This window comes from Streptomyces sp. NPDC051133 (assembly GCF_040682635.1).
Classification (GTDB): domain Bacteria; phylum Actinomycetota; class Actinomycetes; order Streptomycetales; family Streptomycetaceae; genus Streptomyces.
Map to the genome: position 1 here is coordinate 1 of NZ_JBFBBK010000025.1, position 56,471 is coordinate 56,471.

General features: G+C 74.1%; 51 protein-coding genes and 1 pseudogene (1 of these 52 running past the window's edge). 32 read left to right on the plus strand and 20 right to left on the minus strand.

Annotated features, from left to right (window positions below; translation table 11 throughout):
- Nucleotides 1-66 precede the first annotated feature (66 nt).
- The 3 genes from AB0N17_RS24875 to AB0N17_RS24885 all read right to left on the minus strand — a co-directional run bounded on the left by AB0N17_RS24875 (nt 67) and on the right by AB0N17_RS24885 (nt 4,886).
- Nucleotides 67-2,259 carry an MMPL family transporter gene (locus tag AB0N17_RS24875; RefSeq protein ID WP_366013666.1) on the minus strand — a complete coding sequence of 731 codons (2,193 nt, stop codon included), beginning with the start codon at nt 2,257-2,259 and terminating at the stop codon, nt 67-69.
- Nucleotides 2,260-2,451: 192 nt separating this feature from the next.
- The gene (locus AB0N17_RS24880) at nt 2,452-2,808 is read right to left on the minus strand and encodes a 5-carboxymethyl-2-hydroxymuconate delta isomerase (RefSeq protein ID WP_366013667.1); all 357 of its coding nucleotides are present in this window, start codon (nt 2,806-2,808) and stop codon (nt 2,452-2,454) included.
- Nucleotides 2,809-3,542: 734 nt separating this feature from the next.
- Nucleotides 3,543-4,886, minus strand: coding sequence for a hydrolytic protein (locus AB0N17_RS24885; protein ID WP_366013668.1), 1,344 nt, complete (start codon nt 4,884-4,886; stop codon nt 3,543-3,545).
- Between the two features lie 230 nt (nt 4,887-5,116).
- Between AB0N17_RS24885 and AB0N17_RS24890 the strand changes: the two genes are divergently transcribed.
- From AB0N17_RS24890 to AB0N17_RS24905, 4 genes are all read left to right on the plus strand, one after another.
- The gene (locus AB0N17_RS24890; RefSeq protein WP_366013795.1) at nt 5,117-5,809 is read left to right on the plus strand and encodes a response regulator transcription factor; all 693 of its coding nucleotides are present in this window, start codon (nt 5,117-5,119) and stop codon (nt 5,807-5,809) included.
- Nucleotides 5,810-6,036: 227 nt separating this feature from the next.
- Nucleotides 6,037-9,216 (plus strand): hypothetical protein, encoded by a 3,180-nt coding sequence (locus tag AB0N17_RS24895; RefSeq protein ID WP_366013669.1) that lies wholly within the window; start codon nt 6,037-6,039, stop codon nt 9,214-9,216.
- A complete protein-coding gene (locus AB0N17_RS24900; RefSeq protein ID WP_366013670.1) occupies nt 9,213-9,917 on the plus strand; it encodes a DUF4255 domain-containing protein in 705 nt (234 codons plus the stop codon). Before AB0N17_RS24895 ends, AB0N17_RS24900 begins: the two co-directional genes overlap by 4 nt.
- Nucleotides 9,914-11,995, plus strand: coding sequence for an ATP-binding protein (locus tag AB0N17_RS24905; RefSeq protein WP_366013671.1), 2,082 nt, complete (start codon nt 9,914-9,916; stop codon nt 11,993-11,995). Before AB0N17_RS24900 ends, AB0N17_RS24905 begins: the two co-directional genes overlap by 4 nt.
- A gap of 51 nt (nt 11,996-12,046) precedes the next feature.
- Here the strand turns inward: AB0N17_RS24905 and AB0N17_RS24910 are convergent, their stop codons facing one another.
- Nucleotides 12,047-12,526, minus strand: a complete 480-nt coding sequence (locus AB0N17_RS24910; RefSeq protein ID WP_366013672.1) for a hypothetical protein — start codon at nt 12,524-12,526, stop codon at nt 12,047-12,049.
- Nucleotides 12,527-12,582: 56 nt separating this feature from the next.
- Nucleotides 12,583-14,118, minus strand: coding sequence for a DUF4157 domain-containing protein (locus AB0N17_RS24915; RefSeq protein ID WP_366013673.1), 1,536 nt, complete (start codon nt 14,116-14,118; stop codon nt 12,583-12,585).
- A gap of 246 nt (nt 14,119-14,364) precedes the next feature.
- On the opposite strand from AB0N17_RS24915, the gene AB0N17_RS24920 reads away from it, so the two are divergent.
- The 14 genes and pseudogenes from AB0N17_RS24920 to AB0N17_RS24985 all read left to right on the plus strand — a co-directional run bounded on the left by AB0N17_RS24920 (nt 14,365) and on the right by AB0N17_RS24985 (nt 27,787).
- Nucleotides 14,365-15,927 carry a phage tail sheath family protein gene (locus AB0N17_RS24920; RefSeq protein ID WP_366013675.1) on the plus strand — a complete coding sequence of 521 codons (1,563 nt, stop codon included), beginning with the start codon at nt 14,365-14,367 and terminating at the stop codon, nt 15,925-15,927.
- 35 nt (nt 15,928-15,962) lie between these two features.
- The gene (locus tag AB0N17_RS24925; protein WP_067132325.1) at nt 15,963-16,403 is read left to right on the plus strand and encodes a phage tail protein; all 441 of its coding nucleotides are present in this window, start codon (nt 15,963-15,965) and stop codon (nt 16,401-16,403) included.
- A complete protein-coding gene (locus AB0N17_RS24930; protein ID WP_366013676.1) occupies nt 16,400-16,900 on the plus strand; it encodes a hypothetical protein in 501 nt (166 codons plus the stop codon). The genes AB0N17_RS24925 and AB0N17_RS24930 overlap by 4 nt, the downstream gene beginning before the upstream one ends.
- On the plus strand, nt 16,897-17,055 hold the full coding sequence (locus tag AB0N17_RS24935; RefSeq protein WP_179023800.1) for a DUF6760 family protein: 159 nt from the start codon (nt 16,897-16,899) through the stop codon (nt 17,053-17,055). Before AB0N17_RS24930 ends, AB0N17_RS24935 begins: the two co-directional genes overlap by 4 nt.
- Before the next feature lie 2,644 nt (nt 17,056-19,699).
- On the plus strand, nt 19,700-20,143 hold the full coding sequence (locus tag AB0N17_RS24940) for a hypothetical protein (RefSeq protein ID WP_366013677.1): 444 nt from the start codon (nt 19,700-19,702) through the stop codon (nt 20,141-20,143).
- Between the two features lie 24 nt (nt 20,144-20,167).
- On the plus strand, nt 20,168-20,593 hold the full coding sequence (locus AB0N17_RS24945) for a phage tail protein (RefSeq protein WP_366013678.1): 426 nt from the start codon (nt 20,168-20,170) through the stop codon (nt 20,591-20,593).
- Nucleotides 20,590-21,312: a LysM peptidoglycan-binding domain-containing protein gene (locus AB0N17_RS24950; RefSeq protein ID WP_366013796.1), complete on the plus strand. Its 723-nt coding sequence runs from the start codon at nt 20,590-20,592 to the stop codon at nt 21,310-21,312. Before AB0N17_RS24945 ends, AB0N17_RS24950 begins: the two co-directional genes overlap by 4 nt.
- Entirely contained in the window at nt 21,309-23,132 is a 1,824-nt protein-coding gene (locus tag AB0N17_RS24955; RefSeq protein ID WP_366013679.1) for a VgrG-related protein, read from the plus strand. Before AB0N17_RS24950 ends, AB0N17_RS24955 begins: the two co-directional genes overlap by 4 nt.
- Before the next feature lie 67 nt (nt 23,133-23,199).
- Nucleotides 23,200-23,517, plus strand: a complete 318-nt coding sequence (locus AB0N17_RS24960; protein WP_366013680.1) for a PAAR domain-containing protein — start codon at nt 23,200-23,202, stop codon at nt 23,515-23,517.
- Nucleotides 23,517-23,939, plus strand: coding sequence for a GPW/gp25 family protein (locus tag AB0N17_RS24965; RefSeq protein ID WP_366013681.1), 423 nt, complete (start codon nt 23,517-23,519; stop codon nt 23,937-23,939). Before AB0N17_RS24960 ends, AB0N17_RS24965 begins: the two co-directional genes overlap by 1 nt.
- Nucleotides 23,939-25,897 (plus strand): putative baseplate assembly protein, encoded by a 1,959-nt coding sequence (locus AB0N17_RS24970; protein WP_366013682.1) that lies wholly within the window; start codon nt 23,939-23,941, stop codon nt 25,895-25,897. Before AB0N17_RS24965 ends, AB0N17_RS24970 begins: the two co-directional genes overlap by 1 nt.
- Nucleotides 25,894-26,457, plus strand: a complete 564-nt coding sequence (locus tag AB0N17_RS24975) for a phage tail protein (protein ID WP_366013683.1) — start codon at nt 25,894-25,896, stop codon at nt 26,455-26,457. The genes AB0N17_RS24970 and AB0N17_RS24975 overlap by 4 nt, the downstream gene beginning before the upstream one ends.
- Before the next feature lie 4 nt (nt 26,458-26,461).
- Nucleotides 26,462-26,527: pseudogene (locus tag AB0N17_RS24980) on the plus strand (zinc-ribbon domain-containing protein); the annotation flags it as partial.
- 459 nt (nt 26,528-26,986) lie between these two features.
- Nucleotides 26,987-27,787 (plus strand): zinc ribbon domain-containing protein, encoded by an 801-nt coding sequence (locus AB0N17_RS24985; RefSeq protein ID WP_366013797.1) that lies wholly within the window; start codon nt 26,987-26,989, stop codon nt 27,785-27,787.
- On the opposite strand, the gene AB0N17_RS24990 is transcribed toward AB0N17_RS24985, so the two are convergent.
- Nucleotides 27,732-27,893: a hypothetical protein gene (locus AB0N17_RS24990; RefSeq protein ID WP_366013798.1), complete on the minus strand. Its 162-nt coding sequence runs from the start codon at nt 27,891-27,893 to the stop codon at nt 27,732-27,734. The genes AB0N17_RS24985 and AB0N17_RS24990 overlap by 56 nt on opposite strands.
- Nucleotides 27,890-28,741, minus strand: coding sequence for a helix-turn-helix transcriptional regulator (locus AB0N17_RS24995; RefSeq protein WP_366013684.1), 852 nt, complete (start codon nt 28,739-28,741; stop codon nt 27,890-27,892). The genes AB0N17_RS24990 and AB0N17_RS24995 overlap by 4 nt, the downstream gene beginning before the upstream one ends.
- An 86-nt stretch (nt 28,742-28,827) precedes the next feature.
- Here AB0N17_RS24995 and AB0N17_RS25000 point away from each other — a divergent pair, with 86 nt between their 5' ends.
- From AB0N17_RS25000 to AB0N17_RS25010, 3 genes are all read left to right on the plus strand, one after another.
- Complete coding sequence (locus AB0N17_RS25000) at nt 28,828-29,649, plus strand: glucose 1-dehydrogenase (protein ID WP_366013686.1); 822 nt, start codon at nt 28,828-28,830, stop codon at nt 29,647-29,649.
- Nucleotides 29,650-29,873: 224 nt separating this feature from the next.
- On the plus strand, nt 29,874-30,593 hold the full coding sequence (locus AB0N17_RS25005) for a hypothetical protein (protein WP_366013687.1): 720 nt from the start codon (nt 29,874-29,876) through the stop codon (nt 30,591-30,593).
- A gap of 132 nt (nt 30,594-30,725) precedes the next feature.
- On the plus strand, nt 30,726-31,727 hold the full coding sequence (locus AB0N17_RS25010; protein WP_366013688.1) for an NAD-dependent epimerase/dehydratase family protein: 1,002 nt from the start codon (nt 30,726-30,728) through the stop codon (nt 31,725-31,727).
- A gap of 467 nt (nt 31,728-32,194) precedes the next feature.
- On the opposite strand, the gene AB0N17_RS25015 is transcribed toward AB0N17_RS25010, so the two are convergent.
- Nucleotides 32,195-33,304: a HAMP domain-containing sensor histidine kinase gene (locus AB0N17_RS25015; RefSeq protein ID WP_366013689.1), complete on the minus strand. Its 1,110-nt coding sequence runs from the start codon at nt 33,302-33,304 to the stop codon at nt 32,195-32,197.
- A gap of 2 nt (nt 33,305-33,306) precedes the next feature.
- Complete coding sequence (locus AB0N17_RS25020; RefSeq protein WP_366013690.1) at nt 33,307-34,038, minus strand: response regulator transcription factor; 732 nt, start codon at nt 34,036-34,038, stop codon at nt 33,307-33,309.
- Nucleotides 34,039-34,142: 104 nt separating this feature from the next.
- Between AB0N17_RS25020 and AB0N17_RS25025 the strand changes: the two genes are divergently transcribed.
- From AB0N17_RS25025 to AB0N17_RS25035, 3 genes are read left to right on the plus strand one after another with little or no spacing between them, the layout of a single operon-like run.
- Nucleotides 34,143-34,859, plus strand: a complete 717-nt coding sequence (locus AB0N17_RS25025) for a glycosyltransferase family 2 protein (protein WP_366013691.1) — start codon at nt 34,143-34,145, stop codon at nt 34,857-34,859.
- Nucleotides 34,856-35,473, plus strand: coding sequence for a DUF2064 domain-containing protein (locus AB0N17_RS25030; protein ID WP_366013692.1), 618 nt, complete (start codon nt 34,856-34,858; stop codon nt 35,471-35,473). Before AB0N17_RS25025 ends, AB0N17_RS25030 begins: the two co-directional genes overlap by 4 nt.
- Nucleotides 35,470-36,294, plus strand: coding sequence for a class I SAM-dependent methyltransferase (locus AB0N17_RS25035; RefSeq protein ID WP_366013693.1), 825 nt, complete (start codon nt 35,470-35,472; stop codon nt 36,292-36,294). The genes AB0N17_RS25030 and AB0N17_RS25035 overlap by 4 nt, the downstream gene beginning before the upstream one ends.
- A 313-nt stretch (nt 36,295-36,607) precedes the next feature.
- Here the strand turns inward: AB0N17_RS25035 and AB0N17_RS25040 are convergent, their stop codons facing one another.
- Complete coding sequence (locus AB0N17_RS25040) at nt 36,608-37,855, minus strand: molybdopterin-dependent oxidoreductase (RefSeq protein ID WP_366013694.1); 1,248 nt, start codon at nt 37,853-37,855, stop codon at nt 36,608-36,610.
- A gap of 113 nt (nt 37,856-37,968) precedes the next feature.
- Here AB0N17_RS25040 and AB0N17_RS25045 point away from each other — a divergent pair, with 113 nt between their 5' ends.
- Nucleotides 37,969-39,375 (plus strand): hypothetical protein, encoded by a 1,407-nt coding sequence (locus AB0N17_RS25045; protein ID WP_366013695.1) that lies wholly within the window; start codon nt 37,969-37,971, stop codon nt 39,373-39,375.
- 117 nt (nt 39,376-39,492) lie between these two features.
- Nucleotides 39,493-40,206 carry a DUF2993 domain-containing protein gene (locus AB0N17_RS25050; RefSeq protein WP_366013696.1) on the plus strand — a complete coding sequence of 238 codons (714 nt, stop codon included), beginning with the start codon at nt 39,493-39,495 and terminating at the stop codon, nt 40,204-40,206.
- A 117-nt stretch (nt 40,207-40,323) separates the two neighbouring features.
- Here the strand turns inward: AB0N17_RS25050 and AB0N17_RS25055 are convergent, their stop codons facing one another.
- Complete coding sequence (locus tag AB0N17_RS25055) at nt 40,324-40,479, minus strand: DUF6131 family protein (protein ID WP_366013697.1); 156 nt, start codon at nt 40,477-40,479, stop codon at nt 40,324-40,326.
- 198 nt (nt 40,480-40,677) lie between these two features.
- On the opposite strand from AB0N17_RS25055, the gene AB0N17_RS25060 reads away from it, so the two are divergent.
- The gene (locus AB0N17_RS25060; RefSeq protein ID WP_366013698.1) at nt 40,678-41,229 is read left to right on the plus strand and encodes a GNAT family N-acetyltransferase; all 552 of its coding nucleotides are present in this window, start codon (nt 40,678-40,680) and stop codon (nt 41,227-41,229) included.
- 37 nt (nt 41,230-41,266) lie between these two features.
- Here AB0N17_RS25060 and AB0N17_RS25065 read toward each other — a convergent pair whose 3' ends face one another.
- Entirely contained in the window at nt 41,267-42,220 is a 954-nt protein-coding gene (locus tag AB0N17_RS25065) for a hypothetical protein (RefSeq protein WP_366013699.1), read from the minus strand.
- Between the two features lie 227 nt (nt 42,221-42,447).
- Between AB0N17_RS25065 and AB0N17_RS25070 the strand changes: the two genes are divergently transcribed.
- Nucleotides 42,448-43,317: an MBL fold metallo-hydrolase gene (locus AB0N17_RS25070; protein WP_366013700.1), complete on the plus strand. Its 870-nt coding sequence runs from the start codon at nt 42,448-42,450 to the stop codon at nt 43,315-43,317.
- A gap of 236 nt (nt 43,318-43,553) precedes the next feature.
- Here the strand turns inward: AB0N17_RS25070 and AB0N17_RS25075 are convergent, their stop codons facing one another.
- Both AB0N17_RS25075 and AB0N17_RS25080 read right to left on the minus strand, forming a co-directional pair.
- Nucleotides 43,554-44,621, minus strand: a complete 1,068-nt coding sequence (locus tag AB0N17_RS25075; protein WP_366013701.1) for a YihY/virulence factor BrkB family protein — start codon at nt 44,619-44,621, stop codon at nt 43,554-43,556.
- 246 nt (nt 44,622-44,867) lie between these two features.
- The gene (locus tag AB0N17_RS25080; protein WP_366013702.1) at nt 44,868-47,381 is read right to left on the minus strand and encodes an ATP-dependent Clp protease ATP-binding subunit; all 2,514 of its coding nucleotides are present in this window, start codon (nt 47,379-47,381) and stop codon (nt 44,868-44,870) included.
- Between the two features lie 138 nt (nt 47,382-47,519).
- Here AB0N17_RS25080 and AB0N17_RS25085 point away from each other — a divergent pair, with 138 nt between their 5' ends.
- Nucleotides 47,520-47,888, plus strand: coding sequence for a thioesterase (locus AB0N17_RS25085; protein ID WP_366013703.1), 369 nt, complete (start codon nt 47,520-47,522; stop codon nt 47,886-47,888).
- 4 nt (nt 47,889-47,892) lie between these two features.
- On the opposite strand, the gene AB0N17_RS25090 is transcribed toward AB0N17_RS25085, so the two are convergent.
- From AB0N17_RS25090 to AB0N17_RS25100, 3 genes are all read right to left on the minus strand, one after another.
- A complete protein-coding gene (locus tag AB0N17_RS25090) occupies nt 47,893-48,270 on the minus strand; it encodes an NUDIX domain-containing protein (RefSeq protein ID WP_366013704.1) in 378 nt (125 codons plus the stop codon).
- 94 nt (nt 48,271-48,364) lie between these two features.
- The gene (locus tag AB0N17_RS25095; protein WP_366013705.1) at nt 48,365-49,246 is read right to left on the minus strand and encodes a YegS/Rv2252/BmrU family lipid kinase; all 882 of its coding nucleotides are present in this window, start codon (nt 49,244-49,246) and stop codon (nt 48,365-48,367) included.
- An 87-nt stretch (nt 49,247-49,333) separates the two neighbouring features.
- Nucleotides 49,334-50,926, minus strand: a complete 1,593-nt coding sequence (locus AB0N17_RS25100; protein ID WP_366013706.1) for an FAD-binding oxidoreductase — start codon at nt 50,924-50,926, stop codon at nt 49,334-49,336.
- A 114-nt stretch (nt 50,927-51,040) separates the two neighbouring features.
- On the opposite strand from AB0N17_RS25100, the gene AB0N17_RS25105 reads away from it, so the two are divergent.
- Both AB0N17_RS25105 and AB0N17_RS25110 read left to right on the plus strand, forming a co-directional pair.
- Nucleotides 51,041-51,658 (plus strand): helix-turn-helix domain-containing protein, encoded by a 618-nt coding sequence (locus tag AB0N17_RS25105; RefSeq protein WP_366013707.1) that lies wholly within the window; start codon nt 51,041-51,043, stop codon nt 51,656-51,658.
- A complete protein-coding gene (locus AB0N17_RS25110; RefSeq protein WP_366013708.1) occupies nt 51,655-53,226 on the plus strand; it encodes a glycerol-3-phosphate dehydrogenase/oxidase in 1,572 nt (523 codons plus the stop codon). Before AB0N17_RS25105 ends, AB0N17_RS25110 begins: the two co-directional genes overlap by 4 nt.
- Before the next feature lie 96 nt (nt 53,227-53,322).
- Here the strand turns inward: AB0N17_RS25110 and AB0N17_RS25115 are convergent, their stop codons facing one another.
- Entirely contained in the window at nt 53,323-53,973 is a 651-nt protein-coding gene (locus AB0N17_RS25115; RefSeq protein ID WP_366013709.1) for a TetR family transcriptional regulator, read from the minus strand.
- Nucleotides 53,974-54,133: 160 nt separating this feature from the next.
- On the opposite strand from AB0N17_RS25115, the gene AB0N17_RS25120 reads away from it, so the two are divergent.
- On the plus strand, nt 54,134-54,919 hold the full coding sequence (locus AB0N17_RS25120; RefSeq protein WP_366013710.1) for an SDR family NAD(P)-dependent oxidoreductase: 786 nt from the start codon (nt 54,134-54,136) through the stop codon (nt 54,917-54,919).
- Between the two features lie 252 nt (nt 54,920-55,171).
- On the opposite strand, the gene AB0N17_RS25125 is transcribed toward AB0N17_RS25120, so the two are convergent.
- Nucleotides 55,172-56,140 carry a threo-3-hydroxy-L-aspartate ammonia-lyase gene (locus AB0N17_RS25125; RefSeq protein ID WP_366013711.1) on the minus strand — a complete coding sequence of 323 codons (969 nt, stop codon included), beginning with the start codon at nt 56,138-56,140 and terminating at the stop codon, nt 55,172-55,174.
- A gap of 38 nt (nt 56,141-56,178) precedes the next feature.
- On the minus strand, nt 56,179-56,471 hold the 3' end of the coding sequence (locus AB0N17_RS25130; protein ID WP_366013712.1) for a PAS domain-containing protein. The gene runs 358 nt beyond the window's last position; 293 of the gene's 651 nt are visible here — the last part of the coding sequence; its start codon lies beyond the right edge, outside the window; the stop codon is at nt 56,179-56,181.

A 56,471-nucleotide genomic window follows, 5' to 3' on the forward strand; every position in this document is an offset into this window, starting at 1 on the left:
TCCCAACGCCGGTGGCTACGTCCTCGGCGATTACCAGGACGGCAGGACTCCCCCGTCGTGCTGCGCCTAGCCGCGGCGCCCCGCGGGATCCTGGGCCACGGAACCCCGCTCGTCGCCGGAGGTCCGTCCGGCGCCGTCGGTTCCGGTCACTGCCCCGGCTCCCGTGTTCTCGCCGCGGTCCCCGTGCCCCGGCCACCATGCGGCGTGGCCGATGAGGGCGGTGAGGCTCGGGGTGAAGAACATCGCCATCACGAAGGCGGCGACGGCGATGCCGAAGGAGACCGCGAAACCCATCTCCATGAGCAGCGAGTTGCCCGCCAGCATCATCGTGGCGAAGGTCGCCGCCAGGATGAAGCCGGCCGCGGCCACGGTCGGTCCGGCGTGCCGCAGCGCCATGCCGGCCGCCTCGCGCGGCTCCCGGCCCTCGCGGGCCTCCTCACGGAGCCGGGCGATCATGAGGATGTTGTAGTCGGTGCCGATGGCGACCACGAAGAGATACATGATCACCGGGAGCATGAACATCAGGCCCGAGTGGCCCTGCCCCTTCTGGAAGATCCACACGGTGGCGCCGAGGGTGGCGCCGAAGCCGAGGCCCACCGACGCCATCAGGTACCAGGGGGCGACCACGCTGCGCAGCAGCAGGCCCAGGATGACCATGATGAGGACGGCCGCGACCGGGAACACCGTCCGGTAGTCGTGATTGACCGCGGTGTTGATGTCCTTGAAGATCGAGGACATGCCGCCGACGACGGCCTGCGTGCCGTCGGGCGCGTCGGAGTGGGCGACGTCGCGGACCCGGCCCACGGTGTCGATCGCCTTGTCCGTGGAGGCCTCGTACTTGAGCGTGACGGTGAAGTCCGCGGTCGTGCCGGCCTTGTTCACCTGGGTCATGCGGGCGCTCGCCACGCCGTCCACGGCGCCCAGCTTCTGCGCGTACGCGTCGAAGCCGGCCTTGTCCAGCGGCTTTCCGTCGGTGCTCGACAGGTAGACGTCGGTGGGTGCCGCGGCGCCCGCCGAGTAGGCCTTCTGCATCTGGTCCTGGACGACCATGGACTCCTTGGTCTTGGGCATGGAGCCCGAGGCCAGGTCGAACGTGGCCTTGTATCCGATCGTGCCGAGTGCCAGCACGACCATGACGAGGCCGGACACCGCGGCGGTCAGGGCCGGGCGGCGCTGCACACCGCGGCCGAGCGCGGCGAAGCGGGCGTTGTCCGGCTCCCGCTGCCAGGACTTGGAGGGCCAGAAGACCTTCGGCCCGATCAGCGAGACCACGGCCGGGATCAGCGTCAGGCCGGCGATCAGCGTGGCGGCGACCGCGATGGCGAGCGCCGGGCCCATCTGCTTGAGGAAGCCCAGGGTGGACAGCACCAGCGCGAGGAAGGCGATGATGACCGCGCCGGCGGCCGAGGCGATGGCCTCGCCGACCCGGTCGACCGCGTTGATCATGGCCTGCTTCGGCTCGTCACCGGCTCGCAGGCGTTCGCGGTAACGGAACATCAGGAAGAGGAAGTAGTCCGTCCCCACGCCGAACAGCACGACGATCAGGATCGACGAGATCGAGCTGTTGGCCTGCAGGTCGAACAGCTTGGTGGCGTAGGCGATCAGGCCGTTGGCGACGGCCGACACCAGGCCGATCAGGACCAGGGGCAGCACGGCCAGGATCGGCGCCCGGAAGATGATCAGCAGCGTCACCAGGATGATCGCGAAGGTGCCGATACCGATCAGCGCCTGGCCGCGCTTGGACGAGTCCTGCTGGTCGAGGGCCTGGGCGGCCGAACCGCCGAGCTTGACGTCGAGATGGGTGCCCTTGGCCAGCTGCTTGACGTCGTCACGCAACACCTTGGCGGCGTCGGCCTGTTTGGGCTGGCCGGCGTTCTTGCTGTCCATCTGGACCAGGGTGAGGTCATACCTGCCGTCCTTCGACGGCTGGCCGGGGACGACCTTCTGCACCTGGTCGATGTGCTTCTTGCCCAGTTCGGCGGTGATCCGGGCCACGTCCTGCTTGTCGGCGGCGGTGAGCTTGCCGCCGTCGGTGCGCTGGTACAGCGCGATCGCGGACGGGGTGAAGGCGCTGGGGAACGCCTTCACCTGGAGGTCCGCCGCCTTGATGGACTCGTAACTCTTGGGTAGGAAGCTGCTCTCGTCACTGTTCGAGGGCAGACTCGGCGCGGTGGCGACGATCGCCACCGCGGCTATCAGCCATGCCACGATCGTCCACACGGGATGTCGGACGACGGTGCTGCCAATACGTCGGAACATGCGGAAGGTCCTCCTGGACAGGAAGATCACCGCAGCCCGGGGAGCGGTCCCTGGCATCGGCGACCCCGACCGGCACACGTCCAACGGGCCGGTCGAATGGTTGTCTTGGGTCCATATCGTAGTGACCCGAGACGATGATCATCCCATCAGGTTGCCGGGCCGGGCGAGTCTATTCCGGCGGACCCTCGCCGTTCACCGCACGGACGACAGCCGGTAAGAGCCTGCCAGCTCCCTCACCTCGACCGACAGGGCCGCCTCCCCGACTCCTTCCGCCCGCAGGTGCCGGTCGAGCAGGGCCAGCACGCTCTCGGACAGCCGCGCCCGCTGCTCCTCGGGGCGGCCGGGCATGAGGCCCACCTCCACGTGCACGAAGCCGGCCTCCCCGGTGTACTCGTCCCCGACGTACGTCTGCGCGGCACGGACCAGCGTCTTGCAGACGCCCGCCGTACCGGACTCCTCGGCCACGAGCGGATGCAGCTCCTTCACGAAGGCGCCGGTGTCGAAGACTCCGGCCAGCCGGGAGGAGTAGTCGATGGTGAGGTGCGGCATTGCGGGATCTTCCGGAGTCCTAGTTACTCAGGGCAACTATTTTTCCTCATGTCCTGCGGTGGCGCCGCCGGGGGTACCGCCCTGCTCACGCCCCCGCCGGGCCGCCTGCGCCAGGAACCGCCGGCGCTGGACCGGGTCCGTGGCCGGCTCGACGCCCACGTGGCCAGGGCGGTCGCACCGTCGAGGACGGCCCCTGGCGCAGCGCACCGGCACCAGTGCGCCACCGTCCGGCGCCGGCCGCACCGGCTCACCGCCGCCGGTGTGGTCGCGTTCCGCTGTGACAAGGCGCCAGCCCCGACCGGCCTGCCCCTCGCCGTGACATTCCGCTGCCGGGCCCCGGTCCGCGACGCCGACGGCCTGCACCGCACCCTGGCCACGCTGCCGGAGTGCCGGCTCGTCGCCGCCGTCACCGGCCCCGCCAACGTCCTGGCCACCAACCGGCAACGGATGGGTCACCTGCTCGATCCCGAGGGCCGCAGGACGGGAACGCGCCCGGTCCGGCCCTGGTGGGCGAGGGCACCGCGCCCGCGCCGGGTGCGCGAACGCGCCAATCGTGCGGGGCCCTCGCCGGGCGGTGGTCCCGGAGGGCGCCCGTGGGGGCGCCCGTGTTTCCGGTGCCTCCGCGCCGCCGGAAACATGCTGGTCACATCGAACGTGCTGTCGGTTTTCGGACGGCTTGTGAGTCTCCCCTTCCCCTCACGCCACAGGAAGCGAACGATATGTGAAGGACCACGTCATCGCCCGGTGTCACCGAGTACGCCGCTCACGTTCAGGACCTCATGACACTGCTGCGCCTGCCGGCCGGTCGCCGGTGTACCCGGCTTCGCACAGGTCACCTTCACCGTGACGGTGGCGTCCTCGGGGATCTTGATGGGGGTGACCCAGTGGTAGTCCTGGTTGCGGAAGGTCTCCAGCGCGATGGTGGTGATCTTCCGGTCGCCGAAGGTGATGGTCATGACCCCTTCGTCGCCCTGGAAGTTGGCGACAACGATGTCCGTGATCCCGAACACCTTGCCCGCCGGCACCGTGTAGGCACCGGTCTTGTCCTGCCCGCCGGAGGTCTGTACGTCGATCGTGGCCGAGCTCTGCTGACCGGGGCCGGTCTGGACGTCGGTGCCTCCGCCGGGGCCGCCGTCCGTGGTGCCCGGGGGTGCCCCGGTACCCTGCCCGCCCTGCCGGGTGCCCCCGCCGGTGCCCTTGCCCGAACCGGTGCCGGGCGCCTGCCCGTTCTGCTGTCCGGCGGGAGTGGGCCGCGGCTGGATCACCTCGTCGGCGGCCTGCTTGGCAGCGCTGCGCACCGCCGGACGCACCAGCGTGAACCAGGCCAGCACCAGCGCGATCAGTGCCGCGAGCACCGCCAGCAGCCACTTCGGGAAGACCGGGATCTGCACGAACTCGGCTTCCAGCGGCGGCCGTACGAGGCGCTCGGGCCGCTCGGCGTTCTCCGTCGCCGTGGTGTCGTCCGCACGGACGGTGAACGGCCAGACCACGGGCTTGCCGAACCAGACCGGCTTGCCGGTACGGACCCGCAGCCGGGTCTCGGCCGATTCCCCGGGTTCCAGCTGCAGCTCGGCGGGCGTGAACCCGAACCGCAGTTCCTCCCCCGGCTGCTCCGGTACGAAGGCCACCCGGGCCGGGGAGTTCCCCTCGTTGCGCACCCCCAGCCGGTAGCGGCCGCGCAGCCAGCCGCGCCGGCGGCGCGGGAGCAGTTCGGTGCGCAGTTCACGGAACTCCTCGACGTGCACCGTGGTCTCGGGCACGCTGACCGACTCGGGGTGCTCGGTGGGCAGCACCCGTACCCCGAGCGGCACGTCGCCCGCCCGCACCTCCGGGGAGCGGGGAGGGTCCAGGCGCACGGTCACCGTCTCGGAGGTGCCGGGATAGAGCGAGACCCGCTCGGGTTCTACGGTGGCCCAGGCCGCGCAGTCGCCGACGACCTCCAGGGTGTACGCCTCGACGATGTCGCTGTCGTTGCGGACGGTCAGCGTCGTCGTGGCGGTACCGCCCGGCGTCACCGTCACGGCGGGAAGGTCGAGGCCGGGCGCTCCGGGTCCGGAAGAGGCTGCAGATGGCGTCACGCCATGACCGTAGAGCCGGGGCCGGAGGGCCACGAGAGGTACGAGGGCAACACCCGGGCAGTCGGCGTGCCCCGCGCGGTCAACGTCAACTCCACGCTTCGGCATGCGCGTTGACCGCGACCCGTGCCGCGCGCGCACCGCCGCCCGGCGGGTCGCCCCGCCCCTGCCCCCGTTCCTCCCTCATGAATCAGGAACCCCTCATGTCCAGCTCCGTGAAGGAACAGCCGCTCATGCCCGCCGACGCCCCGCACCGGACCGGCACCGCCGGGACCGCGTCCCCGGCCGCGCCCGCCGGCCGCCCGCACCGGGTGACCGTGGCCGTCTACGCCCAGGATCTGGTGCTGCGCATCGGTGTCGTCCATCAGCTGCGCCAGCGCCCCGAGGTGGAGCTGGTCGGCGAGGCCGAGGCCGACCGGGCCCGGGCCTCGCTCGTGGTCGTCGACGCCGTGGACGACGACGTCATCGCCCTGCTGCAGCGCCTGCAGCGCAACACCGCGACGCGCACCGGTCTCGTGGTCGGTACGTTCGAGTCGGCGGCGTTGCAGCGGGTGATCGAGTGCGGTGTCGCGGCGGTGCTGCGGCGCACCGAGGCCGACCAGGACCGGCTGCTGCATCTGGTGCTCGCGCTGGCCAACGGCGAGGGTGTCCTGCCCGGCGACCTGCTGGGCAAGTTACTCAGCCACGTGGGCAGCCTGCAGCGCTCGGCGCTCGATCCGCGCGCGCTGACCCTGTCCACGCTGACCGCGCGCGAGGCGGACATGCTGCGCCTGGTCTCGGAGGGGTTCGACACCTCGGAGATCGCGCAGAAGACCTCGTATTCCGAGCGGACCGTGAAGAACGTGCTGCATGAGATCACGACACGGCTCCAGCTGCGCAATCGGGCGCACGCGGTCGGATACGCACTGCGCAACGGGCTGATCTGACGACCGCCCCGCACCGGATGCCGGGCTGATCCGGGATGCCGGGCTGATCCGAGGGCAGCCCCGCGCCGGGTGCCGGGCCGTTCCGCGGACGACCCGGCACCCGCGCGCTGCCCGAAAGCGCATCCATCGCTTCCCCCGGACACGGCCCCGCCGCCCTGCCGCGCGCCGCGTACGCCGGCGCAGAGTGGCGGGGCACACCCAGGTGTTCCGAGACTGCGAGGTGGACCGTGAACGGCACCGCTGGCCCCGGCGGGCAGCACCGGCTGGGGAGATTCGGCGCGTCGTCGCTGTTGCTGGTCCCGCTGCTGGCGGTGACGGCGGCCGCGGGGCCCGACAGCGCCGAGGCACAGCCGAAGGCGCCCACCGCCTCCGCCACCCGGATCGCCTACGCGGGCACCGGACACCGCAGTCTCGGCCGGGTCACCTCCACCACCTCCAGCGAGCCGCTGTTCGGGACGGGCCCGGCGCACTACGACGTCCAGCCCTCGGCGCTGGGTGACACGATGGTGTTCGCCGGCCGCCGCGACGACAGGCGCCCGCAGATCTATCTGCGCTCCGCCGACGGCTCGGTGCGCAAGCTGACCAGCGGCCGGGACGCCGCGCACCCCCGGCTGACCCCCGACGGCAAGGCGGTGGTGTTCGATTCGGCCGAGCCCGGCGGCCCGGGGGGCAAGAAGCAGCGGGACCTGTGGCTGGTGCGCACGGACGGCACGGGTCTGACCCGGCTGACCGACACGCCGTCGGACGAGGTGAGTCCGACGGTGTCTCCGGACGGGAAGCGCCTGGCGTACTCCGGGAACGGCGCCCCGGCGGCGGTGCGGCAGATCTACGTACGGCCGCTGGCCGGCGGCACCGCGACCCAGGTGACCGACGCACCCGGCGCGGCGACGGAGCCGGTGTGGAATCCCGTGAGCGACACGGCGCACCGCGACCTGATCGCGTACACCTACACCGCCGACGGCACCACGGGCCCGCGGCTGCGGGTGACCGGCGGCACGGCCGGGGACCAGCCGCTGCTCACCGGTACGCCGGAAGGCTGGCGGACCCACGGGGCAGCCTGGTTGCCCGATGGGAAGGGCGTGTTGTTCCTCAGCCCGGACCGCACCTGTGGCTGCGAGGGCGACTGGGACCACGTGTACCGGGCGGACACCCCTGCGACCGCCCCGAAACTGGTGCTCAGCGAGGACCGCGCGGTCTCCACGCCGACCTGGACCGGCCCGCTCAACGGCGGCCAGGTCGTGGTGGACCGCACCACGGCGAAGGGAAGCGGCAAGCCGGACGGTCCACACGGTGAGCACGCCGTGACGCTCCAGGACGTCCGGATGGACGGCGCCGATCCGCGCGATCTCGGGCTGACCCTGCTGGACGAGGACCCGGCGGCCGACAGCAACACCGATCCGGCCAAGGATCCGCTGTTCGACCCGGCGCCGGGGTACGACCCGTGGACCGAGCGGCAGAACTACACCCCGGACGGCCGCCGCATCGTGGTGACCCGTTTCGAGGGCAAGCAGGACGACCGGATCGAGCGGATCTGGACGGTGGACGCCGATGGCACCGACCCGGCACCGATGCCGCTGGCCGGGCGCGGGCCGAAGGACCGGGACACCGACCCGACGTTCTCCCCGGACGGCAAGTACCTGGCCTTCACGCGGACTTCGCCCGGTGAAGCCGGCCCCGCGTCCGGTCCGGGCCGGATCCTCATCGCCGACGCGACGACCGGCGCGATCGTGCACGAGATCGTGCCGCCGGCGGGACAGCGGACGGGCGGCGACGCCCAGCCCACCTGGTCCTCCGACGGCACCGTGCTCGCGTTCACCCGTGCCATGACCATCGACGGGCGCGGCGGCGACAAGCACATCTGGACCGTGCCCGTCGACGCCCTCGACCGACAGCGGGACCTGAGCGCGCGGATCTGCCCCGGCGACTGCACCGTCATCGACGACAGTCCCGCGTTCTCCCCGGACGGGCGGCTCATCGCCTTCAACCGCAAGGACGGCGGCGGCCGGGTCAACGAGCAGAACGGGCTCCTGCTCACCTCCGTGTCCGGCGACAGCTGCCGGGCGGTGCTGCCCGAGTCGGCGCGCAGCACCGCCGACGCCTGCCGTCACGCGTTGCCCGACACCTCGGCCACCGGCCCGCACCAGCCGCGGGACGCGGCCTGGACGGCCGACGGCAACGCGATCGTCTACAGCGCCCGCACCGACACACCGCCCGACTGCCCGGAGAAGCTGCACCTGCTCAACCTCACGACCGGCCGTTCGACTCCGCTCACCCTGGAACTGCCGGGGCGGCAGAAGGAGCCGGGCGTCCAGCAGTCGGTGAACCTGGCCGTGCGGGCCCCGGGCACGGTGCCCGCGGTCACCGTCGGCCACTCCAGGGACATCCGCGTCGACGTCGTCAACAACGGCCCGGCCGCCTCCCCCGGCACCCGGCTGACCGTCGCACCGCCGGCCGGCGCGAGCATCACCCGGATCCGCCGGCCGGGCGGCGCCTGCGACGCCGCGTCCCTCCAGTGCGACCTCGGGGTGGTGCCGCCCGGCACGGCCGTGCCGGTGACCGTGACCGTGACCGGGCTCGCCGCCGGCGACCAGCCGGTGGACTGGTCGGTCACCGACGCCGTGATCGACCCGCAGCCCGACGACAACACCGCCCGGACCGTGGTGCCGGTGCACAAGGCCGCCCCGCCCGGCCCGCCCCCGACGCCGCCGGCGCCGCCGGCACCTCCGGCACCTCCGGCACCCCCGGCACCGCCCGCGCCGAAGGCCGGCCCCGGCGTCCGGGTCACCGCCCGGCCCGAACCGGGCTATGTCGGCGGCCGGGTCGTGGTGACGTACACCGTGCGCAACGGCCGTAACGCGCTGGCGACCGGGCTGCGGCTGCGGATCGGGCTGCCCGCCGGGATTCCGGGCGGCGGGCCGCCGGCGGGCTGCGACGCCCGGTGGGTGTGCGCGCTGCCGGACCTCGCACCGGGCTCCTCCACCGTCGTACGGGTGGTGCTCGCGCCCGACCACGCGCTGACCGGCCGCGCCACGGGGGTCCTCACCACCACGGGCACGGACGCCGATCCGAAGGACAACACGGCGCGCACCACGCTGCGGATCCTCCAGCCGAAGATCGTCGCCGTGCCGCCGATCGGCAGGCCCGGCTTCGTCACCTCGGTGCGCGGCAAGGACTTCCCGCCCGGGGTGCCGGTGCGGTTCACCTGGAAGCCGGGCATCACCGCGGCCGCGGCGCCGACCGTGCCGAAGCCGGACGGCACCTTCATCGGCCAGCTGCTCATCCTCGCCAAGGACCAGACGGGTCCGCGCACCATCACCGCGCGCGGCCCCGGATTCTCCCCGGTGAAGACCGACTTCCTGGTCGTCAACGGCAGTGTGCAGCCGCCGGACGAGGTGACCCGCCGGTGATCCACGAGGTCGACGAGGCGCTGCGCGGCCTGCTCGCCGAGTCCGGGCTGGAGGCGTCCGGAGTCGAGATCGCCTTCGACGCGCCCACCCGCGACTGGGCGGCTCGCCGCAACGCCCCCACGGTCTGCGTGTTCCTCCACGACATCCGGGAGGACGGCGCGCGGCGCGGCAGCGGTGCCGGCGAGGTGTACGACGCGGAGGGGTACGTGGTGGCGCGGCGCACCCCGCCCCGCTGGTTCGAGCTGACGTACCTGGTCACGGCGTGGGCGAACCGGCCGCAGGACGAACACCGGCTGCTGTCGCAGGTATTGGCCACCCTCGTCGCCGTCGACGCGCTGCCGGAGCGCCTGCTCACGGGCTCGCTCGCCGAGCTGGGGCTGACCGTGGCCCTGGACACCGCGGGCGCCGGCGCCGACACGCCGGCCGTGTCCGACGTGTGGTCGGCGCTCGGCGGTGAGCTGAGGGCGTCGCTCGGCGTGCGGGTGCGCGCGCCGCTCGCCGGGGTGAGCAGGGCCGCCGCGCCCCCGGTCACCGAGGGGCTCGTGGTGCGCGCCGGCGACCGGCAGCGGGAGGAGACGCCGGTGCCGGGGCGCCGGCTGCGGTACGAGGAGGTCGGCGACCCGGGTCCCGAGGGCTTCGCCGGTCCGCGCGAACGGCGCCCGGCCCCCGCCCGCCGCCGCCGAGGAGGCCGCCAGCCGTGACGTACCCCGCCGACATCATCGACCCGCCCGCCCACCGGGCCGACCCCCTGTGGGCGCGGCTGCGCCTGGTCGAGGAGCGGGTGCGGTCCGCGGTGGCCGCCCGCCGCGCCGTCGATCCCGACCCGGACGACCCGTACCGGGGGCAGTACCTCTCCCCCGAGGCGGTGGAGCGGATCCTGGACGAGCCCGGCGGTCTCGCCGTGCCGGGTCACGAGCCGTCGTCGCCGCCGCCCGGGTCGGTGCTCGGCACGCTCGCCGCGCGGTTCGGTCTGTCCCCGCTCGACACGGATCTGCTGCTGGTCGCGCTGGCCCCGGACCTGGACGCCCGCTTCGAGCGGCTCTACGGCTATCTCAACGACGATCTGACCCGACGTCGGCCCACGGTCGGGCTGGCGCTGGAGCTGTGCGGCTGCGCGCCGGCCTCGGCCGCCCGGTTCCGGCTCTCCCCGGGGGCACCGCTGGTGGCGGGCGGCCTGCTGGAGGTCACCGAGCCGGAACGGCCGCCGCTGTCACGGGTGCTGGCGGTGCCCGACCGGGTCACCGCGCATCTGCTGGGCGGCACGGAACCGGACGCCCGGCTCGCGAGAGTGCTCGGCGACGCCACGGAGGATCCGACGGCCGATCCGGACGAGGTGCGGCGGGCGGCCCGCGCGGCCCGCTCCGGAACGGGCCTGGTGCATCTGCTCGACCGGGGCGGCGACGCGCCGGGCCTGGCCGCCGCGGCCCTGCGTGCGGCCGGGCCGGGCGCGCTGGTGCTCGACGCGGCGGCCCTCGCCCTGCGGCCCGGCGATGTGACCGCGCTCGCCCGGGTGGCGGCGCTGGAGGCCCGGCTGACCGGTGCGGGGGTCGTCCTCGGCCCGCTGCAGGAGCTGTCCGCGGACCCGGCCGAACGGGCGCGTGTCGTCAGGGAGTTGCGCGGGGCGCTGCGCGGCACACCGCTGTTCACGTACGGCACGGACGGCTGGGACCCGGCGTGGGCGGCGGACACCCCGGTCGTCCTCCCGGTCGCCCCGCCCTCCCCCGGGCGGCAGGCCACGCGCTGGCGGCACGCCCTCGCCCTCGCCGGAGCCGGCGACTTCGCGGACGGGGACGCGGACGCGCTCGCCCGGGCCGTCGCCGCGCACCGCCTCGACGGCGGGCGGCTGCGCCGGGCGGCGGACGCGGCCGTGCGGACCGCCGCGCTGGCCGGCCGCCCGGTCGGCGCCGACGACCTGCGGTCCGCGGTACGGGCGCAGAACGGCGCGGGGCTCGCCCGGCTGGCCCGCAGGGTGGAACCGGGCGTCGGCTGGGCCGATCTGGTGCTGCCCGCGCCGACGCAGCGCAGACTGCGGGAGCTCGCCGTGCGCGCCCGCCATCGCGAGCAGGTGCTCGGACAGTGGCGGATGCGGCCGGGCGGTGGCCGGGGGCGGGGCGTGATCGCGCTGTTCGCGGGCGGGTCGGGCACCGGCAAGACCATGTCCGCCGAGGTGGTCGCCGCCGATCTCGGCATGGACCTGTACGTGGTCGACCTGTCGACGGTCGTGGACAAGTACGTCGGCGAGACCGAGAAGAACCTGGAGCGGATCTTCACCGAGGCGTCCCAGGTCAACGCGGTGCTGCTCTTCGACGAGGCCGACGCGATCTTCGGGAAGCGCTCGGAGGTGAAGGACGCGCACGACCGGCACGCCAACATCGAGTCGGCGTACCTGCTCCAGCGCATGGAGTCGTTCGACGGGATCGCCGTGCTGACCACCAATCTGCGGGCCAACCTGGACGAGGCGTTCACCCGGCGGCTCGACGTGGTGGCGGAGTTCCCCGTGCCGGACGCCGGGCAGCGGCTGGCCCTGTGGGAACGGTGCCTGGGCGACCGGCTGCCCCGGGCCGGCGATCTGGACCTGCGCTTCTGCGCGGACCGCTTCGAACTGGCCGGCGGCTCGATCCGGGCCTGCGCGGTGACGGCCGCCTATCTCGCGGCGGAGTCCGGAGAGCCGCTGACCATGCGGCAGTTGGTGACGGCGGTGGGGCAGGAGTACCGCAAGCTGGGCCGGCTGGTCCTGGAGAGCGAGTTCGGGCCGTGGACGCGCGAGGCGGCGGTCTGAGAGCGTGCCCCGGAGGCGGGACCGGATTCCTCCGGCTCCTCCGGGAGACGGTCAGCCGTACGCCGCCGTGTCCCACTCCCGGCCCGGGGTGGCCGCCGCCGACCAGGTCGGGTCGGCCAGCCGGATCCCGAGCACCGCGGAGGGGACTCGTTCGGGGTCCCGCCACAGGGCGCCCCACTCCTGGAGGAAGGCGTCCTGCCAGGCCGTGGCGGCGGGGTCGAGGCCACGGGAGTGCAGGTCCTCCTCGATCCGGCGCCGGGCGGCCGCCTCGTCGAAGGGAAGGTTGCGCCGGCCGGTCACGGTGACCGCCGCGATCACCCGGCCGGCGTACCGGCGCAGCGCCTCGTCGTCCCAGTACGCGCCCTGCCCGGCCTCGCGCTCCAGCCGCTGCGGATCGGTGTCGGCCAGCAGCCGCATCGCGAACACGGCGGATCCGGACGGCTCCCCGGCGTCGGGGTGGATCGCCGCCAGGGCCAGCTCGACGGCGTCCTCGGTCACGTGCGTCACGCGCACCCGCCACAGACTCGACAACGTGGTTCCCTTCCTGATCCGGGCCTCGTCCCGCACCCTCTGGGCAGGCTAACCGGTCATGTCCTGATCTTGCCGGTGGCGATGAGGCGGGCCAGGTTGTTCAGCCGCGTGGAGTTGTCGGTGCGCTCGGCGAAACTGACCGCTCCGGTCTGCTGGCCGCCACGCCGGCCGGGCTGGGGCGCCCGGAACGGCATCTGCCAGAAGGTGTGGACCACCGACTCCTCCGGGCCCGTCGAGCCGTAGGTGTCCACCAGGTTCTGGAACTCGGCGCTTCGGGCCCCGCCCGCACCGATCGACTGCAGGAAGCCGACGTCGTCGTTGTTCCAGCCGCGGTATCCGGTGAGCTGCTGCAGCTCGGCCAGGGTGAGGGTGGCGGCGGCCACCGCGGTACCGAGGTCGGCGGGCTGGGGGTCGACGAAGTCGAACCGGGTCTGCGCGAAGTGCGGCGTCCAGGTCGCGGTCGTCGGGTCGTACTGCTTGAGATGGACCGTGAGGGAGTTCACGAAGTGCGGGGCATAGGACTGCTGGTACGGCGTGGTGTTCGGGTCGGCCGTCGCGTAGTCCACGTCGACGCCGAAGTAGACGTGGTGGCGCGCCGAGTTCGCCGGCAGCAGGGCGTTGGCGGTCGCGACGGCGTCCACCCGGTCCTTCAGCGGTTTCTCGATGGCGGCCTCGTAGCGGCTGTTGTCCCGTTTGGAGGCGGGGACCAGGTTGTTCTGCTGTCCGGGTCCGCCCGCCTGCTCGTTGACGAGGTGGAAGCGGATCCAGAAGTTGGTCAGGCCGAGCTGCCGGATGTAGGCGTAGCCGCCGGGGTCGGCCGCCGGCGGTGTGCCGGTGAAGGAGCCGTCGGTCATCATCTCGATGGACGTCGTCCGGCCCTGGTTGTCCACGACGGGATGCAGGAACGTGGCCGTGGGGGCGGTGGCGGTGTTGTACAGGACACGCTGGATCTGCCCCGCACGGGCGGGGTCGGCGCTCGCACCGCCCTGTTCCCCGGTGCTCTGCGGGACGGGCACGGGCCCGGACATCACCCGGGTGGCATTGGCCTCGGCGGCCCGCTCGAAGGCGTCGCCCGGGTCGCTGACGCGCAGTCCGTGGCCGGTGTCGGTGCCCGCGACCGCGCCGCCCCGCTGCTGGATCACATGGGTCAACTCGTGGGCGAGCGTGTGCTTGTCGCCTCCGCCGTCGCCGATCACCACGTGGCTGCCGGAGGTGTAGGCGCGGGCGCCGACGTCCCGGGCCGAGCGGGCCGCGGCGGCGCCCGTGTGCAGCCGCACGTCCGAGAAGTCGGCGCCCAGGCGGGCCTCCATCTCCTGCCGCACCGGCGCCGCGAGGGGTGTTCCGGCCGATCGCAGCACCTCGCGCACCCCGGTGGCGGCCGCCTCGGGGTCGGGCGCGGTACGGGCCCGCCGGGCGATCATGCCGGCCGCTGCGGCGTTGCCCGCGCCGCGCTGGACGGCGCGCAGCGCCCCGGCGGTGAGCGGCGGGGGCAGGGCGGCCCCTGCGCCCGGCTGCTGCCGCCGCGCGGTGCGGGCGCCGGGCGCGGGCTCGCGCTCCTCGGTGCGTGCGGTGCGCGGCCTGGACGTCTGCACCCTGCTGCCTCCTCGTCGACGCGCCTGTTGCGGCCCTCCAGCTGACCGTCCCGGACGAGGCGGCGTCCATGACCGTACGGGCAAGGACCGGGCCGTTGGGCGAGGCACCCGGACGGTCCGCGCGGGCGTCCGGAAAGGCAGCGGGGTTGCCCCCGGCCAGGTACCCGCGCCCCTGTCGCCGGGCCGGACCCGCCTCGGAGACTCGGCATCGACGCAGGTGATCCGATGGACAGCGAAGGAGCGAGCATGCCGACGTACCTCACCCCGGGCGTGTACGTGGAGGAGGTGCAGTCCGGTGCCCGCCCGATCGAGGGGGTCGGCACCGCCGTCGCCGCGTTCGTCGGATTCGCGCAGAGCGGCCCCTTCCACGAGCCGACCCTGGTCACCAACTGGGACCAGTACACCCAGCTGTTCGGCGGTTTCACCGAGGGCACCTACCTCGCGCACGCCGTGTACGGCTACTTCTCCAACGGCGGCGGCGCGGCCTACGTGGTGCGCATCGGCGGTTCCGGCGACGACTCCTCCGCCCCGGCGGCCGGCACCGGCCGGGATCCCCGCCAGGTCCGGGCGGCCGAGCCCGTCATGCTCGGCGGCTTCCGGATCGCGGCCCGCCCCGGCACCTCCGGGCTGTCGGTGGAGATCGCCGACCCGGACGGCGAGAACCCGCCCGAGGACCGCTTCAAGCTGCTGGTCCGCCAGGGCGACCAGGTGGCCGAGACGTACGACGTCTCCACCCGCAAGAACGTCAAGGGCTATGTGGTCACCCAGACCCGGGCATCCAAGCTGATCGAGGTCACCGAGCAGCGCGACGCCCCGCAGACCCGGCCGGCCGGCCAGACCGTCGCGCTGCCCGACGCCCCGGCCGCGCCCGCGGTGCCCGCCTCCGGTGAGGTGTCCCGGCTCGACCCGGCCGAGTACGTCGGCGACGCCGCCGCCCGGACCGGGTTCGCCGGCCTCGAGGCCATCGACGAGATCACCATGGTCGCGGTCCCGGACCTGATGGGCGCCCACCAGCGTGGTGACATCGACGCCGAGGGCGTGCGCACCGTCCAGCTCGCGGTCATCTCGCACTGCGAGCAGATGGGCGACCGGGTGGCCGTCCTGGACACTCCGCCGGGGCTCACCGCCCAGCAGGTGCGCACCTGGCGCAACGACGAGGCGGGTTACGACTCGCGGTACGCCACCCTCTACTACCCGTGGGTGCGGGTCTTCGACCCCGCGGCCGGCCGCAACACCACCGTCCCGCCGAGCGGTCACGTCGCGGGCGTGTGGGCGCGCAGCGACGCCGAGCGCGGCGTGCACAAGGCGCCCGCCAACGAGGTGATCCGGGGCGCGGTCGACCTGGAGGTCCGGCTCAGCAAGGGCGAGCAGGACCTCCTCAACCCGATCGGCGTGAACTGCGTGCGCGCCTTCCCCGGCCGCGGCATCAGGATCTGGGGCGCCCGCACCCTGTCCTCCGACCCGGCGTGGCGCTACCTGAACGTCCGGCGGCTGTTCAACTACCTGGAGGAGTCCATCCTGTTGGGCACCCAGTGGGTGGTGTTCGAGCCGAACGACGACCGGCTGTGGTCGAGCATCCGCCGCAACGTCACCGCGTTCCTCACCGAGGAGTGGCGGCGGGGCGCGCTCTTCGGCCGCACCGCCGAGGAGGCGTTCTACGTCAAGTGCGACCGCGACAACAACCCGCAGACCTCCATCGACCAGGGCCGGGTCGTCTGCGAGATCGGCGTCTCCCCGGTCAAGCCCGCCGAGTTCGTGGTGTTCCGGCTGGCCCAGTTCTCCGACAGCACCAGCCTCATCGACGAGTGACCCGCGGGTCGGCCAAGGAAAGGTGACAGACAGACATGGCAGAGGGCGATGCTCTTTCCACCCACGTCTTCGGCGTGCAGCTCGGCGGATACATGGTCGAGTCCATCCAGGAGATCAGCGGGTTCTCCGTCGAGGAGGAGGTCGTCGAGGTCAAGCAGGTCACGTCGACGGGCAAGCAGATCATCCGGAAGCAGCCCGGGGCCCGGCAGGCCGGCGAGATCACGATCACGCGGGGACTCGACAAGAGCAGCGAGTTCACCAAGTGGATCAAGGAGACGCTCAACAACGGCGCCGTCGACACCGCCCGGCAGAACCTGACCATCGAGATCAAGGACACCAAGGGTGAGACGGTCCGCCGTATCCAGCTGATGAACGGCTGGGCCTCGAAGTGGGAGGGCCCCTCCCTCAAGGCCGGGGAGTCCTCCGCGGCCACCGAGACCGTCACGATCGTGTTCGAGGAGATCGTCGTCGAATGAGGCGTCGTACCGTCACGGCGGGCAACCTGGAGGAGTTCCTGGAGGCCACCGCGCCGGCCGCCGAGGCGGCCGAGCAGCCCCGGCCCCAGGATCCGGCCGCCCGCCCCGCCCCGCCCCGGGACCACGGACTGCGCACGGAGTTCGAGTTCGAGCTGCCGCGCGGGTACGTGGACGAGGCGGGCACCGTGCACCGCGAGGGGTCGATGCGCCTGGCGACCGCCCGCGACGAGTTGCGGCCGCAGATCGACCTGCGGGTCAAGGAGAACCCGGCGTACCTGAGCGTGGTGCTGCTGAGCCAGGTGATCACCCGGCTCGGCACCATCACCGATGTGCACGCGGGGATCGTGGAGCGGATGTACGCCACCGACGTCGCGTTCCTGCAGGACTTCTACCGCCGCGTCAACAGCGAGGGGCACACCCGCGCGGCGGTGACCTGCCCGCACTGCGAGGGCGGCTTCGAGGTCGACCTCTCGGGTGGGCGCCTGGGGGAATCGTGACGTACGCACTCCCCCGGCTGCGGGAGGAGATCGCGTACATCGCCTACCACTTCCACTGGCAGCGCGAAGAGATCCTCGGCCTCACCCACGCCGAGCGGCGGCAGTGGGTGACCGAGATCGCCCGTATCAACACGCGTGTGAACGAAGGCGGTTGACCTCATGGCATGGCGGGACAGACTGCGCCGCCGGGCCCCGGCGCCGGGTGCCATGAGCACGCCCTCGTCCGGCGCGGCCGGTCGGGCCGGGTCTCCCGGCTCGGGCCCGTCCGTTCCCCGTGACTGGGACGGCGGGTGGCGCCGTACGCAGCCGCCGACGCTGACGGTGGCCCGCACCGCGCTCGGCGTCAGCGACGGTCTCGCCTTCCGCTCGGGCCTCGCGTCCTGGCAGAACCCGTCGTTCGACGCCGGTCTCGGCCACGCGCTGCTTCCCTCCGCCCCGGTCGGGCTGGTCCACGGCGTCACCGGTCCGGCGGCGCCGCACGCCTCCTTCACCGACGGCGGCCCCCTGCTGCTGCGCGTTCCGCGCCCGGATTCCGGGAATACCGACGAGGCCGTCGCATCCGGTCCGCACATCGAGGAACCCGTCGCATCCCGTTCCGGCGCGACCGGCACCGCGGGGACCGTGCCGCGGGTGTCCCGTGAGACGCGGCCGGAGGCGGGGCGCCGGAACACCGGGAAGCGCGGCGGCTCCGGAGCCCCGCAGCGGGCCGAGAGAGACTCGCCCGGTCCGGCCGCGGCGGCATCGGCCGGCCCGCTCCCCGTGCACGGCGGCACGGGGAGCGACGACAGCGACGACAGCGGCGGCACGCCGGCTTCGGCCTCCTCGGGCCGGTCCGGGCGGTCGGGCCCCGCCGCGCCCCCGTCCGTGCAGCGAGCGGCTGTGACGCCGCCCGGCCGTCCCTCCGTCGCAGCCGAACCCCGCATGACCGTCAATCCCCTGGTGGCCGCCGGTCCCCTCGTGGCCGCCGCGTCCGAGGCGGGCGTCGAGCGGTCCGCCGCGGGCGCCGCACGCCCGGCGGCGCCCGGTCCGGAGCTGCCGGTGGTACGACGGATCGCCGTGGTGCCCCTCCGGGCGGGCGAGGGTCCGGCGCCTCGGACCGCTTCCGGCCCCGGTACGACCGCGCGCCCCGCGTCGCCGCGGCGGGATCCGGACGGCGCGGCACCCCACGGATCCTCTCCGGTACACGCCTCGGAGCCCTTCGGCCCCCGCGCCGTCCGGCCCCGGACGCCGGGCACTTCACTGACCGTGGCCCGCCGGACGGCCGCACCGGTACGCCGGATAGCGGCACTGCGCCCCGACCACGCGGCCGCTCGCCCCGCCGCCGAGACTCCGGGGCCACGGGCCACGGACCCCGCGCCTGCCGTGCGAAGGACGCCGGACCCCGCACTTCCCGTGCAGAGGACGCCGGACCCCGCACCTCCCGCACAGCGGACGCCGGACCCCGCACCTCCCGTACAGCGGACGGCCGACCCGGCACGTCCTGGCAGCCGGGCGCCGCTGGGGACACCGCTACCCGAACTTCCCTCCACTGCCAGGCCGTTGACGGCGCCCGGACCGGGCACCCCCCGTCCGGGCGGCGACGCACACCCGACGACGGAACCGGCGCTGCCGATCGTGCAGCGTCAGTCGGAAGCGTCCGGTGCCGGTCCCGCACCGGGCCCGGCCGGCGCGAGCGCCACACCACCCCCGCCCCGGGCAACCGCAGCGACCGACACCGCGCAGACCGCTCCCGAGCCGCCTGGTCAGGGCACCCGGCCCGGGCCGTCCGGCCCCCGTGCCCGGGGTGGTCTCGGCGCGCCGCTGCCCGCGCTGCCGTCCACCGCGGACCTGCCCCGGCAGCCCGTCGCCCGTGGCCGCGGCGGCCTGGGGGCGCCTCTTCCGCCACTGCCGTCGACCGCGGACGCGTCCCGTCCGGCAGGCTCCGCCGGCCGAGCGGCCCTCCCCGACATCCAGCGCAACCCCGCACGCCCGGACCGCACCGCAGCCGGCACACCGGGCCCCCTTTCCGGCCCCACGCCTGCCACCGCACCCTTGCTGGGCACGCCGGACACCGGCGCCTCCGGTGCGAACAGCGACTCCCCCGCAGTGCAGACGACTTCGGCCCCGGCGGCGAGCGGCCCGCCCGTCCCCGCGACCCCCCTCGTCTCCCCGGTGGGCCCGGCTCCGGCGCCTTCCGGCGCGGCCGCAACGGGCCCTCTCGTACAGCGCGTCGCGCCGTCGCAGGAACAGCCGGCGTCTCCGACGGGCCGGGTCTCCGCGCCCCCGGAGGCCTCGGCACGGGTCGGCACGGCGGATCGCGCCAGGCCTTCAACGGGCGGAAGCGGCGCGCCGTTCCGTGCGGCCACGGCACCGAGCGGCGCGGGACCGTACGGACCCGGGCCGGTGGTCCCGGCCCGGGCTGTCGACGGTGCCCGCCCAGGTCCTGGTGCCGCCGGCGCACAGGCGCCCGGTGTCATCCAGCGCCTGCCTCTCCCGGCAGCGCCGGAGGAGTCCGCACCGCCTACGCTCGCGCTGCTCGCCGCGCGTCCGCTCACCGTCAACACCCGTGCGCCGGAAGGCGTCGCGCCCCCCACGGGAACCCGCGCGGCCGGACGTCCCGTCGTCGCCGCGACCTGGCGCCGTGAAGAACCGGACCCCGCCGTGGGCGCGTCCCCGGCCGTCCGTGGGCCACGTCCCGGAATGCCGCACGCGCAGCGGGCCGCGTCAGGTGCGGCACCTTCAGGGGGCGTGCACAACTCCGCCTCCCCAATCGCGAGTTCGGCGCACGCGCAGCGGGCCGTTCCCGTCGTTCGGCCGCACATGTCCGTCCAGCGCACCGCCGCCGGTGGTGGCGTGGCCTCGGCGCCGCACTCGCTGCCGTTGTCCGATCCGCAGGGGCCCCCGCTCCAGGACCGGCCGTTCGACCCGGCGCCCGGCGCCCCGCCCGTGCCGGTGGTCCGGGCGAGTCGTACGACGCCGGCGACGGCGGCTGCGGAGCGGGGCGCCGGCCCGGCGGTGCCGGTCGTGCAGCGCGCGGTGCAGCGAGCCGGTGGCGGTGCCGTGCCCGACCAGGTGCCTGACAAGGCCCCGCCCCCGCGGGGGCGGCAGCGGTCGGCCTCCGCTCCGGCGGGGACGGCGCAGGAGCCCGGGATCGACCTGGACGAGCTGGCGCGGCGCCTGCTGGAGCCGATGGCCCGGTTGCTCCGCGCCGATCTGCGGCGCGGCCGGGAACGCGCGGGCCGCCCGTACGACGGGCGGCGCTGAGGACATGGAACGGATGACCAACCGATGACGGACAGCATCTTCGCGACGAGCGTGTTCTTCCGGCTCGCGATCGGCGGCAACGACCTGGGGGCCTTCCACACCTGCTCCGGCATGGGAGCGGAGGTGGAGATGGAGAGCTACGCCGAAGGCGGCAACAACGGCTTCACCTGGCAGCTGCCGGGCCGCGTCACCTGGTCCAACATCACGCTCACCCGGCCGGTCACCGCCGACACGGCGAAGATCGCCCGCTGGCTGGACCAGACGCTGCGGCGCGTGGAGCCCAAGGACGGGGAGATCGTGGCCCTGAAACCCGATCTGACCCGGATCATCAGCTGGCAGGTGCTCGGCATCGTGCCGGTGCGCTGGCAGGGGCCGTCGTTCGACCCGTCCTCCTCGCAGGCGGCGGTGGAGACGCTGGAGATCGCCCACGAGGGACTGAGGCCTTCCTGATGGCCGGCGTCCGTACCAGCGTGGCCAGGGCCCAGCTGACCCTGAAGGAGCCCCCCGCGGCCGTCGGCGCGAAGCCCGGAGGCACGATCGCGCGGCTGAACCTGCAGTTCAACCCGACCTCGCTCCAGCTGCGCAAGACCACCGAGTGGCGGCGCAGCCCCTCGCGGATGGCGGGGCAGTCGGCGCTGCCCGAGTTCGTCGGCAGCGGGCCGCGGGAGCTGACTCTGGAGGTCTTCCTCGACGCCACCTCGACCCATGACAACTCGGTCGAACAGGCGGTGGAGAAGCTGATGAAGGCCTGTGTGCCGACCCCGGCGAGCCTGGCGCGGAAGAAGCCGGCCAGTCCCTGGGTGCGGTTCGAGTGGGGCACCGCCCGGACGACGTCGTTCGACGGGGTGCTGTCGAGCCTGTCGGTGACGTACACGCTCTTCGACGTGGACGGCAAGCCGCTGCGGGCGACCTGTGCGCTGTCGGTCGCGGAGGCGAGCGTCGACCCGCCGGGGCAGAACCCGACGTCGGGCGCGCGCACGGCCCGCAGCACGCACACGGTGGTGGCCGGGGACAGCCTGGCGCTGCTGGCCTGGCGGGAGTACGGCGACGCGACGGCGTGGCGGTCCATCGCGGAGGCGAACGGGATCGACGACCCGATGGCCCTGGTGCCCGGCACCGAACTGGTGGTGCCGGCGCTCGGGGACGCGGGCGGTGAGGAGGAGCGGTGACGACACCCGAGGCGCGGGGCGGCCGGTCCTTCGCGGCGGACCCCGTCGTGGAGGCGCCGGGCGAGCTGCCGCGGATCTGGGCGGCGCAGCTGGTGGGCTGCGTGGTGGACGAGAACGTGGGGCTGCCGGACGCCGCCGTGCTCACCTATCGCGATCCCGACCACGAGTTCTTGAAGTCGACCGGGATCACGCTCGGCACGCCGCTGCGGGTGTCGGTGGTGACCGTCGCCGGGCAGGCGCGCGAGCGGCTGTTCAGCGGCGAGGTCACCGCGGTGGAGATCGACCGGGACTCCACCGGGTCGTTCACCGTCGTACGGGCCTATTCGGTGGCCCACCGGCTGCAGCGCGGCCGGAAGGTGGTGGCGTACCGGAACATGACGGCCGCCGCCATCGTCCGCAAGGTGGCCGCGGGGGCAGGGCTGCCGTGCGGGAAGGTGGAGGCGGCGCCGGTCACCTACAAGCAGCTGTCGCAGGCCAATGTCTCCGACTGGGACTTCCTGCAGTTCCTGGCGGGCGAGAGCGGTGCGCTGGTGCGGGTGGACGACAAGGGCGTGCTGCAGTTCACCAGGCCGGAGAAGGCCTCCGGTGCGCCCGCGCCGTCGACGCCGGCGACGCAGAGTCCGATGGTGCTGGAGTACGGGCGCAATCTCCTGGCGCTGCGGGCCGCGCTGTCGGCGGCGGACGGGGCGTCCCAGGTCGAGGTGCGCGGCTGGGACGCCACCACCAAGACGCCGCTGGTGGCCCGGAAACAGTCGGTGACCGGCGACACCGTGCTGCCGGGTCTGTCCCCCGCGTCGGGGGCCCGGTTCGGGAGGTCGGCGAAGCTGACGGTGACGGACACCCCGTACCGCACCCAGGCGGAGACGACGGCGGTCGCCGATGCCCTGGCCGCACAGGTCAGCGCCGGGTTCGGCGAGCTGGAGGCCGTGGCCGAGGGCAACCCGCGGCTGCGGGCGGGCCGGCCGGTCGCGCTCGGCAACGTGGGGCCCGCGTTCTCCGGCCGGTACACGGCGACGGCGGTGCAGCACAGCCTGGAGCCGCACGGCGGCTACCGGACCACGGTGTGGGTCAGCGCCAGTCCGGACCGCTCACTGGCCGGCCTGGTGACCGGTGCGAACGCGCCCGGGCGCGGGCCGCGGATGCCGGGCCTCGCGATCGGCGTGGTGACGGACGTGCGGGAACCGGGCGGCGCGCAGAGCGGCGGGGTCCGGCTCAAGTTCCCCTGGCTGGACGACACCTATGTGACCGACTGGGTGCGTACGGTGCAGTGGGGCGGCAAGGGCGGCGGCGGTGTGGTCAGCCCCGAGGTCAACGACGAGGTGCTGGTCGGCTTCGAACAGGGCCTGCTGGACAGCCCGTACGTCATCGGCGGCCTGTACAACGGCGTGGACCGGCCCTCGAAGCACGACGTGCCCCTCGTGGACGGCACCAGCGGCAAGGTCAACCGCCGTTCGGTGGTGTCGCGTTCGGGGCACCGGCTGGAGCTGCTGGATCCTCCGGCGGGGCCGTCCGGCGTGCGGTTGCGCACCGCGGACGAGCGGCTGGAGGTGCTGCTGGACGACCGGAACAACCGCCTGGAGCTGACGGTGTACGCGGCCGGCGGCCGGCGGGCGCTGTCCTCGGTGGTGATGGACGGCCGGGGCATCACGCTCGACGCGAAGACCGGCAAGGTCAGCGTGAAGGGCGGCACCGTGGAGATCGACGGCACCAACGCGGTCACGGTGGGCGGCCGGTCGGTGAGCGTCACGGGTCGGACGAACCTCACGCTCGACGGCGGCCTGCTCGGAGTGCTGAAGGCGGATCTCGTGCGCATCAATTGACAGTTCATCACTTTCCATGTCGTACAAGGTCCTTGAGGGCCGCCTTCCGTTTCGAGGAGTCCGTCTCATGCCCGGCGCAGCCCGTACCGGCGACCCCACCAGCCATGGGGGCGTGATCGCGACCCCGCCGCCCGGCGCCGCCACGGCGGTGGCGCGTGTGCTGATCGGCGGCCGTCCCGCCGCCGTCGTGGGCAGCCTGCACACCTGTGTGGTGCCGCCGCACGCCGCCCTGGGCCCGGGCAATGTGGTCATGCCCAACCCGGCCGGGCTGCTCTCCGGTGAGGTGCTCATCGGCGGGTTGCCGGCCGCGCGGGCGGGCGACAACACCACCTGCGGCGCCACGATCCAGATCGGCGCCCTGAACGTGCAGATCGGCGGGGTGTGATGAGCGAACGGTTCATCGGACGCGGCTGGGCGTTCCCGCTGCGGGTCGGGCCGACCGGCGGGATCGCCCTGGTGGAGCGGGAGCGGGAGATCGAGGAGGCGATCCGGCTGGTCCTGGGCACCGCGCCCGGTGAGCGCCCGATGCGGCCGGAGTTCGGCTGCGGCATCCACGACTACGTCTTCGCGCCCGGTGACGGGGCCACCGCCGGACGGATCGCCCAGCAGGTGCGCGAGGCGCTGGAGCGGTGGGAGCCGCGGATCGGGGTGGACGACGTGGTGGTGGCCTTCGACGCGGTGGACGCCGGAACCCTCTACATCGACGTGCACTACACGGTCCGCTCCACCAACGACCGGCGCAATCTGGTGTTTCCCTTCTACACGATCCCCTCCGAGGAGGGGGCCGAGGAAGCGGTCGCGAACTGATGGCCCTGCCCTCCCCCAACCTGGACGACCGGCGGTTCCAGCAACTCGTCGACGAGGCGAAGCGGTACGTGCAGCAGCGCGCCCCGGAGTGGACCGACCACAACGTCTCCGACCCGGGCGTGACCCTGATCGAGACGTTCGCCTATCTCGTCGACCAGTTGCTGTACCGGCTGAACCGGGTGCCGGACAAGCACTACACGGCGTTCCTCGACCTGCTGGGCATCCGGCTGTTCCCGCCCGCGGCGGCCGGGGCCGAGGTCGACTTCTGGCTGTCGGCGCCGCAGCCGGACACGGTGACGCTGCCCGTCGGCACCGAGGTGACCACCGCCGACGGCGAGACCGAGGAACCCGTGGTGTTCGCGACCACGGACGAACTGCGCATCGTGCCCAGTGAGTTGATGCGGCTGGTGACCGCGCCCCGGACCGGTGACCAGTCCGACCGCACCGGTGAACTCGCCGAGGGCCGGGACGTACGGTGCTTCCAGGCGGCCCCCGAGCCCGGTGACGCGCTGCTGTTCGGACTGCCCACGGCGGTGCCGCGCTGCGTGGTCGCCGTGCGTCTGGACAGCCGGGTGGAGGGCGTCGGCGTGGACCCGCGTCAGCCGCCGCTGGTGTGGGAGGCGTGGGACGGCGGCCGCTGGCAGTCGTGCGAGAGCGGCCCGGACACCACGGGCGGGCTGAACCGGCCCGGCGAGGTGATCGTGTACGTGCCGGCCGGGCACACCGCGTCCGTGATCGGTGGCACGCGGGCGGGCTGGCTGCGCTGCCGGGTGACCGAGCCGGAGCCGGGCCAGCCGTTCTACTCGGAGTCCCCGACGGTGCGTGAGGCGACGGTGTTCACGGTCGGCGGCACCATGGCCGTCGAGCACGCCGAGACCGTCACGGACGTACCGCTCGGCACGTCGGAGGGGGTGCCCGGGCAGTCGTTCCGGCTCAGCCGTCCGCCCGTGCTGCTGGACGGCGAGCCGCCGGTGGTGGAGGTCTCCTCGGCGGACGGCTGGCAGCGCTGGACCGTCGTGGAGCACTTCGGCCGTTCCGGTCCCGGCGACCGGCACGTCCGGGTGGACGCGACCACCGGCGAGTTCGGCTTTCCGCCGGCGCTGCGCGAGCCGGACGGGACGCTGCGGCCGTGCGGGGCGGTGCCGGAGAAGGGAGCCCACATCCGGGTGTCCCGCTATCGCACCGGCGGCGGCCCGGCCGGCAACGTGGCCCGGGGCGCGATCTCGGTGCTGCGCAGTTCCGTGCCGTACGTCGCGCGGGTCACCAACCGGGAGGCGGCGCGCGGCGGGGTGGACGGCGAGACGCTCGCCAACGCCAAGCTGCGGGCCCCGGACGCGCTGCGGATGCAGGAGCGGGCGGTGACGGCCGAGGACTACGAGATCCTCGCCCGGCAGGCGGCCCCGTCGGTGCGCCGGGTGCGGTGTCTGCCCGCCGGTGGCGCGGCGGGCGCGGTGCGGGTGCTGGTGGTGCCGGACGCGGTGGCCGACGACGGCGACCGGCTCCGGTTCGAGCAGCTGATCCCTTCCGACCAGGTGCTCTCGGCGATCACCGGCAGTCTGGACGAACGGCGGCTGATCGGGACCCGGCTGGTGGTGGAGCCGCCGGTGTACCAGGGGGTCACGGTGGTGGCCCGGCTCGGCGCGGCACCCGAGGACACCGACCGGGTGCGGGACGCGGCGCTCGCCGCGCTGTTCCGGTACCTCAACCCGCTGCACGGCGGGCCGGACGGCACCGGGTGGCCGTTCGGGCGGCCGGTGCAGTACGGGGAGGTGTTCGGGCTGCTGCAACGCGCCACCGGCAACGCCCTGGTGGAGGAGATCCGGCTGTTCGCCGCCGACCCGGTCACCGGCCGGCGCGGCACGCCGGTGGACCGCATCGACGTGGGCGCGGGGGCGCTGGTGTTCTCGTACCAGCACCAGGTCGTCGTACAGCCCCTCGCGCCTCAGGACCGGGCATGAGCCGCGCCGCCGTACCCGGCCTGGCGAGCCGGCACCCGATCGGCGGGCTGCTGCCCGCGCTGTACGCCGACGACGACTTCGCGCAGCGGTTCACCGCCGGGCTGGACACGGTCCTCGCGCCGGTGTTCGCGACCCTCGACAGCCTGCCCGCCTATCTCGACCCGCGGGTGGCGCCGCTCGACTTCGTCGCCTGGCTGGCGTCGTGGGTGGGGGCCGCCGACGACGCCGGGTGGCCCGCGGAGCTGCGTCGCGAGGCGGTCGTACGGGCGGTGGAGCTGCACCGTCTGCGTGGCACCCGGCGCGGCCTGGTGGAGCGGCTGCGCCTCACGCTCGGGGTGAACGCCGATGTGGCCGACGACGGCGGGGCGGTGTGGTCCCGCACCGCGGGCGCCGATCTGCCGCCCGGGCCGTCCGGGGAGGTGGTGGTCCGGGTGTGGCCGGGCCGCGACCCGGGGGTGGACGAGGGCCGGGTCCGGGAGATGGTCCGTTCGCTGTGTCCGGTGCACGTCTCGTGCCGGGTGGAGGTCCTGCCCGGCCCGCCCGCCGACGGAAGGGGGTGACGTCGTGCGCGCCTGTCCCGTGTGCGGGGCGTCCAACGAGCCCGACGACGACTTCTGCAGCAACTGCGGCTCGTACCTGGGGTGGTCGGAGGGCGGCCGCGGTGCCTCCGCCCCCGCGGCCGCTGCGGAGGTGCCGGCCGGGCCGACCGGCGCTCCGGAGGCGGCCGTGCCGCCGCCCGCCGGGCGCGGTCCGGCTTCGGGGGATGCGGCACCGGCTACGACACGGCAGGCCGGGGACGGAGCGGCGCCGGGCGACGGGCCGCCCGAGCCCCAGGCCGGTCCGGCGCGGGCTCCGGCTCCGGCCACGGGCCCGGCATCGGCTTCGGCCACGGGCCCGGCATCGGCTTCGGCATCCGCATCCGCGTCCGCATCCGCATCCGCATCCGCGTCCGCGTCCGCATCGGCCCCGGGCGCCGACGCACCCGTCGAGGAGAGCGCGGACCGCACCGCCGGTGGCCCGGAGCGGCGCGCCGCGCCCCCGGCGTCCCCGGCCGCGGGTCTCACGGGCCCTCGGCCGGCTGCTCCCCCGGTGCCGGAACCGCCGCAGCCCGAGCCGGTGGCGCCGGTGCGGCCCGCGAAGCCGGTCGCTCCCCGGCCCGTCGTACGCCCTGTGGCGGCGCGCGAGGAGGTGTCCGGGCCGCCGTGCCCGGTGTGCGGCACGCCGAACCAGCCGGGCCGCCGGTTCTGCCGCCGCTGCGCGAGCCCGCTGACCCCGGCGGCGCAGCGCGCCCCGCTGCCGTGGTGGCGGACGGTCTGGCCGTTCCGGCGCCGGGTGCGGGCGGGCTCCGGGCGGCCGGTGCGGCTCCTGGTGACCCTCGCCGTGGTCGTGGCGCTGGCCGTGGCCGCGTTCCTCCTGCTGCCCGCAGGGCGGGCCCTGTTCGAGGACACCCGGGACAAGCTCGGCGACGCCAAGGCCGTCACCCCGGTGGGCGTGCGGGCCGGCGCGCAGGTCCCGGGGCATCCGGTGACGAACACGACGGACGGCCTCAGCAATCGGTACTGGGGCGCGCCGGGGGCGGGTGCCTCGGTGACGTACACCTTCGCCAAGCCGTTCCGGATGGTCGACCTCATCATCACCAACGGCGCGTCGAAGGAACCCGAGGAGTACGCCCGTGAGGCCCGCGCTCTCGGGATGGATCTGGAGGTCACCTCGGCGGACGGCAGCGTGCACCGCAGAACGATCGGTCTCAGCGACAAGCCGGGACCGCAGACGGTGGCCACCGGGATCGACGACGTGGTGACCGTGCGGCTGGTGCTGCGGTCGGTCACGGGGCTCACGGCGGGTCGTCATGTCGCGCTCGCCGAGGTGGAGTTCTTCCAACGCGGCTGACACCCCGGCGGACACCCCGGCTGCCGCCCCGGCCGGGGCGGCTGAGCCGGGCACGGCTCAGCCGGGTGCGACTCAGCCGGGCGCGACTCAGCCGGGTGCGACTCAGCCGGGCGCGTCCATGCGCTGGGTGCCGACGACCGACAGCAGGCGCAGTGCCTCCTCGGACCGGGAGCCCGGCACGGCGGTGTAGATCACCACCTGCTGGTCCCGGTCGGCGACGTCGAGGGCGTCACAGCTGACGGTGACCGGCCCGACCAGCGGGTGCTGGAACGTCTTGCACAGCGCGGGCCCCGCGTCCACGTCGTGGGCGGCCCAGAGCCGGGCGAACTCCTCGCTGCCGTCCCGCAGTTCCCGGACGAGTCCGGTCACCTCGGGGTCCTCGGGGTAGCGGGCGGCGGTCCTGCGCAGCCGCCGGGCCGCGTGGCGGGCGAACGCGTCGGCGTCGGACACCCCGTACAGCCGGCGCCCGTCGGGGTGCGGCCCGAGGATGACCCGGCGGGCCAGGTTGCGGTCGCGGCGCGGCAGGGCCGAGAAGTCCTCCATGAGGGCCGCCGCCAGTTCGTTCCAGGCGAGCACCTCCAGCATGGCCGAGGTCACGAAGACCGCCGACCGCGGCAGCCGGTGCACCAGGTCCAGGATGCTCTGCCGGACCTCGCGCGGCGGGCCGGGCGGAGGGTCCGGTGGGGCGCCGGCCAGGAGGTGGAGGTGGTCGCGTTCGGCGTCCGACAGGCGCAGCGCCCGGGCCAGCCCGGCCAGCACCTCGCGGGACGGGCGCGGGCCGCGCGCCTGCTCCAGCCGCGTGTAGTACTCGGTCGAGATGAACGCCAGGAGCGCCACCTCCTCGCGCCGCAGCCCCGGTGTGCGGCGGCGCGGACCGGCGCGCAGGCCGACGTCGGCGGGGCCGATCCGCTCCCGCCTGCTGCGCAGGAAGGCCGCCAGTTCTGCTTTGTCCACAGGCCCAGTGTGCGGATGTTCCGCGGTGCCATCCAGGTACTGCCGGTGCCTGGCTGGGCCCGGCGCGCGGGAGCAGGCTCACCGCCATGGACGACATACGCAACGACACCTCGCGAGCCCCGGACACCGCCCGGACGCCGGGGACACCGCCGGGCCTGCTGGCCGGGAAGGCCGCCTTCGTCACCGGGGCCGGGCGGGGGATCGGCGCCGCCGCGGCACGGCTGTTCGCCCGGGAGGGAGCGCGGGTGTTGCTCGCGGCCCGCACGGAGGCCCAGCTGAAGGCCGTGACCGAGGAGGTGCGGGCGGCGGGCGGGACCGCCGACCACGTCGTGTGCGACCTGGCCGACGCCGGGAGTGTGCGCGCCGCCGTGGACCGGGCCGTGGAGCTGTACGGCCGGCTCGACATCGCCTTCAACAACGGGGCGACGATCCAGCCGCCGGGCCCCCTGGACGAGCTTTCGGAGGCCGAGTTCGACCGCGTGTACACGGTGAATCTGAAGGGCGTCTGGCTCGCGATGGCCGCCGAGGTCGCCGCGATCCGGGCCACCGCGGGGACGGGCGCCATCGTCAACAACTCGTCCGTCGGCAGCCTGCGGGGCAACCCGGAGCTGCCCGCATACGGGGCGATGAAGCGGGCGGTGAACAGCCTGACGGAGTCGGCGGCCGTCACCTACGGCCCCGAGGGCATCCGCGTGAACGCGATCGCGCCCGGCAACACGCTGACGGAGATGATCCGGACCTGGGAGTCGGTGTCGCCCGGCCTGCAGGACCGGCTCACGGCATTGACTCCGCTGCGCCGGGCGGCCGATCCCGAGGAGATCGCCCAGGCCGCGGCGTGGCTGCTGAGCGACCGGTCCTCCTTCGTGACGGGCACGGTGCTGCGCGTGGACGGCGGCGCACGGGCCTGAGCGTTCACCAAGAGAGAGTAAATCCATAGCCGAATGACAGCGACTTTGCCGATTCATGAGTGATAAGTGATCATTTCGTGTCCTGAAACGATCTATGGTCAGGCCCGGCTCGTGATCATCCGGGCCTGCCGCCCGGCCTCCGGCGCACCCGCGAACGCAACGGTGCGCACGGCCCCACCCCCCATCCGGCGTGGCACCGTGCGACCTTTCCGACAAGGAATCCGATGCGTCTCCCCTCCCGTGCCCTGAAGGTGCTCGCCGTAGCGGCTCTCCCGCTGGCCCTGGCCGCCTGCTCCTCCGGCTCCGGCGACTCCGGCAAAGACACGGCCGCATCCAGCAAGGCCAAGAACCCCGACGCGGGCCTGCCGACGGGCACGCAGCTGAAGAAGGCCCTGGCGCCCGCGTCGTCCTTCCCCTCGTCGTTCGCCCTCGACGCGAGCATGAGCCGGGACACCGGGGACTCGTACCAGACCCAGACCACCAAGAGCGCCGCCAAGCCGAAGTGCGCGAACCTCGGCTCCACGGGGTGGATCGGCCTGACCGGGATCGACGGGGTGTCGTTCGCGCAGAACTCGTACGCCGACGGCAAGATCCCCGCCGAACTCGACCAGGAGATCGACGTCTACCGCGGCTCGGCGTCGGCGGAGGTGATGAAGGGCCTGGCCAAGGTCGTCGCCGCCTGCCCGGGTTACACGGACACCGACACCAAGAGCAAGGTGAAGGTCACCGGGGCCTCGACCCCCGGCCTCGGGGACCAGGCGTACACCATCACCCTGACCGACCCGACCTGGACCAACGGCACCACGCTGATCGCCGCCCGGGTGGGCACCGCCGTCGTCAGCGTGCTGTCCACGGACGGCGGCGACAACGGCGCCGCGAGCGCGAAGAAGCTCGCCGCCGAGATCGTGACGTCGGTCAAGGGCCTGAAGACCCAGCAGGGCTGATCCCCGCTCCGTCGGGCCCGGCACCCGCTCGGGCCCGGCGGCCGGCGACCGCCGCGCGGCCGTCCCTTACCGAGTGATGACGTGCCCGCCGCGTCCCGTGGCGGCCGGGCCGTCCGCGTCTAGCGTGGCCGTATGCGCGTACTGGTCACCGGCGGTGCCGGTTTCATCGGGTCCCACGTCGTCACGGCGCTGCGGGAGAGCGGGCACGAGCCGCTCGTGTACGACGTCGCCGCGGACCCCCGCGCCGACGTCCGCGACGCGGAGGCGGTCGCCCGGGCGGTGGCCGGTGTCGACGCCGTCTGCCACCAGGCGGCGATGGTCGGGCTCGGCGACGGTGTCGCCGACGCGCCGGAGTACGTCTCGCGCAACGACCTGGGCACGGCCGTCCTGCTCGCCGCCCTCGCGGAGGCGGGGGTACGGCGCCTGGTGCTGGCCGGCTCGATGGTGGTCTACGGCGAGGGCCGGTACACGTGCCCACGCCACGGTGTCGTACGCCCGGGCCCGCGGGCCGTGGCCGACCTGGACGCGGGACGGTTCGAGCCGCGCTGCCCGGAGTGCGGGGAGCAGCTCTCACCCGGGCTGGTCGGTGAGGACGCCCCGGCCGACCCCCGCAACGTGTACGCCACGACCAAGCTCGCCCAGGAACACCTGGCCGCCGCCTGGGCCCGCTGTACGGGCGGCTCGGCGGTGTCGCTGCGCTACCACAACGTGTACGGGCCCGGCATGCCCCGGAACACCCCCTACGCCGGGGTCGCCTCGTTCTTCCGCTCCGCGCTCGCCCGGGGCGAGGCTCCGCGCGTGTTCGAGGACGGGCGGCAGCGCCGGGACTTCGTGCACGTCGGGGACGTGGCGGCGGCCAATGTGGCGGCGCTGGAGGCCGAGGCGGCACCGGGCGCCCTCACCGCGTACAACACCGGCAGCGGCGAGCCCCGGACCGTCGGGGAGATGGCGCGGGCGCTGGCCGACGCCTGCGGCGGCCCGGAGCCCGTGGTCACCGGGGAGTACCGGCTGGGGGACGTACGGCACATCACCGCCGACTCCTCCCGGCTGCGGGCCGCACTGGGCTGGAAGCCGCGGACCGGCTTCACCGAGGGCATGCGTGAGTTCGCCCGAGCCGGCCTGCGGGACACGTGAGCGCGACCGGGGGCCACCGTCACCGTCACCTCCGAGCGCCACGCGGGCCGCGCTCCGTAACGCATGAGCGCGACCAGGGACCGCCGCCACCATCACCCCCAAGCGCCACGCGGGCCGGGCTCCCGATCGCGTGAGCGTGACCACAAGCCGCCGCACCAACACCCCCGACCGGCACGAGCCGGACCCCGGAACGCATGAGCGCGACCAGAGGCCGCCGCCACCGTCACCGCCAAAGTGGCACGAGCCGGGCTCCCGTGGGCCCGGCCGGAAGCCACCGCCACCATCACCTCCAAGCGCCACACGGGCCGCGCTCCGTAACGCATGAGCGCGACCAGGGACCGCCGACGCCATCACCCCCGAGCGGCACGCGGGCCGGGCTCGATCGCGTGAGCGCAGCCAGAAGCCGCCGCCACCATCACCCCCGAGCGGCACGCGGGCCGGGACGGCCACCGATCGCGTGAGCGCGGTTACGGTGCCGTCGGCAGGGTTACCTCGAAGCGGCAGCCGCCCGGGATGTTGTGGACCTCGGCGCGGCCCCGGTGGGCCTCCACGATGCCCCGGACGATGGCGAGGCCGAGGCCCGCTCCCGCCGGGGGCGTCCGGGCGTCGGTGCCGCGCCAGCCCGTGTCGAAGACCCGCGGCAGGTCCTCCTCGGGGATGCCGCCGCAGCCGTCGGTGACGGACAGCACCACGCCCGCGTCGGTGCGTTCGGCGGCGACCGCGACCGTGCCGTCGGGCGGGGTACGACGGATGGCGTTGACCAGGAGGTTGCCCAGCACGCGGCTCATCTCCTTGCCGTCCACCTCCACCGGCACCGGCTCGACCCGGTCGCCGACGAGCCGCACCCCGAGTTCCCGGGCCAGCGGGTCGGCTCCCGCGAGGGCGTCGCCGATCAGGTCGTACAGGGAGATCCGGGAGGGGCTCAGGGGCAGCGTGCCCGCGTGGATGCGGGAGAGCTCGAAGAGGTCTCCGACCATGTCGTTGAGCCGTTCCACCTCGGTGCGGATCTGCTTCAGGTAGCGGTCGGGGTCGGCGGCCACACCGTCCTCCAGCGCCTCGGACATCGCCCGGAGCCCGGCCAGCGGGGTGCGCAGGTCGTGCGAGATCCAGGCGACCAGTTCCCGCCGGGAGGTCTCCAGCGCCCGCTCCCGCTCGCGGGACTCGGCGAGCGTGGCGCTGGTCGCGGCCAGCTGACGGCTGAGCGCCTCGAGCTCGGCGGTGGCCGGACCGTGCGGCGCGGCGAAGGCACCGCCGTCGCCGAACGACCGTGCGGCGTCGGTGAGTTCACGGCTGCGGGCGACCACCCAGCGGCCCAGCAGCAGCGCGGTGACCAGAGAGACCACGGCCGCCATGGCGACGACCGTGGTGACGACGCTCAGGTCGTGCGGGGACAGGAACATCGCCCACGCGACGGCGAGCGTTCCGGCCAGCATCGCGACCACGCCGACCGCCGCGACCACGGCGAGCGAGGCGATGAGCGAGCGCCGCCGGATCAGGCGCAGCACACCGGCTCCGGCGAGCCCGGTGGCGGCGGCGCCGGCGAAGGCGTACAGGACGATGAGGAGGGTGTCGCGCACGGTCAGCCCACCGCCGTACCGGGCTCGAAGCGGTAGCCGACGCCCCACACCGTCTGGATCAGGCGGGGCCGCGCCGGGTCGTCCTCCACCTTGCCGCGCAGCCGGCGGACGTGCACGGTGACGGTCGACAGGTCGCCGAAGTCCCAGCCCCACACCTCGCGCATCAGGTCCTCGCGGCTGTACGCCCGTCCCGGGTGCCGCAGGAAGAAGGCGAGCAGGTCGAACTCCCGCAGGGTGAGGCCGAGTTCGCCGCCGTTCTTGGTGGCCCTGCGGGCGTCGGGGTCGACCGTCAGACCGGCCGCCGCCAGCCGGTGGCCGCCGGTGGCGGGGCGGCTGCGGCGCAGCACCGACTCCACGCGCAGGACGAGTTCGCGGGGGCTGAAGGGCTTGGTGACGTAGTCGTCGGCGCCGACCTCCAGGCCCAGGATGCGGTCGTCCTCGTCGCCGCGGGCGGTGAGCATGATGACCGGCACCGGTCCCCGGTCCCGCATCCGCCGGCACACCTCCAGGCCGTCCATGCCGGGCAGCATCAGGTCCAGGACCACCAGGTCGGGCCGGTGCGCGGCGGCGCGGGTGAGGGCCGTCGGGCCGTCCTCGGCGCGGTCGACCAGGTATCCGGCCCGGTCCAGGTAGCCGGCGACGACCTCGGCGACGGTCGGGTCGTCGTCGACGACGAGGACCCGGGCCGCCCCGTCGGCGGCGTCGGCCGGGTGGGGCTCGTAGGGCTGTTGCATGCCTCCAGCCTCGCACCGCGGGTCCGCGCCCGGCGTGCCGGTGGGTACGGCGTCCGCGTTTCGTAAGGAGCACTGGTCCGGTATGCCTGATTCGCGTTCGTAGGGTGAAACCCGTGACGACCCCTTCATCGGACGTCGACGTGGTGCTGCCCTGCCTGAACGAGGCCGAGGCCCTGCCCTGGGTGCTCGCCCGGATCCCGGCCGGCTGGCGCGCCATCGTCGTCGACAACGGTTCCACCGACGGCTCCAGCGAGGTGGCGCGTGCGCTGGGCGCGACCGTGGTGCACGAGCCGCGGCGCGGCTTCGGCGCCGCCTGCCACGCCGGACTGGCCGCGGCCACCGGCGACGTCGTGTGCTTCTGCGACTGCGACGCCTCCCTCGACCCCGCGCTCCTCGTGCCGTTCGCCGCCGAGGTCCGGGCGGGCGAGGCCGACCTGGTGCTCGGCCGGCGGCGCCCGCAGGGCCGGGGCGCCTGGCCCGCGCACGCCCGGGCCGGCAATCTCGCGCTCGCGCGGATGCTGCGCCGGCGCACCGGGCTGCGGCTGCACGACCTCGGTCCGCTGCGCGCCGCCCGCCGCGAGCCGCTGCTCGGGCTCGGCCTCACCGACCGGCGCAGCGGCTACCCGCTGCAGATGGTGGTCCGCGCCGCCGACGCCGGCTGGCGGATCACCGAGCACGACGTGCCGTATCTGCCGCGCACCGGTGCGTCCAAGGTGACCGGCACCTGGCGCGGCACCTGGCAGGCGGTGCGGGACATGCGCCGCGTCCTGGCCGAACCGCCCGCCGCCGGGCCCCGGGCAGCCGGGAGGGCCGTACGGTGACCACACTCCTCGTCATCGCCAAGGAGCCGCGCCCGGGGCGGGTCAAGACGCGGCTCACCCCGCCGTTCAGCCCGGAGCAGGCCGCGCAGCTGGCGGAGGCGGCGCTCGCCGACACCCTGCGCGCCGTGGCCGCCGCCCCCGCGTCCCGGCGCGTCCTCGTCCTCGACGGTGCCGCCGGCTCCTGGCTGCCACCCGGCTTCGAGGTGCTGCCGCAGTGCGCGGGCGGGCTGGACGAGCGGCTGGCGGACGCCTTCGCACACTGCTCCGGACCCGCCCTGCTGATCGGCATGGACACCCCGCAGGTGACACCGGACCTGCTCGCCGTGGACTTCACGGACTGCGACGCCTGCCTGGGTCCGGCGCAGGACGGTGGTTTCTGGGCCCTGGGCCTGGCCGCGCCCGACCCTGCGCTGCTGCGGGGCGTGCCCATGTCGACGCCGGTGACGGGGGCCGTGCAGCGGCGGCGGCTGGTGGCCGCCGGGCTGCGGGTGCGCGACCTGCCCTGCCTGCGGGACGTGGACACGGCCGCCGACGCCCGTGCCGTCGCCGCGCTGGCCCCGAACGGCCGGTTCGCGGCCCGGCTGGCGCGCTGTACGCCGGTCACCCCGCGATGAGCACCGCGCCTGCCGCCCGCCCGGCCTGGGCGGCCGCCGACCCCTACTCCGCGGCGCTGCGCACCGGCCGGGGCCCGCTGTTTCTGCGCCGTACCGACGGCTGGCTGCTGCCGCTGGAGGTGGAGCGCTGGTGCGCACGGGCCGACGCGGTCGACCGGGCGGTGCTGGACCGGTGCGAGGGCGCCGTCCTCGATGTCGGCTGCGGGCCGGGCCGGCTGGTGGCGGAGCTCGCCGCCCGGGGCCGTACCGCGCTCGGCATCGACGTCAGTGAGGCCGCCGTGGAGCAGACGGCACGGCTCGGCTGCCCGGCGCTGCGCCGCTCGGTCTTCGAGCCGCTGCCCGGCGAGGGCCGCTGGGACACCGTGCTGCTCATGGACGGCAACGTGGGGATCGGCGGCGACCCGCGGGCCCTGCTCCGGCGCATCGCCCGGATCCTGCGCCCCGGCGGCCTGTTGCTCGCCGAGACGGCGCCCGTGGACATCGAGGAACGCACCCTGGTGCAGGTCGTCGACGTCGCCCACGACCGGGCCGCGCCGGGCGACCCGTTCCCGTGGGCACGGATCGGCACGCCGGCCCTGCTGCGGCTCGCGGTCCGGGCCGGATGGCGGCCGGCCGATCAGTGGACGACCGATCAGTGGACGACCGGTCAGTGGACGGCGGATCAGTGGACGGCCGGTCAGTGGACGGCCGGCGACCGGCGCTTCGTGGCCCTGCGCAGCCGGACGGCGAGCAGCAGCGCCGAACCGCCGAAGAGGACGGCGGTGATCAGCAGCCAGCGCGCGAGGAAGCCGTCCGGGGACAGTCCGGTGGCCGACCGGTAGCGCTGGTCCACCATGCCGCTGATGAGCGGGAACCAGACGAGCAGGAGCAGCCCGGACAGGGCGGCAGGCACCCGCGCGTACGGCGTCCAGGTGCGCCGGCCGGCCGCCCCGAGGCCGCGGACGGCCGCCCGGTCCAGCACCGCGTACAGCGGCAGCAGGACGAGGTCGTGGAGCAGGGCCGCGCCCACGATCCACAGGGCCACACCGGTCGGGTCACCGGCGAACAGCCGGACCCCGGCGTAGCCGGCGAGCGCGAACGAGCAGGCGAGCAGCAGCAGCTGGAAGGGACTGCCGACCGGGACGCGACGCGGCATCACAGTTCTCCGAACGTCAGCCGGGCCACCCACTTGGTGTTGAGCACACCGGGGGCCGCGGGCACGATGACCCGCGCCGGGTGGCCGTGGTCGGGGGACAGGGGCTCGCCGTTGACGTGGAGGGCGAGCAGGGCGCGCGGGTCGGCCACCTGGTTGGCGCGCAGGGCGGCGTGCCGGAAGGCGCCGTGCCGCTGCAGGGACTCCACGAACACGTCCGGCGGATCACCGTCGTACCCGACGAGCGCCGCGAGGTCCCGCAGCCGCACCCCGCGCCACCACTGGTCGGCGGTCGACCAGCCCTCCACGCAGGCGATCGGCAACGACGCGCTGTGCTGGGGCAGACGGAGCAGTTCGGCGCGGCTGAGCCGGACGGTGCCGGTGCGGCCGGTGACGACGAGCCGCCAGGCGTCCTCGTGGGCGTCGGCCGGGGTGATCCCGGCGTAGGCGGCGGTCTTGTTGATCTGGAAGCCGTTCGGCCCGCCGCCGGGCTCGGCCGTGCCGTGCGGCGCGAGCAGGGCCGTACGGCGGAACGGGCCGCCCAGGCTCTGCCCGACCGTGGTCAGGAGGAGCAGCAGCGAGCCGGCGCCGACCAGGCCCAGCGCGCCGCGCCGGGAGACGGTCGGCGGGTCGGGACGCGGGGAGACCAGGAGGTCGGGTTCCGGTGCGGTGCGGTCCGGCCTGCGCGACCGTACGGTGCGCAGGGCGGCCGGTGTCTTGAGCACGGCATGGGCCACGAACGCGGCGAAGAACACCCAGGCCCCGTAGAAGTGCAGCGGGTAGAAGGAGCCCGGGAAGACGTAGTCCAGCTGGACGTTGAGCACCCCGGTCGTGAACTCGAACAGTCCGCCGCCGACCAGCAGCAGCAGCGAGATCCGCTCCAGCGCGTGGGTGACGGAGCGGGCCGGCGGCAGGGCGAACAGCTTCGGCACCACCGACCACAGTTTGGCGAGCAGGACGGGGATCAGGGCGATGCCGAGGCCGACGTGCACGCCCTGGGTGAGCCGGTACAGCCACACCGGGCCGGTCGGCCAGGCGAACAGGTAGAAGCCGAGGAGGCCCTTGTCCGGGGTCTGGTCGTTCACCGGGGACAGGTCCGGGTTGTAGGCGGCGTACGACAGCAGACCGGTCACGAAGAGCACGGTGATGCCGGCGAACAGGACGAGGCCGAGCACCGAGGTGAACCAGGGGCCGCGCAGCGGGCTGCGCCAGAAGCCGGGTGACGTGGGAAGCCGGGGATGGTCGCGCATGCCCCGACCGTAGGCCGCGCGGGGCCCGGACAGCGCTGCCCGACCCATGACGAAACGCTGACGTCCGGCCCGGACTGCGGCCCGGCGCCGGCCTCTCGGCCTAGCGTTCCGCTGTGACCCGCTCCCTCCGCCGCGACCTCGTCGCCGCAGGCGCCGCCGCCCTCCTCGTGACGGCGGCCGTCGTCGTCGGCCGCCACATCCAGGACACCCGCCGCACGCTGTTCGTGCACTGGCCACCGGTGCTGGCCGAATGGGACCCGCACGTCGGCCCCGGCACCCCGGCGGCCCTGGCGGTGGCGGCGGCCACCGTGGCGTACGGCCCCGCCGTCGCGGCCCGCCTCCCCTGGCGGGCGCTGCTCCCCGCCGCCTGGGCGACCGCGCTGGCCTGGATCCTCTCGCTCGCGCTGGTCGACGGCTGGCACCGGGGCATCGCGGGCAGGCTCACCACCCGCAACGAGTACCTCCAGGTCATCGGCCGCTTCCATGACATCCCGGCCACCCTGCGGGACTTCACCCACCACATCGTCAGCGGCACCCCCGCCCCCTGGCCCGCCCACATCGCCGGCCATCCCCCGGCCGCCACCCTGACCTTCGTCCTGCTCGACCGGATCGGGCTGCATGGCGGCGGCTGGGCCGGGATGTGGTGCATCACGGTCGGCGCGACGGGCTGCGTGGCGGTCCTGACCGCGATCCGCGCGCTGGCCGACGAGAGCCTCGCCCGGCGGGCCGCCCCCTTCCTGGTCCTGGCCCCGGCCGCGGTGTGGCAGGGCACGTCCGCCGACGGCTACTTCGCGGCCGTCGCCGCCTGGGCCGTGGCCCTGCTGGCACGGGCCGTGACGCGGGGCTCCTGGTGCTGGGCGGCGGCCTCAGGGCTGTTGTTCGGCCTGACCTGTTATCTCTCCTACGGCCTCACGCTCTTCGCCCTGATCGGCGCGGCGGTCCTCGTGCTCGGCCGGCCGGGACTCCGCGCCCGCCCCACCTTGTTGGTGCCGCTGCTCGCCGGACTGGCCGTGCTGCCCGCGCTGTTCACGCTCGCCGGCTTCGACTGGTGGCACGCCTACCGCCTCCTCGTCGTCCGTTACAACCAGGGAGTGGGCGGCATCCGTCCCTACGGCTACTGGGTGTGGGCCAACCTCGCCTGCACCGTGCTCATCACCGGCCCGGCCACGGCGGCGGGCCTGGGACGCACGGCAGCCGAACTGGTCCGGCCACGCGGCACGGAGGGAAACCCGATCCGGTTCCGCGGCACGGCGGGGAACCCGATCCTGCTCCGTGGCGCGCCCAGCCCCGGTCCCGCCGCCGCACCCGCGCGCCTCGCGGTCCTGGTCCTCACCGCTCTGCTCGCCCTGCTGATCGCCGACCTGTCCGGCATGAGCAAGGCCGAGACGGAACGCATCTGGCTCCCCTTCGCCCTGTGGCTGCTCCCGGCCTGTGCGCTGCTCCCCCGCCCCCGCGTGTGGCTCACCGCCCAGGCCGTGCTCGCCCTCCTCCTCAACCACCTGCTGCTGACCGGCTGGTGACGGCGGCCGGCCGGGTGCGGCACGGCCGTAACTTTTCCCCAGCGCTCGGAGCGTGCATGATCAGGGATCGCACGCTGATCGTGTGCATGATCAGTTCAGGGAACGGGGGAAGCGGTCATGAGACGTCGCTGGGTCAAGGTGCTGGCCATCACGGTCGTGGTGCTGGCCGTGCTCTTCACGGTCGCCGACCGTGTCGCCGTGCACTACGCGGACAAAGAGGTCACACAGCTCGCGAGGGAGAAGTACGACTACGGCAACACCACCGACGGACATCTGGACGTGTCGATCGAGGGCTTCCCGTTCCTCACCCAGGCGTTCGCGCAGGACTTCGACGACGTCAAGCTGTCGGCCGGGAAGTTCACCGTGGACACCACGAGCAACGCCCAGGGCGGCTATCTCACCGTCGAGAAGCTCTCCCTCGACCTGCAGCACGTGCACGTGACCTCGCTGACCGCCCGCGACGCCGAGGCGGACCTGGCCACCGGCTCGCTGTTCCTGACGTACGACCAGCTGTCCGGCGTGCTGTCGCGCATCGGGCGCACCGCAGGCCCCGTCAAGGTCTCGCAGGCCCCGGGGTCACAGGGACAGGCCGCCCGCGTCAGGATCACCGGTGCGGCCGGCGGGACCGACCGGAACGGCACGGGCACGTTCCTCGCCCAGGGCGACGAGATCTCCCTGACCGTTCCCGGCGCCCAACAGGCTGCCGCCAGCTGGCGGGTGAGTCTCCCGGAGAACGTCGGCTTCACCTCGGCCCGGTCCACGCCGGACGGCGTGGAGGTCGGGATGGTCGGTCATCTGGTCAATCTCGGAGCCTCACGCTTCGTGAGGTGAGACGGACCCGTGGACGGACCCGGCCCGTGCGGGGCCCTCTCACTCCGCTCCCGTCGGCGGGCGACGGGAGCGGGGGGCCGGACGACATCGGTGCGGGCAGGTCGTACGGCAGCGAGATCACCAGTAGTGCCGGCGGCCTGCGACGGCGTGTCCCATGGATCCCAGCAGCCAGAGGACGGCTCCGACCACGAGCAGAATGATGCCGATGGTCCAGAGGATGGATAGGCCCGTGAGGAATCCGACCACGAGCAGAATGATGCCGAGGGCGATCATGGTGTGCCTCCTGCCGATATCAATGCTCCTGTTCTCCGGGTGCCCCCAACCGCCGGGTAAGTGCATGCAGGGGGCCAAATCCTTTCCGTGACGGATCCGGCACTTTCCGTGAGCACCGCAGTCGAGGCGGGCGGAGACTCACTCCGGGAGGCGCTCTCCCCCTGGTCCGGTCCCTCGCGTCCGGGGCATGATCTCCCGATGAGCCAGAGACCGGTGACACTGCGCAGAATCACCGCACAGGACTGGCCGGCCGTACACGCGTGGGCACGGCTCACCGAGGCCTGCCGGTTCCAGCCGTGGGGGCCGAACACCCAGGAGCAGACGCGGGACTTCGTCGCCACGGCGGCCGGGGCCTGGTCGGACGACCCGTGCCACCGGCACGCCTTCGCGGCCGTCCTCGGCCGGGCCGTCGTGGGCATGGGCGAGCTGCACGTGCGCAGTACCCGCGACCGCCAGGGCGAGATCGCCTACGTCGTGCATCCGCGCCTGTGGGGGCGGGGCATCGCGACGCGGATCGGACGGGAGCTTCTCGCCTACGGATTCGGCGAGTTGGCCCTCCACCGGATCCACGCCACCTGTGACCCGCGCAACGTGGGCTCGTCCCGGGTGCTGACCAAGCTGGGCATGACCTGTGAGGGGCAGCTGCGTCACACCCGGTTGATCCGGGACGGCTGGCGGGACTCCCTCGTGTTCGGCGTCCTCGAAGAGGAATGGCGCACCCGGTCAGGGCACGCGGAGGAACCCCGGTGAAGGCGGCGCACCGGTCACCGAGCCGGCCTCGCGGCACTCACAGGCCGGTCGCCCTCCGCTGCGCCTGCTCGAACTCGCTCAGCGGCTCACCGCCGGCCTGCCACGGCCATGCGGTGGCCACGCCACCGAGCGCCTCGAACAGCGGCCGGGCCTCGCCCCGCCGGTCCGCGGCCGTCAGCGCGTAGGCGAGGAGGTTGAGGTCGGCGAGCGCCTTGGCGTGACGCAGGAAGCCCGGCTGGCTCCAGGTGTGTGCCACGCGGTCGAGGGCCTGGGCGGCCATCGGCCGGGTCCAGTGGTTGCGGGCCACCAGCGCCTCGAAGCCGCCCCGGCCGAGGATGGTGTGGTACTGGAAGACCTGCGCGGTGAGTTCGACGGCCGCGCACGGCGCGTTGGCCGGCATGCGCGCGCACAGGGCGTCCACGAACTCCAGCACCTGGATGCGTGAGCCCGCCTCCTCCGGGGTGAGGTAGGAGAGCATGCTCAGATAGGCCTCACGGTTCCAGCGGTCGCGGGCGAGCACCTCGTTCCACACGCCGAACACACGGGGCTGTTCCCAGCGTTCCAGGCGCGCCACCTCCAGCAGGGCGACCCACGGGGTGGGGTCCTCCGGAACGATGTCGGCGGCCTTCAGACAGCACTGGGCGGCACCGGCGGCGTCCTCCAACCGCCCCTCGGTGCGCGCCTGGGCGACCTGCGACCAGGCGTGCAGCAGCAGTGCGCTCGCGTTGTGCGGTTCGCGCGTGGCCCAGGAGCGCGGCAGGTGGGATCCGGCGAGGTACTCCGCGAGGACACCCATGCGGTGTCCACGGCGGTCCCAGTCGCCCGGATCCTGTGCCAGGAGGCGGGATATCTGCGCCACGCACAGGTCCGTGGTGGCGATGGTCCCGGTCCTGGTGGTCGCCAGGAGAGTCTTCAAGAGCCGGCCCAGGTCCTGGTCGTCGAGTTCCGGGGCGAGACGGGGTCTTCTGCGGCGGCTTGAAAGAAACGGCATGGCCGGAGGCTAGAACGGATCACTCCGCAAACAAGGGCCTGGCCGAGATCGTTATGGATCTCATGCCTTACCGTCACTCAGAGTGACACTCGTCGGCTGTCGCCCCGTGCGAGCAGCGCCGGGCGCGAAAGACCAGATCGACATGGCCTACGACTTCGGCCGCGCATGGGATATCCCTGGAGAATCGGCACCCCTGCCGGGGCGCCTTCACGCGAAGGAGCGCTGCCATGGCCGACTGGTACGTCGACGACCGGTGCACCAACTGCGACGTCGCCCGACAGTTCGCACCCGGGCTGATCGGCGAGTCGCAAGGAAAGTCCCGGATCCTGCGAGCGCCGGGCGACGAGGCGGAGAACCGCCGCTTACACGCCGCCGTGTTCGCCTGCCCCACGCGCTCGATCCGTCCGGTGTCCGGGCAGCCGGACCCGGGACTGGACCCCTTCCCGATGGCCCTGGACGACGGCGTGCTGGTCTGCGGCCACAACTCCCGGCACACCGCGGGGGCCAACTCCTACCTGCTGCTCAGGCCGTCCGGTACGGCGATGATGATCGACACACCGCGCTGGAGCCCGGCGCTCGCCACGCGGTACACGGCCCGGGGCCCCGTCACCGATGTGCTCCTCACCCATCGCGACCACGCCGCCCACGGCCGCCGCTACGCCGACCACTTCGGCGCCCGCCTGTGGATCCACGAGGGCGACCTCGACGCGGCGCCGGACGCGGACCGGGTGATCCGAGGGGGCGATGCCACGGAGATCGGCGAGGGGGTCACCGCCCATCCCCTGCCCGGCCACACCCGGGGCAGCGTGCTCTACCTCGCGGACGACCGGTACTGCTTCAGCGGCGACAGCTTCTACTGGTCCCGGACCACCTCCGATCTGGAGGTCGCGGAGAGCGTGACCTGGTACTCCATCGAGGAACTGGCCGCCTCCCTGGCCCGGACGGCCGGGCGGCTGCGCTTCGAGTGGGTCCTGCCGGGACACGGCGACCGCAAACGCCTGGCCGCCGAGGAGATGTCCCGGCGGCTGCGGGCCCTCACGGAACGCACGCGCCTGCTCCGGCCGCGGCCCATCGACTTCACCGCCGTCCGCTGGTGACCCCGAGTCGAACGTGCCCCTCCGCCGCCTGAGCGCACCGCGCGAGCGCCGGGCCCGAGCGCCGGCGCAGCCCGGCGCTCACCCCTGGCCCAGGGTGCGGCGGCGCAGCGATGCGCCGCCGTGCGAACTCGGACCGCGCCTACGAGACCGGGCTGATCGAGCCCCGCCAGGGCCGCCCGGCCTGACGAGCGGGCGGACGAGCGGGCTGCAGTGCCGGCGGGCGGTCCTCGGCGTCGTCACCTGTCGTCCAGGCGCCGCAGGTCCTCCTCGTCCCACTTCGTGGTGTCACGCGGCCGGGTGTAGGGCTCGGCCGTGGCGGGAAGACCGCCGGCGATGGCCCGCTGCCGTACGGTCTCCGCGTCGAACTCCAGGCCCAGCAGGATCGCCAGGTTGCTGATCCACAGCCAGACCAGGAAGACGATGACGCCGGCCATGGCGCCGTAGGTCTTGTTGTAGGAGGCGAAGTTCGCGACGTACACCGCGAACGCGGCGGAGGCGGCCATCCAGATCAGCAGGGCGACGACGCTGCCGGGGGTGATCCACCTGAAGCCCTTCACCTTGGCGTTCGGCGTCGCCCAGTACAGGATCGCGATCATCACGGTGACCAGCAGGACCAGGACGGGCCACTTCGCGATCGACCACACCGTCAGGGCCGTGTCGCCCATGCCCAGCGCCTGCCCGGCACGGCGGGCGAAGCCGCCGGTGAAGACGACGATCAGGGCGCTGGCCACGGCGAGCACCATCAGTACGACCGTCACGCCGACCCGCACCGGCAGGATCTTCCAGACCGGACGGCCCTCCGGCATGTCGTAGACGGCGTTGGCGGCGCGGATGAAGGCGGCCACGTAGCCGGACGCCGACCACACTGCGAGCAGGAGGCCGAGCACGGCCACGACCGAGCCGGTGCCGGCGCCGTTCTGCAGCTGCTCGACGGCCCGGGTGATGATGTCCCGCGCGGGGCCGGGCGCGAGGTTCCTGAGGTCGGCCAGCACCCTGTCGGTCACCGACTTGCCGCCGATCGCCAGCAGGGAGACCAGCACCAGCAGGGCCGGGAACAGGGCCAGCACCCCGTAGTAGGTGAGCGCCGCGGCCCGGTCGGTCAGCTCGTCGTCCCGGAACTCGCGCAGGGAGCCCTTGAGCACCGCGCCCCATGCCCGCTTGGGCAGCTTCGCGGGGGTGTCGGGCGCCGCCCGCTCGACCTGCTCGTCGGGCCCGACCTCGTCCGGCGCGGGTGCCGGCGGTGCCGGGGCCTCGTCGCTGCCCTGTCGGTGGTGGTCTCGCCCTGGAAGATGCAGCTTCGCCATGCCCACCGGGTACCCTGCCGCGCCGCCTCAAGCCCCGTGCGCCCGCCGGAACCCCGGTCACGGCCGCCGGCGACGTCGAAGGGGGCCCTCCCGGGCCCCCTTCGGCATCAGCACTGCGGCCGACGCCCGTGGTTCGCGGCGTGCTTGCGGCGGGACTTCTTCTTCCGGCGTCGCTTCGAGGACATGGCACCTCCTTGTCAGGGTCACGATATCCACCATGAACTGAATGAGCATGTCTGCCCGGTTTCAGGGTGATACGACGGCCTCGCCGGTGTCCGGAGCACCCTTGCGTACCGAGCAGTGCAGCGAGTCGTGCTCCACGTCGGCGACGATCGTGTCGCCGGGCTCGGCCTCGCCGCCGAGCAGGAGGGTGGCGATGCGGTTGTCGAGTTCCGCCTGGATCGTGCGGCGCAGCGGACGGGCACCGAACTCCGGCTGGTGGCCGTGCGCGATGAGCAGCTTCTTCGCGGCCTCGGTGACCTCGAGGTGCAGGCCCTGGGCGTGCACCCGGCGCTTGCTCCGGTCGAGCAGGTGGTCCACGATCTGCCCGAGGTCGTCCTCGGTCAGTGCGTGGAAGATGATGATGTCGTCGATGCGGTTGAGGAACTCCGGCAGGAACCGGCCCCGCAGGTCGTCCATCAACTCGTCCTTCAGCTCCGACACGTCACCCTGGTGGTCGAGGATGCGGTGGGCGCCGATGTTGGACGTCATGATGACGACGCAGTGCCGGAAGTCGACGGTGCGGCCCTGGGCGTCGGTCAGCCGCCCGTCGTCGAGGATCTGCAGCAGCGTGTTGAAGACGTCGGGGTGCGCCTTCTCCACCTCGTCGAACAGCACCACGCTGTACGGCTGCCGGCGCACCTTCTCGGTCAGCTGGCCCGCCTCCTCGTAGCCGACGTATCCGGGAGGGGCGCCGACCAGCCGGGCGACGGTGTGCTTCTCCTGGAACTCGCTCATGTCGAAGCGGATCATGCGGTCCTCTTCGCCGAACAGCAGGGCGGCGAGGGTCTTGGCGAGTTCGGTCTTGCCGACGCCGGTGGGGCCGAGGAAGAGGAACGACCCGACGGGCCGGTTCGGGTCCCCCATCCCCGCCCGGTTGCGGCGTACGGCCTGCGAGACCGCGGTCACCGCCTCGTCCTGGCCGACGATCCTCGCGTGCATCTCCTCCTCGAGCCGGAGGAGCTTCTCCTTCTCGCTCGCGGTGAGCTGGGAGACCGGGATCCCGGTCCGCCGGGAGACGACGTCCGCGATGTCGGCGTCCGTGACCGAGACGACGCCCTCCCGGCGCTCCTCGATCCCGGCGAGTTCGCCCTCCTCCTCGGCGATCTGCCGCTTCAGCTCCGAGGCCTTCTCGAAGTCCTCGGCGGACACGGCCTGTTCGAGCTCCCGGCGCAGCTTGGCGATACGGTCCTCACGGCTGACGACCTCGGTGGAACGGCCGGCGCTGCGCAGCCGTACCCGGGCGCCGGCCTGGTCCATCACGTCGATGGCCTTGTCGGGCAGGAACCGGTCGGTGATGTAGCGGTCGGACATCTCCGCGGCGGCGACGAGCGCGGCGTCGTCGAAGCGGACCTGGTGGTGTGCCTCGTAGGCGTCGCGCAGCCCCTCCAGGATCTGCACGGTCTCCTCGACGGTGGGCTCCGGCACCAGCACCGGCTGGAACCGGCGCTCCAGGGCGGCGTCCTTCTCCACGTACTTGCGGTACTCGTCGATGGTCGTGGCGCCGACCACGTGGAGTTCCCCGCGGGCCAGGGCGGGCTTGAGCATGTTGCCCGCGTCCATCGAGCCCTCGCCCGTCGCACCGGCGCCCACCACCGTGTGCATCTCGTCGATGAACAGGATGATGTCGCCGCCGGCCGCCTGGACGTCCTCGATGACCTTCTTCAGCCGCTCCTCGAACTGGCCCCGGTACTGGGCGCCCGCCACCATGCCCGACAGGTCGAGGGCCACGACCCGCTTGTCCTTCAGCGTGTGCGGGACCTCACCGGCCACGATGCGCTGCGCCAGGCCCTCCACGATCGCGGTCTTGCCGACGCCGGGTTCGCCGATGAGCACGGGGTTGTTCTTGGACCGCCGGGAGAGGATCTCGACGGTCTGCTCGATCTCCTCGCCCCGTCCCACCACCGGGTCGAGCCTGCCGGCCTTCGCCTCTTCCGTCAGGTCCCGGCCGAACTCGTCCAGCGTGGTCGACGGCTTCTTCCGCTCGGCGGACGGTGCCTCGCTGCGCGCGGCCTGTTCCGCCACGCCCGCCAGCTTCTCGGTGTCCATCCCCTCGGCCCGCAGCAGCCGCACGGCACCGCTCTCGCTGTCGGCCAGCAGCGCGCCGAGGATGTGCTCGGGACCGATGTAGGAGACACCGGCCGCCTGCGACTGCGCGTAGGCGGCGCCGAGCGTGCGCTTGGCCGCGGGGGTGAGGCCCGGTTGTGCGGAGGGCTCGCGGGACTCGCGCGGCAGGACCTTGGCGATCTCGGCCGCGAGCGAGTCGGGATCCACGCCCACCTGCAGCAGCAGCCTGCGTGAGGGCTCCACCTTGGTGGCCGCCCAGAGCAGGTGCTCGGTGTCCAGGTCGGTGGTGCCGTCCTCGACGGCCCGCTGCGCGGCAAGGGCCAGCAGCTGCGTCGACGATTCGGTCAGCAGTCGCCCGATGGGCACGCGCTGCACGGCGGGCGGCGACGACGCCGGTGACATCCCGAAGAACCGGTTGAACAGCTCACTGAACGGATCCGACGAACCGAACGGGGCACCGCACGACATCGACATGACAGCTCCTGGGCGCGAGGGGTCAGTAATCACTGAACCCCGGCGTCCACCGCCCCGCAAACGGAGCACGCGGGGCACGAGCCGGACGCGCCTGATCGGCCCGATCGGCAGGTACACGCTCAACTGTAGGGTGGGGTCATGCGCCACGAGGTGACCGAAGCCGACACCGCGGAGCGGGTGGGCAGTGGTGATGTGCCCGTTCTCGCCACCCCGCGGCTGATCGCCTGGCTGGAAGCGGCGACCGCACGGGCCGCGGCCCCCTTCACCGGACCGGGCCTGACCTCCGTCGGGACCGGCATCCGCGTCCAGCACCTGCGGGCCACCCGGGTGGGCGGCCGGGTGGACGTGACCGCCGGGCCCCCCTCCACCGTCGCGGGCCGGCGGCTCACCTTTCCGGTGCGGGCGGTCGACGGCGCGGGCCGGCTGGTCGCGACGGGCGAGATCGACCGGGTGGTCGTCGACCGGGAGCGGTTCCTGAAGGAGACGCCCGGCCCGGCGGAGGGCTGACGTCTCACACGGGCGTGTGGCCCCGCAGATAGGCGAGGACCGCTTCCGGCAGTGCCACGTCACCGGCCTCCGCCAGTGTCGCCCAGCGCAGCTGGTCCGGGGTGAAACGACCGCCGTCGGACGGGGACTCGCTGAGGAGCTGGCACACCACCGCCGACGCCCCGCTCTCCGGGGCCGCGCCCCGCCGCCCGAGTGTCTCGGTGCCGTCGACGAGGTATCCGGTGAGTTCGTAGACGACGCGAGCCGCCGTGGCCTCCCCGGTCTCGGCCGGCTGCGGGGTGCCCGACGGCAGTCTCCAGCCGCCGTCCTGCTCCACCAGCAGCAGCCGTCCGTCGTACAGGACGACCGCCTGCACCACGCCCTCGGCAGGCTCCAGCGGCATGTCCGACCACCCCTCCCCCGGCACGCTCAGCCGGGCTCTCGTCCCTTACCCAGGGCCGGGCGGTGCTGCACCTCGCGAGCCCGGCGCGCCCGCCTCAGTACAGCACCGACAGGTCCCCGGGGCGGACCCGAACGGTCACCGGCAGGGTGGCCTCGACCTCGCCGTCGGCGCCGTAGGGCACCGGCCGGGTCGCCTCGATGCGCAGCTCCCGGCCCCGCAGGACGCGGACTTCCGGACGGCGGACGTGCGCGCCGGTCTTCAGTTCGTTCATGAGGGCGAAGAACAGCCGGCGGGGTGCCTCGCGGATCATCACGACGTCCAGCAGGCCGTCGTCGACCCGGGCGGCCGGGGCGATGAGCCGGCCGGAGCCGTAGTACGGGGAGTTGGCCGCGACGACGGTGTAGCCGCGGTGCGTGTGCTCCTCGCCGTCGACCGTGACCCGGTAGTCGGCCGCCCGCCACGTGGTCACGGCGCGCAGGCCGCCCGCGTAGTAGGAGGCGGCGCCGCGCAGCAGACGGGCCTGGTTGGCGTGCCGGTTGGCGAGGGCGTCGACCCCGGCGTACACGCTGCCCAGGACCACGGTGCGCGGGTGGACCGCCGACTCCACCTCGACGGTGTCGACGGACCGGGGCTCGGCGTGCAGCAGTACCTCGGCGAGGGCGGCGGGGTCGGCGGGCAGGTGCAGGGCGCGGGCGAAGTCGTTGCCGCGCCCGGCCGGTACGAGGCCCAGGACGGTTCCGGTGCCGCTGAGCGCGCCGCCGATGCCGCCCGCGATGCCGTCGCCGCCGACGGCCAGGACGATCCGGCCGCGCTCGCCGGCCGCGCGGGCGATGTCCTGGGCGTGGGCGAGGCTGTGGCTGTACTCGGTCTCCAGGCCGGCCCCGGCCTCCCGGAGCAGGCGCGCCACCTGGAGCAGCGTGGCCGCCGCGGTGGAGCCGCCCGCGGTCGGGTTGACGACGGCGGTGAACTGTCGCATCGGTGTGCCTCCGGGCAGGCGGGGTCGGCGAGGATCGGTCGGGCCGGCCGGTCGGCCGGTGGTTCGGTGGGTGTTGCGGTCGGTGCGTCAGTCGGCCGGCAGCAGGACGCCCGGGTTGAGCAGGCCGTCGGGGTCCAGGCTGCGCTTGACGGCGCGCAGGGCCGAGATGCCGAGCGGGCCGGCCTCGCGGACGTACCAGTCGCGGTGGTCGGTGCCGACCCCGTGGTGGTGGGAGATGGTACCGCCGGCGGCCAGGACCGCTTCGTTGGCCGCGTGCTTGGCGGGCTCCCAGTGGGCCACCGGGTCCTCGCCCTGGGCGCTGACGACCGTGAAGTACAGCGAGGCGCCGTTCTCGTACACGTGGGAGATGTGGCACATGACCAGCGGCGGGGTGCCGGCCCGGGTGAGGGTGTCGGTCAGCGCGGTGCGGACGGCCGTGCAGAGGTCGGGGACGCGGGACCAGAACGCCGCGGTCTCCAGGGTTTCGGCGAAGGCGCCGACGTCGAGCAGGGCGTCGCGCAGGTAGGGCGCGGAGTAGCGGCCGTGCGCCCAGCGTTCGCCGGGCTCGGCTCCGACAAGGGTTCCGCCGCAGGCCGTGAGGACGGCGGCGGCCCGCTCGCGGCGGTGCGCGGTGTCCTCGGCGGTGCCCTCGTACCCGGCGATCGCCAGGCATCCGGCGGTGCTCTGCGCCAGGTCCGCCCCGATGGCGTCGGGCTGGGCGAGTCCGATCAGCGTCTCGGTCTCGTCCGACAGGCGCAGCACCGTGGGACGGGGACCGTCCTGGGCCAGGGTCCGCAGGGCCGCCGCGCCCTCCTCGAACGAGGCGAACCGCCAGCCCTCGTAGATCCGTTCCTGCGGCAGCGGGCGGATCCGTACGGCGACGGAGGTGATGACGCCGAAGGCGCCCTCCGAGCCGAGGATGAGCTGGCGCAGGTCGGGTCCGGCGGCGGAGCGGGGTGCGCGGCCCGTCTCGACGGTGCCCTCGGGGGTGGCGAGGGTCAGGCCGAGGACCATCTCGTCGAAGCGGCCGTAGCCGGCGGAGGCCTGACCGCTGGAGCGGGCCGCGGCGAAGCCGCCGATGGTGGCCCACTCGAAGGACTGCGGGAAGTGCCCGAGGGTGAAGCCGTGTTCGGCGAGCAGCGCCTCGGCCTCGGGGGCGCGCAGTCCGGGCTGGAGGACGGCGATCCGCGAGACGGGGTCCAGGTCGAGCAGGCGGTTCATGCGGCGCAGGTCCAGGGCGACGAAGGCGCTGCGCTCGGGGGCGAGCCCGCCGACGACCGACGTGCCCCCGCCGTAAGGGACGACCGCCAGTGCGTGGGCCGCGCAGACCCGCAGGACGGCGAGGACGTCGTCGTGGGAGGCGGGCAGGACCACGGCCTGCGGGACGTCCGAGAAGTCACCGGCGCGGATGCGCAGCAGGTCGGGGGTGGACTTGCCGCGGGTGTGCCGGACGCGGCTCTCGCTGTCGGTGCGGACGTTCTCCTCGCCGCCGACGGCCTCGGCGAGGGCCTTCAGCGCGGCGGGGTCGGCCGTGGCGGCGGGCAGGCGGATGTCGTCGAGGGCGAGCGCGGGTGTGCTGCGCGGCTTGACGCCGAGCAGGTCGCGCAGCAGCCCGGTCACCGCGTCGGGCAGCGGCGCCGCCTTGGCCGGGTCGCCCCAGCCGTTCCACAGCATGTCCATCGAAGGCTCGTCCTCACAGGTCGGTGTGCTCGGTTCGCGCGGTGGCCCGGCGGCCATGCCCGGGGCGACGGTGTGCCGCTTCCGTCCCGGCCCCGGGGCGTTACACTGTGACACATGACGCCTATTCGTCACAACGGTTCGGACGGTTCCAGCGGCTCGGACAGCGATCCCGTGCTCGACGCGGCCCGCGACTGCGTGCTGGCCGTCGGTGTGCGCCGCACCACCCTCGCCGACGTCGCCCGCCGCGCCGGCGTCTCCCGGATGACGCTGTACCGGCGCTGGCCCGACCTGCGCACCCTGGTCGGCGATCTGATGACCCGCGAGTGGATCGACGTGGCCACCCGGGCGATCCCCGAGCCGGCCCCCGGCACCGCCACGCGCACCCGGATCGTGGACGGCATGGTGGCCGGGGTCGAGGCCTTCCGGGCGCACCCGCTCTTCCACAAGATCGTCGACGTCGATCCGGAACTGCTGCTGCCGTACGTGCTCGACCGGCGCGGAGCGAGCCAGGAGGCGCTGCTGGCGCTCCTGGCGGACGCGCTGCGGGAGGGCCACGCGGACGGGTCCGTACGGCCCGGGCACACCGAACGGCAGGCCCGCGCACTGCTGTTGACCGTGCAGTCCTTCACCCTGTCCCTGCGCACGATGACCGACGAGGACGATCCGGAGCTGGACTCCGCCGCCTTCCTCGGTGAGCTGCGCACCCTCCTGGAGAGGACCCTGACGCCATGAGCGACACCGAGGCCGTACCGGGCTCGTCCCTCAGCGCACGCCGGCGCGGCCGGGAACTGGCCGAGGCCGCGGACGGCCGGGTGGCCGACGTCCTGGTCGTCGGGCTCGGCGCCACGGGTGCCGGAGCCGCCCTCGACGCGGCGGCCCGCGGTCTGGACGTGGTCGCGGTGGACGCCCACGACCTGGCCTTCGGCACCTCCCGCTGGAGCTCGAAGCTCATCCACGGCGGGCTGCGGTACCTGGCCTCCGCGCAGTTCGACGTGGCGCACGAGAGCGCGGTCGAGCGCGGGGTGCTGATGACCCGCACCGCCCCGCACCTGGTGGCCGCCCAGCCGTTCGTGCTGCCGCTGAGCCCGCTCGTCTCCCGGGCCCAGGCCTCGCTGGCCTGGGCCGGGTTCCGGGCCGGGGACATGCTGCGGCTGGCCGCCCGGACCCCGCGGCAGGTGCTGCCCGCGCCGCGCCGGCTGACGGCGACGGAGGCGCGGCACCTGGCGCCCGCGGTGCGCGCGGACGGGCTGCGGGGCGGGCTGCTGTCCTGGGACGGCAAGGTGAGCGACGACGCCCGGCTGGTGACCGCGCTGGCCCGCACGGCCGCCGCGCACGGCGCCCGGGTGCTGACCCGGGTCAGGGTGCTGGAACTGACCGGCACGGGCGCCCGGGTCCGGGACGAACTCACCGGCGAGGAGGGCGAGATCAGGGCGCGCGCCGTGATCAACGCGGCCGGCGTGTGGGCGGGCGAGCTCGCCGAGGGCATCCGGATCCGGCCGTCCCGCGGCACCCATCTGGTGCTGCGCTCGGAGCGGCTCGGGACCCTGCCGGCCGGCCTGCACATCCCGATCCCCGGGGAGACCAACCGCTTCGTCCTGGTCCTGCCCCAGGGTGACGGCCGGGTCTACGTCGGCCTCACCGACGAGCCGGTCGAGGGCGGGATACCGGACGTGCCGGAGGTGCCCGAGACCGACATCGGGTTCCTGCTGGACGTGCTCGGCTCGGTGCTGGACGCACCGGTGGGCCGGGACGAGGTGGTCGGCGCGTTCGCCGGACTGCGCCCGCTGCTCGACGCCTCGGCGGGCGGCTCGCCGGACCGCACCTCCGACATCTCCCGCCGGCACGCGGTGCTGACCTCGCCCGACGGTGTCACCACGGTGGTCGGCGGCAAGCTCACCACCTACCGGCGGATGGCCGAGGACGCCGTGGACGCCGCGGCCGCGGCCCGGGGCCTGCGCGCGGCCCCCTCCCCCACCGCCGCACTGCCCCTGGTCGGCGCCGCCGCCCCCGGGCGGCTGAGCGCCCTGTCCGCCCCGCGCCGCCTGGTCCGCCGCTACGGCACCGAGGCCACGGCGATCCACGCGCTCGCGGCCGAGGACCCGGCGCTCGCCGACCCGGTCCTGCCCGGCCACCCGGTCACCCGGGCGGAACTCCTCTGGGCGGTGCGGCACGAGGGCGCCCTCGACGAGGCGGACCTGCTGGAGCGCCGCACCCGTATCGGCCTGGTCCCGCAGGACCGCGCCGAGGCACTGCCCGCGGCACGGGAGATCCTGGCGCGGGCGACGGCGGCACGTCCGTGAGACCGCGGCTCCGGCGCCCGGCGCCGGAGCCGCACGGCACCTCTCCGCGGTGGACGAAGAACGCCGCGCCCCGTGCGGGGAGCCGCGGCCTCGGCGCTACCCCTGCTCCCCGTCGTCCGGCGCCAGCAGGCTCATGCCGCCGACGAGTTGACGCAGACAGTCGATCGCGAGCTCGGCCGGGGAGCCTTCGCCCGTGACGGCGGCCTCCGTGTCCGCCCAGGTCTCCAACGCGATCCGGATCGCGTCCGTGGCCGCCGCCGCGACCAGACGCACCTGCAGCACCCCGAGGCGCCCGTCCGCGAGCCGGGCGACGACCGGGACGAGCCGTTCCTCGGACTCCTGGTTCACGCGGTACCAGACCGCGCGCAGCGCGGGATCGTCGGCGGCCGCCCGCAGCAGGCCCCGGGTCCGCAGCAGCGCCTGCGCCGCCTCCCCGTCCGGCGCCGCCAGCGACTGCCGGACCGCGGCTTCCAGCGCCCGGGCCAGGTCGGTGCCCGGTTCCGCCGCGTCCAGCAGGGCCCGCCAGCGGTCGGCTCCGTCGGCGAGCAGCGGGCTCACCGCGTCCTGCTTCGAACGGAAGTAGCGGTAGAAGGTCCGCAGCGCGACGCCAGCGTCCCGGGCGATCTCCTCGGCCGTGGTCCCGTGCGGCCCCTGGGTGGCGAAGAGTTCCGCCGCGGCGTGGGCGATCTCCAGCTGGGTCGCCGCCTTGCGGCGCTCGGTCAGGGAGGTAGGCGGCTTGGTGCTCACCCCAGAAGCGTACGGCCCGGCGACGTACACCGGCACATCATGACGTGATGGCAAAACGTGCCACTTAGGCGTACCGTGGCGCTTCGAGGGTGCCGGGCAGGCAGGAGAACCGGCGCCGGATGGGCCCGCCGAGCAGTGGCAGGGCCGGGCAGGAGAAGACATGAACCGCTACGAAGGCCGCCGCGTCCTGATCACCGGGGGCGGCTCCGGCATCGGCCAGGCCACCGTGCTGCGCGTCCTCGCCGAGGGCGGCACCGTGGTGGCCGCCGACGTGAGCGAACGGGGCCTGAAGGACACCGTGGACCGGGCCGGGGCCCACGCGGACCGGCTCACCACGCTCGTCGTCGACATCGCCGACGAGACCTCCGTACGCCAGGGGGTCGCCGCGGCGGTCGCCACGCTCGGCGGACTGGACGTGCTGGTCAACTCGGCCGGGATCCTGCGCTCGTCGCACACCCACGAGACGAGCCTTCAGGACTTCACCCGCATCCTCCAGGTCAACCTCGTCGGCACCTTCCTCGTCATCCGCGAGTCCATACCGGCCCTGCTGGAGGGCCGCGGCGCCGCGGTCGTCAACTTCAGTTCCACCTCGGCCGCGTTCGCGCACCCGTACATGGCGGCGTACGCGGCGAGCAAGGGCGGCATCCAGTCCATGACGCACGCGCTCGCCGCCGAGTACGCGGGGCGCGGCATCCGCTTCACCGCCGTCCAGCCGGGCTCCATCTCCTCGGGCATGACCGACGGCAGCGGTGCCAGCGGGCAGAGCGCCGGCCCGGGGCTGCCCGCCGACGCCGACCTGTCCCTGTTCGCCAAGCTGGCCCCGGCGATCGGCCAGGGGTTCGCCGGGCCGGAGACGGTCGCGTCCGTGGTCGCCATGCTCGGCTCCGAGGACGGCAGGTTCATCACCGGCACCGAGATCCGCATCGACGGCGGCACCCACTTCTGACCACGGCGGCGGACCCGGGGATCAGGCGAGGGCCACCACGAGTCGGCGTCGAGGTGGTTGGTCGGCTCGTCCAGCAGCAGCGTGCCGCCGGTGTCGGCGAACGGGATGCGCGCCGGCTCCGCGCGGCGCTTCTGGCCGCCGGACAGGGTGCCGACCGGCTCGCCCCAGACGCGTTCGGGCAGTCGTCATGCCCCGACCCCAGGGGACGGCCGAGGCCGGGCGGCGGCCAGGCCGGCCGGTGCCGAACCGCCCTCAGCCGCCGAGGAGTTCGGTGAACCTACGGCTGTCGATGTTGCCGCCGGAGGCGATGATGCCGACCCGGGGCGGGAGCCGGTCGACGCGGCCGGCCAGGAGTGCGGCGAGGCCGGTGGCGCCACTGGGTTCGAGCACGATCTTCAGGCGCTCGAAGGCGAAGCGCATGGCGTCGACGATCTCCGCGTCGCTGACCAGGGCGATGGCGTCGACGAGGCGCTGGTTGAGGGCGAAGGTGAGCTCGCCGGGAGTGGGCAGGGCCTGTCCGTCGGCGATCGTGCGCGGCACGGGCAGGGTGACGCGGGTGCCGCTCTCCAGGGAGCGCTTGGTGTCGTCGCCCGCCTCGGGCTCCACCCCGACGATCCGGATGCCCGGGTGCAGCGCCTTGGCCGCGGTCGCGCTGCCGGCGATGAGCCCGCCGCCCCCGACGGGCACCACGAGCGCGTCCAGCGGACCGGTCTCCTCGAGGAGTTCGAGGGCGGCGGTGCCCTGTCCCGCGATGACGTGCGGGTGGTCGTACGGCGGGATGAGGGCCAGGCCGCGGTCCTCGGCCAGGGCCTCACCGAGGGCGGTGCGGTCCTCGGTGTAGCGGTCGTAGGTGACGATCTCGGCGCCGTACGCGGCGGTGGCCTCCCGCTTGGAGCGAGGGGCGTCCTCGGGCATCAGGATGACGGCGCTGGTGCCCAGTTCCCGGGCGGCGAGCGCGGTGGCCTGGGCGTGGTTGCCGGAGGAGTACGCGGCGATGCCCTTGGCGAGTTGTCCGGGGGCGAGCTGGGCCGCGGCGTTGTAGGCCCCGCGGATCTTGAAGGCGCCGACCCGCTGGAAGTTCTCGCACTTGATGAACACCTGCGCGCCGACGCGGGAGTTCAGGGTGCGGGAGGTCAGGACGGGGGTGTGGTGGGCGACGCCTGCGAGGCGTGCGGCGGCGGCACGGACGTCGTCGAACGTCACGGTGGGAGCGGCGGCCATGGCGGTGTCCTCTCGGCCCTGCGCGGGGTCTCGGTCCTTCACTTGGCGTAGTTGTAGACGGTCGCCCGGGAGACGCCGAGCAGGTCGGCGATGGTCTGGGCGGCGTCGCGCGAGTCGAAGTAGCCGTCCTGGTACAGCTGCCGTACCAGCGTCTTCTTGTCGTCGCGGCTCAGCGACCGCGGTGTGGCGGCCCGTTCGGCGCAGAGCGCCTCCACCGCCCGGCGCAGTTCGCGCGCGTTGCGGTCCCGCAGGGTCTCCAGCGGCTGGTCGCGGTGCTCGGTCTCCGTGGCCACCAGGTTCGCCAGGGCGAGGGTGACGGGTGACAGGACGG

Coding starts and splice junctions, on each gene's coding strand:
- AB0N17_RS25060 (WP_366013698.1), top strand. CDS start 40,678: ATGAGCCAGAGACCGGTGACACTGCGCAGAATCACCGCACAGGACTGG.
- AB0N17_RS24890 (WP_366013795.1), top strand. CDS start 5,117: ATGCCCGCCGACGCCCCGCACCGGACCGGCACCGCCGGGACCGCGTCC.
- AB0N17_RS24960 (WP_366013680.1), top strand. CDS start 23,200: ATGCCCGGCGCAGCCCGTACCGGCGACCCCACCAGCCATGGGGGCGTG.
- AB0N17_RS25010 (WP_366013688.1), top strand. CDS start 30,726: ATGCGCGTACTGGTCACCGGCGGTGCCGGTTTCATCGGGTCCCACGTC.
- AB0N17_RS25065 (WP_366013699.1), bottom strand. CDS start 42,220: ATGCCGTTTCTTTCAAGCCGCCGCAGAAGACCCCGTCTCGCCCCGGAA.
- AB0N17_RS25100 (WP_366013706.1), bottom strand. CDS start 50,926: ATGGACATGCTGTGGAACGGCTGGGGCGACCCGGCCAAGGCGGCGCCG.
- AB0N17_RS25005 (WP_366013687.1), top strand. CDS start 29,874: ATGCGTCTCCCCTCCCGTGCCCTGAAGGTGCTCGCCGTAGCGGCTCTC.
- AB0N17_RS25040 (WP_366013694.1), bottom strand. CDS start 37,855: ATGCGCGACCATCCCCGGCTTCCCACGTCACCCGGCTTCTGGCGCAGC.
- AB0N17_RS24875 (WP_366013666.1), bottom strand. CDS start 2,259: ATGTTCCGACGTATTGGCAGCACCGTCGTCCGACATCCCGTGTGGACG.
- AB0N17_RS25080 (WP_366013702.1), bottom strand. CDS start 47,381: ATGTCGATGTCGTGCGGTGCCCCGTTCGGTTCGTCGGATCCGTTCAGT.
- AB0N17_RS24970 (WP_366013682.1), top strand. CDS start 23,939: ATGGCCCTGCCCTCCCCCAACCTGGACGACCGGCGGTTCCAGCAACTC.
- AB0N17_RS24975 (WP_366013683.1), top strand. CDS start 25,894: ATGAGCCGCGCCGCCGTACCCGGCCTGGCGAGCCGGCACCCGATCGGC.
- AB0N17_RS25120 (WP_366013710.1), top strand. CDS start 54,134: ATGAACCGCTACGAAGGCCGCCGCGTCCTGATCACCGGGGGCGGCTCC.
- AB0N17_RS25110 (WP_366013708.1), top strand. CDS start 51,655: ATGAGCGACACCGAGGCCGTACCGGGCTCGTCCCTCAGCGCACGCCGG.
- AB0N17_RS24940 (WP_366013677.1), top strand. CDS start 19,700: ATGTCCGTCCAGCGCACCGCCGCCGGTGGTGGCGTGGCCTCGGCGCCG.
- AB0N17_RS25020 (WP_366013690.1), bottom strand. CDS start 34,038: ATGCAACAGCCCTACGAGCCCCACCCGGCCGACGCCGCCGACGGGGCG.
- AB0N17_RS25050 (WP_366013696.1), top strand. CDS start 39,493: ATGAGACGTCGCTGGGTCAAGGTGCTGGCCATCACGGTCGTGGTGCTG.
- AB0N17_RS25070 (WP_366013700.1), top strand. CDS start 42,448: ATGGCCGACTGGTACGTCGACGACCGGTGCACCAACTGCGACGTCGCC.
- AB0N17_RS24930 (WP_366013676.1), top strand. CDS start 16,400: ATGAGGCGTCGTACCGTCACGGCGGGCAACCTGGAGGAGTTCCTGGAG.
- AB0N17_RS25095 (WP_366013705.1), bottom strand. CDS start 49,246: ATGCGACAGTTCACCGCCGTCGTCAACCCGACCGCGGGCGGCTCCACC.
- AB0N17_RS25055 (WP_366013697.1), bottom strand. CDS start 40,479: ATGATCGCCCTCGGCATCATTCTGCTCGTGGTCGGATTCCTCACGGGC.
- AB0N17_RS25090 (WP_366013704.1), bottom strand. CDS start 48,270: ATGCCGCTGGAGCCTGCCGAGGGCGTGGTGCAGGCGGTCGTCCTGTAC.
- AB0N17_RS24945 (WP_366013678.1), top strand. CDS start 20,168: ATGACGGACAGCATCTTCGCGACGAGCGTGTTCTTCCGGCTCGCGATC.
- AB0N17_RS25085 (WP_366013703.1), top strand. CDS start 47,520: ATGCGCCACGAGGTGACCGAAGCCGACACCGCGGAGCGGGTGGGCAGT.
- AB0N17_RS25125 (WP_366013711.1), bottom strand. CDS start 56,140: ATGGCCGCCGCTCCCACCGTGACGTTCGACGACGTCCGTGCCGCCGCC.
- AB0N17_RS25035 (WP_366013693.1), top strand. CDS start 35,470: ATGAGCACCGCGCCTGCCGCCCGCCCGGCCTGGGCGGCCGCCGACCCC.
- AB0N17_RS24920 (WP_366013675.1), top strand. CDS start 14,365: ATGCCGACGTACCTCACCCCGGGCGTGTACGTGGAGGAGGTGCAGTCC.
- AB0N17_RS25075 (WP_366013701.1), bottom strand. CDS start 44,621: ATGGCGAAGCTGCATCTTCCAGGGCGAGACCACCACCGACAGGGCAGC.
- AB0N17_RS24925 (WP_067132325.1), top strand. CDS start 15,963: ATGGCAGAGGGCGATGCTCTTTCCACCCACGTCTTCGGCGTGCAGCTC.
- AB0N17_RS25000 (WP_366013686.1), top strand. CDS start 28,828: ATGGACGACATACGCAACGACACCTCGCGAGCCCCGGACACCGCCCGG.
- AB0N17_RS24880 (WP_366013667.1), bottom strand. CDS start 2,808: ATGCCGCACCTCACCATCGACTACTCCTCCCGGCTGGCCGGAGTCTTC.
- AB0N17_RS25105 (WP_366013707.1), top strand. CDS start 51,041: ATGACGCCTATTCGTCACAACGGTTCGGACGGTTCCAGCGGCTCGGAC.
- AB0N17_RS24965 (WP_366013681.1), top strand. CDS start 23,517: ATGAGCGAACGGTTCATCGGACGCGGCTGGGCGTTCCCGCTGCGGGTC.